Source organism: Sphingomonas sp. 77B (genome assembly GCF_056497825.1).
In genome coordinates, this window is record NZ_JBWMBY010000001.1 from 3,464,827 (window position 1) to 3,521,665 (window position 56,839).

Annotated in this window: 52 protein-coding genes and 1 other RNA gene (2 of these 53 running past the window's edge); 30 read left to right on the forward strand and 23 right to left on the reverse strand. The window is 67.1% G+C overall.

Going from position 1 to position 56,839, the window contains the following annotated elements; all coding sequences use genetic code 11:
- Positions 1 to 126: the 5' portion of a PDZ domain-containing protein gene (locus AC1GI4_RS16280; RefSeq protein WP_294271320.1), read on the reverse strand. Its footprint begins 303 nt before the window's first position; 126 of the gene's 429 nt are visible here — the first part of the coding sequence; it begins with the start codon at positions 124 to 126; its stop codon lies beyond the left edge, outside the window.
- A gap of 350 nt (positions 127 to 476) precedes the next feature.
- Between AC1GI4_RS16280 and mprF the strand changes: the two genes are divergently transcribed.
- A complete protein-coding gene (gene mprF, locus AC1GI4_RS16285) occupies positions 477 to 3,032 on the forward strand; it encodes a bifunctional lysylphosphatidylglycerol flippase/synthetase MprF (RefSeq protein ID WP_479630439.1) in 2,556 nt (851 codons plus the stop codon).
- A gap of 128 nt (positions 3,033 to 3,160) precedes the next feature.
- Here mprF and AC1GI4_RS16290 read toward each other — a convergent pair whose 3' ends face one another.
- Positions 3,161 to 4,204: a glycosylasparaginase gene (locus tag AC1GI4_RS16290; RefSeq protein ID WP_479630196.1), complete on the reverse strand. Its 1,044-nt coding sequence runs from the start codon at positions 4,202 to 4,204 to the stop codon at positions 3,161 to 3,163.
- Between the two features lie 347 nt (positions 4,205 to 4,551).
- Here AC1GI4_RS16290 and AC1GI4_RS16295 point away from each other — a divergent pair, with 347 nt between their 5' ends.
- Entirely contained in the window at positions 4,552 to 7,614 is a 3,063-nt protein-coding gene (locus AC1GI4_RS16295) for a TonB-dependent receptor domain-containing protein (protein ID WP_479630197.1), read from the forward strand.
- 432 nt (positions 7,615 to 8,046) lie between these two features.
- Positions 8,047 to 11,130, forward strand: coding sequence for a TonB-dependent receptor domain-containing protein (locus tag AC1GI4_RS16300; protein ID WP_479630198.1), 3,084 nt, complete (start codon positions 8,047 to 8,049; stop codon positions 11,128 to 11,130).
- A gap of 249 nt (positions 11,131 to 11,379) precedes the next feature.
- Here AC1GI4_RS16300 and AC1GI4_RS16305 read toward each other — a convergent pair whose 3' ends face one another.
- The 3 genes from AC1GI4_RS16305 to AC1GI4_RS16315 are packed head-to-tail and all read right to left on the reverse strand — an operon-like array spanning position 11,380 to position 13,843.
- The gene (locus AC1GI4_RS16305) at positions 11,380 to 12,321 is read right to left on the reverse strand and encodes a Gfo/Idh/MocA family protein (protein WP_479630199.1); all 942 of its coding nucleotides are present in this window, start codon (positions 12,319 to 12,321) and stop codon (positions 11,380 to 11,382) included.
- Between the two features lie 5 nt (positions 12,322 to 12,326).
- Positions 12,327 to 12,956, reverse strand: coding sequence for a 2-dehydro-3-deoxy-6-phosphogalactonate aldolase (locus AC1GI4_RS16310; protein WP_479630200.1), 630 nt, complete (start codon positions 12,954 to 12,956; stop codon positions 12,327 to 12,329).
- Complete coding sequence (locus tag AC1GI4_RS16315) at positions 12,953 to 13,843, reverse strand: 2-dehydro-3-deoxygalactonokinase (RefSeq protein ID WP_433910161.1); 891 nt, start codon at positions 13,841 to 13,843, stop codon at positions 12,953 to 12,955. Before AC1GI4_RS16315 ends, AC1GI4_RS16310 begins: the two co-directional genes overlap by 4 nt.
- Before the next feature lie 144 nt (positions 13,844 to 13,987).
- On the opposite strand from AC1GI4_RS16315, the gene AC1GI4_RS16320 reads away from it, so the two are divergent.
- On the forward strand, positions 13,988 to 14,482 hold the full coding sequence (locus AC1GI4_RS16320) for a GAF domain-containing protein (RefSeq protein WP_294271338.1): 495 nt from the start codon (positions 13,988 to 13,990) through the stop codon (positions 14,480 to 14,482).
- Between the two features lie 130 nt (positions 14,483 to 14,612).
- Positions 14,613 to 15,557 carry an RcnB family protein gene (locus AC1GI4_RS16325; RefSeq protein ID WP_479630201.1) on the forward strand — a complete coding sequence of 315 codons (945 nt, stop codon included), beginning with the start codon at positions 14,613 to 14,615 and terminating at the stop codon, positions 15,555 to 15,557.
- 111 nt (positions 15,558 to 15,668) lie between these two features.
- Here the strand turns inward: AC1GI4_RS16325 and AC1GI4_RS16330 are convergent, their stop codons facing one another.
- The 4 genes from AC1GI4_RS16330 to AC1GI4_RS16345 form a co-directional block, all read right to left on the reverse strand.
- Positions 15,669 to 16,931, reverse strand: coding sequence for a M20/M25/M40 family metallo-hydrolase (locus AC1GI4_RS16330; protein ID WP_479630202.1), 1,263 nt, complete (start codon positions 16,929 to 16,931; stop codon positions 15,669 to 15,671).
- 190 nt (positions 16,932 to 17,121) lie between these two features.
- A complete protein-coding gene (locus AC1GI4_RS16335) occupies positions 17,122 to 17,934 on the reverse strand; it encodes a hydrolase 1, exosortase A system-associated (RefSeq protein WP_479630203.1) in 813 nt (270 codons plus the stop codon).
- The gene (locus AC1GI4_RS16340) at positions 17,922 to 18,617 is read right to left on the reverse strand and encodes an alpha/beta hydrolase family protein (protein ID WP_479630204.1); all 696 of its coding nucleotides are present in this window, start codon (positions 18,615 to 18,617) and stop codon (positions 17,922 to 17,924) included. Before AC1GI4_RS16340 ends, AC1GI4_RS16335 begins: the two co-directional genes overlap by 13 nt.
- Positions 18,614 to 18,862 (reverse strand): acyl carrier protein, encoded by a 249-nt coding sequence (locus AC1GI4_RS16345; protein ID WP_479630205.1) that lies wholly within the window; start codon positions 18,860 to 18,862, stop codon positions 18,614 to 18,616. The genes AC1GI4_RS16340 and AC1GI4_RS16345 overlap by 4 nt, the downstream gene beginning before the upstream one ends.
- A gap of 495 nt (positions 18,863 to 19,357) precedes the next feature.
- On the opposite strand from AC1GI4_RS16345, the gene AC1GI4_RS16350 reads away from it, so the two are divergent.
- The 12 genes from AC1GI4_RS16350 (at position 19,358) to AC1GI4_RS16405 (ending at position 34,925) form a co-directional block, all read left to right on the forward strand.
- Positions 19,358 to 20,848, forward strand: a complete 1,491-nt coding sequence (locus AC1GI4_RS16350; RefSeq protein WP_479630440.1) for an acyl-CoA ligase (AMP-forming), exosortase A system-associated — start codon at positions 19,358 to 19,360, stop codon at positions 20,846 to 20,848.
- Complete coding sequence (locus AC1GI4_RS16355) at positions 20,845 to 22,065, forward strand: pyridoxal-dependent decarboxylase, exosortase A system-associated (protein WP_479630206.1); 1,221 nt, start codon at positions 20,845 to 20,847, stop codon at positions 22,063 to 22,065. Before AC1GI4_RS16350 ends, AC1GI4_RS16355 begins: the two co-directional genes overlap by 4 nt.
- 95 nt (positions 22,066 to 22,160) lie before the next feature.
- On the forward strand, positions 22,161 to 22,799 hold the full coding sequence (locus AC1GI4_RS16360) for an XrtA/PEP-CTERM system exopolysaccharide export protein (protein WP_433910169.1): 639 nt from the start codon (positions 22,161 to 22,163) through the stop codon (positions 22,797 to 22,799).
- A gap of 12 nt (positions 22,800 to 22,811) precedes the next feature.
- On the forward strand, positions 22,812 to 24,323 hold the full coding sequence (locus AC1GI4_RS16365; RefSeq protein WP_479630207.1) for an XrtA system polysaccharide chain length determinant: 1,512 nt from the start codon (positions 22,812 to 22,814) through the stop codon (positions 24,321 to 24,323).
- 62 nt (positions 24,324 to 24,385) lie between these two features.
- Complete coding sequence (locus AC1GI4_RS16370; RefSeq protein WP_433910171.1) at positions 24,386 to 25,393, forward strand: AAA family ATPase; 1,008 nt, start codon at positions 24,386 to 24,388, stop codon at positions 25,391 to 25,393.
- Positions 25,393 to 27,117 (forward strand): hypothetical protein, encoded by a 1,725-nt coding sequence (locus AC1GI4_RS16375; protein WP_479630208.1) that lies wholly within the window; start codon positions 25,393 to 25,395, stop codon positions 27,115 to 27,117. Before AC1GI4_RS16370 ends, AC1GI4_RS16375 begins: the two co-directional genes overlap by 1 nt.
- 19 nt (positions 27,118 to 27,136) lie before the next feature.
- The gene (locus AC1GI4_RS16380; RefSeq protein WP_479630441.1) at positions 27,137 to 28,444 is read left to right on the forward strand and encodes an ExeA family protein; all 1,308 of its coding nucleotides are present in this window, start codon (positions 27,137 to 27,139) and stop codon (positions 28,442 to 28,444) included.
- Positions 28,434 to 29,315: an XrtA system polysaccharide deacetylase gene (locus AC1GI4_RS16385; protein ID WP_479630209.1), complete on the forward strand. Its 882-nt coding sequence runs from the start codon at positions 28,434 to 28,436 to the stop codon at positions 29,313 to 29,315. The genes AC1GI4_RS16380 and AC1GI4_RS16385 overlap by 11 nt, the downstream gene beginning before the upstream one ends.
- On the forward strand, positions 29,312 to 30,349 hold the full coding sequence (locus AC1GI4_RS16390) for a FemAB family XrtA/PEP-CTERM system-associated protein (protein ID WP_479630210.1): 1,038 nt from the start codon (positions 29,312 to 29,314) through the stop codon (positions 30,347 to 30,349). The genes AC1GI4_RS16385 and AC1GI4_RS16390 overlap by 4 nt, the downstream gene beginning before the upstream one ends.
- On the forward strand, positions 30,346 to 31,506 hold the full coding sequence (locus tag AC1GI4_RS16395) for a TIGR03087 family PEP-CTERM/XrtA system glycosyltransferase (RefSeq protein ID WP_479630211.1): 1,161 nt from the start codon (positions 30,346 to 30,348) through the stop codon (positions 31,504 to 31,506). Before AC1GI4_RS16390 ends, AC1GI4_RS16395 begins: the two co-directional genes overlap by 4 nt.
- Positions 31,503 to 33,032, forward strand: coding sequence for an exosortase A (gene xrtA, locus AC1GI4_RS16400; protein WP_479630212.1), 1,530 nt, complete (start codon positions 31,503 to 31,505; stop codon positions 33,030 to 33,032). The genes AC1GI4_RS16395 and xrtA overlap by 4 nt, the downstream gene beginning before the upstream one ends.
- A gap of 6 nt (positions 33,033 to 33,038) precedes the next feature.
- Positions 33,039 to 34,925, forward strand: a complete 1,887-nt coding sequence (locus AC1GI4_RS16405) for an XrtA/PEP-CTERM system amidotransferase (RefSeq protein WP_479630213.1) — start codon at positions 33,039 to 33,041, stop codon at positions 34,923 to 34,925.
- A gap of 33 nt (positions 34,926 to 34,958) precedes the next feature.
- Here AC1GI4_RS16405 and AC1GI4_RS16410 read toward each other — a convergent pair whose 3' ends face one another.
- The 3 genes from AC1GI4_RS16410 to AC1GI4_RS16420 all read right to left on the reverse strand — a co-directional run bounded on the left by AC1GI4_RS16410 (position 34,959) and on the right by AC1GI4_RS16420 (position 37,216).
- Positions 34,959 to 35,885: an IS110 family transposase gene (locus tag AC1GI4_RS16410; RefSeq protein WP_479628293.1), complete on the reverse strand. Its 927-nt coding sequence runs from the start codon at positions 35,883 to 35,885 to the stop codon at positions 34,959 to 34,961.
- Between the two features lie 276 nt (positions 35,886 to 36,161).
- Positions 36,162 to 36,326, reverse strand: coding sequence for a hypothetical protein (locus AC1GI4_RS16415; protein WP_294271378.1), 165 nt, complete (start codon positions 36,324 to 36,326; stop codon positions 36,162 to 36,164).
- The gene (locus AC1GI4_RS16420) at positions 36,326 to 37,216 is read right to left on the reverse strand and encodes a threonine ammonia-lyase (protein WP_479630214.1); all 891 of its coding nucleotides are present in this window, start codon (positions 37,214 to 37,216) and stop codon (positions 36,326 to 36,328) included. The genes AC1GI4_RS16415 and AC1GI4_RS16420 overlap by 1 nt, the downstream gene beginning before the upstream one ends.
- A gap of 213 nt (positions 37,217 to 37,429) precedes the next feature.
- Between AC1GI4_RS16420 and AC1GI4_RS16425 the strand changes: the two genes are divergently transcribed.
- From AC1GI4_RS16425 to AC1GI4_RS16450, 6 genes are all read left to right on the forward strand, one after another.
- Positions 37,430 to 38,665: a type III PLP-dependent enzyme domain-containing protein gene (locus AC1GI4_RS16425; RefSeq protein WP_479630215.1), complete on the forward strand. Its 1,236-nt coding sequence runs from the start codon at positions 37,430 to 37,432 to the stop codon at positions 38,663 to 38,665.
- A 184-nt stretch (positions 38,666 to 38,849) separates the two neighbouring features.
- Complete coding sequence (locus tag AC1GI4_RS16430) at positions 38,850 to 39,899, forward strand: 1,9-bis(guanidino)-5-aza-nonane synthase (RefSeq protein ID WP_479630216.1); 1,050 nt, start codon at positions 38,850 to 38,852, stop codon at positions 39,897 to 39,899.
- Entirely contained in the window at positions 39,899 to 40,045 is a 147-nt protein-coding gene (locus tag AC1GI4_RS16435) for a hypothetical protein (RefSeq protein ID WP_322963307.1), read from the forward strand. The genes AC1GI4_RS16430 and AC1GI4_RS16435 overlap by 1 nt, the downstream gene beginning before the upstream one ends.
- Positions 40,046 to 40,173: 128 nt before the next feature.
- Entirely contained in the window at positions 40,174 to 41,154 is a 981-nt protein-coding gene (locus AC1GI4_RS16440) for an alpha/beta hydrolase (RefSeq protein ID WP_479630217.1), read from the forward strand.
- A 59-nt stretch (positions 41,155 to 41,213) separates the two neighbouring features.
- Positions 41,214 to 41,888 (forward strand): monofunctional biosynthetic peptidoglycan transglycosylase, encoded by a 675-nt coding sequence (mtgA, locus tag AC1GI4_RS16445; protein WP_294274708.1) that lies wholly within the window; start codon positions 41,214 to 41,216, stop codon positions 41,886 to 41,888.
- A 249-nt stretch (positions 41,889 to 42,137) separates the two neighbouring features.
- Positions 42,138 to 42,554 carry a hypothetical protein gene (locus AC1GI4_RS16450; RefSeq protein ID WP_479630218.1) on the forward strand — a complete coding sequence of 139 codons (417 nt, stop codon included), beginning with the start codon at positions 42,138 to 42,140 and terminating at the stop codon, positions 42,552 to 42,554.
- Positions 42,555 to 42,563: 9 nt separating this feature from the next.
- Here the strand turns inward: AC1GI4_RS16450 and AC1GI4_RS16455 are convergent, their stop codons facing one another.
- The 8 genes from AC1GI4_RS16455 to AC1GI4_RS16490 form a co-directional block, all read right to left on the reverse strand.
- On the reverse strand, positions 42,564 to 42,815 hold the full coding sequence (locus AC1GI4_RS16455; protein ID WP_058734071.1) for a hypothetical protein: 252 nt from the start codon (positions 42,813 to 42,815) through the stop codon (positions 42,564 to 42,566).
- A 73-nt stretch (positions 42,816 to 42,888) separates the two neighbouring features.
- Positions 42,889 to 43,212 (reverse strand): YbaB/EbfC family nucleoid-associated protein, encoded by a 324-nt coding sequence (locus AC1GI4_RS16460; RefSeq protein ID WP_479630219.1) that lies wholly within the window; start codon positions 43,210 to 43,212, stop codon positions 42,889 to 42,891.
- 1 nt (position 43,213) lies between these two features.
- Complete coding sequence (locus AC1GI4_RS16465; protein WP_479630220.1) at positions 43,214 to 44,905, reverse strand: DNA polymerase III subunit gamma/tau; 1,692 nt, start codon at positions 44,903 to 44,905, stop codon at positions 43,214 to 43,216.
- A 139-nt stretch (positions 44,906 to 45,044) separates the two neighbouring features.
- An RNA gene (ffs, locus tag AC1GI4_RS16470) (signal recognition particle sRNA small type) lies at positions 45,045 to 45,142 on the reverse strand.
- A 71-nt stretch (positions 45,143 to 45,213) separates the two neighbouring features.
- Positions 45,214 to 45,522 (reverse strand): hypothetical protein, encoded by a 309-nt coding sequence (locus AC1GI4_RS16475; protein ID WP_294269805.1) that lies wholly within the window; start codon positions 45,520 to 45,522, stop codon positions 45,214 to 45,216.
- A 97-nt stretch (positions 45,523 to 45,619) separates the two neighbouring features.
- Positions 45,620 to 45,925: a 2Fe-2S iron-sulfur cluster-binding protein gene (locus tag AC1GI4_RS16480; protein WP_479630221.1), complete on the reverse strand. Its 306-nt coding sequence runs from the start codon at positions 45,923 to 45,925 to the stop codon at positions 45,620 to 45,622.
- Positions 45,922 to 47,130 (reverse strand): cysteine desulfurase family protein, encoded by a 1,209-nt coding sequence (locus AC1GI4_RS16485; RefSeq protein ID WP_479630222.1) that lies wholly within the window; start codon positions 47,128 to 47,130, stop codon positions 45,922 to 45,924. Before AC1GI4_RS16485 ends, AC1GI4_RS16480 begins: the two co-directional genes overlap by 4 nt.
- Positions 47,127 to 48,173 carry a cysteine desulfurase family protein gene (locus AC1GI4_RS16490; RefSeq protein ID WP_479630442.1) on the reverse strand — a complete coding sequence of 349 codons (1,047 nt, stop codon included), beginning with the start codon at positions 48,171 to 48,173 and terminating at the stop codon, positions 47,127 to 47,129. Before AC1GI4_RS16490 ends, AC1GI4_RS16485 begins: the two co-directional genes overlap by 4 nt.
- A 109-nt stretch (positions 48,174 to 48,282) precedes the next feature.
- Here AC1GI4_RS16490 and AC1GI4_RS16495 point away from each other — a divergent pair, with 109 nt between their 5' ends.
- Positions 48,283 to 48,939, forward strand: a complete 657-nt coding sequence (locus tag AC1GI4_RS16495) for an alpha/beta hydrolase (RefSeq protein WP_007404127.1) — start codon at positions 48,283 to 48,285, stop codon at positions 48,937 to 48,939.
- Positions 48,940 to 49,028: 89 nt separating this feature from the next.
- On the opposite strand, the gene AC1GI4_RS16500 is transcribed toward AC1GI4_RS16495, so the two are convergent.
- The 3 genes from AC1GI4_RS16500 to AC1GI4_RS16510 form a co-directional block, all read right to left on the reverse strand.
- Positions 49,029 to 50,255, reverse strand: a complete 1,227-nt coding sequence (locus tag AC1GI4_RS16500) for a flavin monoamine oxidase family protein (protein ID WP_479630223.1) — start codon at positions 50,253 to 50,255, stop codon at positions 49,029 to 49,031.
- On the reverse strand, positions 50,252 to 51,157 hold the full coding sequence (rpoH, locus tag AC1GI4_RS16505) for an RNA polymerase sigma factor RpoH (RefSeq protein ID WP_058717786.1): 906 nt from the start codon (positions 51,155 to 51,157) through the stop codon (positions 50,252 to 50,254). The genes AC1GI4_RS16500 and rpoH overlap by 4 nt, the downstream gene beginning before the upstream one ends.
- Before the next feature lie 67 nt (positions 51,158 to 51,224).
- Positions 51,225 to 52,172, reverse strand: coding sequence for an RluA family pseudouridine synthase (locus AC1GI4_RS16510; RefSeq protein WP_433910185.1), 948 nt, complete (start codon positions 52,170 to 52,172; stop codon positions 51,225 to 51,227).
- Positions 52,173 to 52,190: 18 nt separating this feature from the next.
- Here AC1GI4_RS16510 and AC1GI4_RS16515 point away from each other — a divergent pair, with 18 nt between their 5' ends.
- The 6 genes from AC1GI4_RS16515 to cheB all read left to right on the forward strand — a co-directional run.
- Positions 52,191 to 52,595 carry a M67 family metallopeptidase gene (locus AC1GI4_RS16515; protein ID WP_479630224.1) on the forward strand — a complete coding sequence of 135 codons (405 nt, stop codon included), beginning with the start codon at positions 52,191 to 52,193 and terminating at the stop codon, positions 52,593 to 52,595.
- A 44-nt stretch (positions 52,596 to 52,639) separates the two neighbouring features.
- Positions 52,640 to 53,284 carry a histidine phosphotransferase family protein gene (locus AC1GI4_RS16520; protein ID WP_433910187.1) on the forward strand — a complete coding sequence of 215 codons (645 nt, stop codon included), beginning with the start codon at positions 52,640 to 52,642 and terminating at the stop codon, positions 53,282 to 53,284.
- A gap of 73 nt (positions 53,285 to 53,357) precedes the next feature.
- Positions 53,358 to 55,682, forward strand: coding sequence for a chemotaxis protein CheA (locus AC1GI4_RS16525; protein ID WP_479630225.1), 2,325 nt, complete (start codon positions 53,358 to 53,360; stop codon positions 55,680 to 55,682).
- A complete protein-coding gene (locus AC1GI4_RS16530; RefSeq protein WP_479630226.1) occupies positions 55,682 to 56,110 on the forward strand; it encodes a chemotaxis protein CheW in 429 nt (142 codons plus the stop codon). Before AC1GI4_RS16525 ends, AC1GI4_RS16530 begins: the two co-directional genes overlap by 1 nt.
- A gap of 83 nt (positions 56,111 to 56,193) precedes the next feature.
- Positions 56,194 to 56,559: a response regulator gene (locus tag AC1GI4_RS16535; protein WP_294269830.1), complete on the forward strand. Its 366-nt coding sequence runs from the start codon at positions 56,194 to 56,196 to the stop codon at positions 56,557 to 56,559.
- A 32-nt stretch (positions 56,560 to 56,591) separates the two neighbouring features.
- Positions 56,592 to 56,839, forward strand: the 5' portion of a protein-coding gene (gene cheB, locus AC1GI4_RS16540; protein ID WP_479630227.1) for a chemotaxis-specific protein-glutamate methyltransferase CheB. Its footprint extends 841 nt past the window's final position; 248 of the gene's 1,089 nt are visible here — the first part of the coding sequence; the start codon lies at positions 56,592 to 56,594; the stop codon falls past the right edge of the window.

Below are 56,839 nucleotides of genomic sequence, written 5' to 3' on the forward strand. Positions count from 1 at the left end.
GTACAGCGTCGAGGGGCGGTGCGGCCCGGCATGAAGCGGCATGTGCCCGACGAGCAGCGCAAAGGCCGCCCCCCCGATCAGCGCCGCCATCCCGGCGCTCCAGCCGACGATCCGCAGGCTCTTCATCGCGGTTGCCGATCGCGCATGCACCCGCCCGGAGCGATGATGGCCGGTTGTCGATACGGGAGGAGAAGACGCGATCCTTTCACATCACCCATCTACCCCAGGCGACCTGTGGGAAGGGTGGGCGAAGCATGACGCTTCTGTCATGAAAATCGGGATCCGTGGATGACGAACTTGTCATGGCGCCGTAAGGCGGCGTGGGCGGCAACAATCCTATGCCGCGGTCAGGCTCATGGGCAAGGGGCCGGAATGCAAGTGAGATGAGCACGAGTGGGGGCGGATATGACGGGCGATCGGAACATGACGATCGCGAACTGGACGGTTCGGTGACGACCCATTCCGGGCTGGCATCCATGGTCGACCGGATCGTCGCCTATGCCAAGGCGCGGCGCGGCTATCTGGCGGTCGGCGCCGTCGTGCTGCTCGTCGCGCTCGGGCTGTCGGCGCTGCACCATCTGACCCGCTCGATCCGGTTGAGCGACGTGCGCGCCGCCTTTTATGCGATCGATCCGCGCCAGATCATGCTCTCGGTCGGTTTCACCATAGCCAGTTATGTCGCGCTGACCTTCTATGACGTCATCGCGCTTCGCGTCATCGGACGGCCATTGCGCTGGCGGACGGCGGCGGTGGCGTCCTTCACCAGCTATACGCTCAGCCACAATCTGGGGCTGGCGCTGCTGACCGGCGGATCGGCGCGTTACCGCGTCTATGCCGCCGCCGGGCTGGACGGGCCGGACATCGCGCGGGTCATCGCCATCGCCAGCGCGACCTTCTGGTTCGGGGTGTTCACCGTCACGGGACTGGGGCTATTGTTCCATGAGGGACCGATCACCGTCGAGACTTTGGTGCTGGGGCAGGGCATCGTCCGCTGGATCGGTGGCGCGGTGGTGGCGGGGGCGCTGGGGCTGATCCTGCTCTGCGCGCTGCGGCCCGGGAAGAGGGTGGGCTGGCGCGCCTGGAGCGTGCCGCTGCCCACACCGGCCCAGGCGGTGGCGCAGATCGGCATCGCCTCGCTCGACCTCGCCTGTGCCAGTGCGGCGCTGTTCGTGCTGCTGCCGGGCGCGTCGATCGACCTGCTGCCTGCCTTCCTGCTCGCCTATGCGCTGGCGATCATCGTTGCGTTGGTCAGCCATGTGCCCGGCGGTATCGGTGTGTTCGAGGCGGTGGTGCTGGCGACGGTGCCGGTCGACCGCACCGCGCTGTTCGCCGCGTTGATCGCATACCGTGTCCTTTATTATCTCGCCCCGCTGGCGCTGGGCATCGCGTTGCTCGCCTGGGACGAGGTGCGGCGGCGGCCGATCCGGGCGCTGCGCGACCTGCGCCGGGTGCTGTTGGGCATCGCGCCGACGCTGTTGAGCGCGGCCTGTTTCGGCGGCGGCGCGATCCTGCTGCTGTCGGGATCGCTGCCCGCCATTCCGCAGCGCGTGCACCATCTGGTCCATATCGTCCCGCTGCCCTTTATCGAGGCGTCGCACTTCGCCGCCAGCCTGGTCGGGACCGGCCTGTTGCTGCTCGCACCGGGACTGTACCGTCGGCTCGACGGGGCGAGCCTGGCGGCGCGCGCGCTGCTGGTCGCGGGCGCGATCTTCTCGCTCGCCAAGGGCATTGATTACGAGGAAGCGGCGGTCTGCCTGACGATCGCACTGCTCCTCCAGTTGAGCCGCAAGGCCTTTTACCGCCGCACCTCGCTGGTCGCGCGGCCGCTCTCGCCCGCCTGGCTGTTCAGCGTCGCGGTGGTGATCGTCGGCACCGGCTGGATCGGCTTTTTCGCTTATAAGCATGTCGATTATCAGGAATCGCTCTGGTGGCGCTTCGCCCTGTCCGACGACGCGTCGCGCTTTCTGCGCGCAGGCCTGGGCGTCGCGGTGATGCTGGCGGGGGCGGGGCTGTGGCGGCTGTTCCTGGCCGCACCGCCGGGCGAAACCGACCATCCGGCGATGGAGCAGGTCCTGGCCGTGGTCGGACGGGCCGACCGCACCGACGCAGCGCTCGCGCTGCTGGGGGACAAGCGCTTCCTGTTCTCGCCCGAGGGCGACGCCTTCGTCATGTATCAGGTGCGGGGCACCAGCTGGATCGCGATGGGGGACCCCGTCGGCCCGCGTGCCGCCTGGGCGGACCTGTTGTGGCAGCTGCGCACCATGGCGGACGCCGCGCAAGGGCGGTTGATGCTCTATCAGATCACCCCCGATTGCCTCGAAATCGCGATCGAGATGGGGCTTCAGATCATCAAATATGGTGAGGAAGCGCTGATCGATCTCGAAAGCTTCGCCTTGGAGGGCGGGCGGATGCGCGGGCTGCGTCAGACTCTCAACCGCTTCCGCACGCGCGAGAATGCCAGCTTCGCCATCCTGCCCGCCGCCGACGTGCCCGCCATCCTGCCCGAGCTGAAGGCGGTGTCCGACGACTGGCTGCTGGAAAAGGGGCATGGCGAAAAGGGGTTCAGCCTGGGGCGGTTCGACCCGGCCTATCTGGCGCTGACCGATTGCGCGGTGGTGCGGGTCGAGGGGCGGATCGTCGCCTTTGCCAATCTCTGGAAAGCGGGTGATCGGCGCGAGCTGTCGGTCGACCTGATGCGCCATGTCGAGGACGCGCCGGGCGGGGTGATGGACTATTTGTTCGTCGAGTTGATGCTGTGGGGGCAGCAGCAGGGCTATGGCCGGTTCGCGCTGGGCCTTGCGCCGCTGTCGGGCGTCGGCGGACGGCGGCTGGGGCCGACCTGGGCCAAGGTCGCGGCGCTGGTGTTCCGGCATGGCGAGCGCTTCTACGGCTTCCGGGGCCTGCGCGCGTATAAGGAGAAGTTCCAGCCGGAATGGGCGCCGCGCTATATCGCCGGGCCGCGGGGGCTGGGGCTCGTCAAGGCGCTGCGCGACCTGAACGCGCTGATCGCCGATGGGGGTGAAGCTTCCTGAAATTCCTCCCCTGTAAGGGGAGGGGGACCAGCGAAGCTGGTGGAGGGGTGTCGCCCTATCGAAAGCGGGACACCCCTCCGTCATCGCTGCGCGCTGCCACCTCCCCTTACAGGGGAGGAATAGGAAGATTACGCCTTGAACAGCGACGGCGCCTTTTCGACCCGCGTGTGGCCTGCCGCGTCGGTCACCGCATAGGTGAAGCCCGGCAGCAGGCAGAACGCCCCGATGCGACCTTTGGTGTCCATCGCCAGAAAGCCGACTTGCACCCCCTTGATCGCATCGCCACGTAACGCGGCGATATGCTTGGCGGCTTCCTCGCACGCGGCCTGCGGGCTCATCCCGTGGCGCATCGAGGCGACGACGCGCGCGGTCCCGACCGTGCGGGTGACCTCCTCGCCCAGGCCGGTGGAGGTCGCACCGCCCACGCCGCGCTCGACATACAGGCCCGAGCCGACCTGCGGCGAGTCGCCGAGCCGTCCGCGCATCTTGAAGGCCATGCCGGACGTGGTGCAGGCGCCCGCCATCCGCCCGCTGGCATCGCGCGCGAGCATCCCGATCGTATCATGGTCCAGCGCGCCGCCGGGCGTGCCGGGGCGACCCGCGCCATAGGTGCCGGTCTCGCTGTTGGCGACGGGCTTGTAGTTCTGGGTCTTCAGCCAATCGCGCCACGCCTTTTCCGCCTCCGGGGTCAGCAGGTTGACGCGTGGAAAGCCCCGGTCGCGCGCAAAGCGCGTCGCGCCTTCGCCGACCAGAAAGGTGTGCGGAGTATGCTCCATCACCGCGCGCGCGACCGAGATGGCGTGGACCGTATCCTCCAGCGCGCCGACCGCGCCGACATTGCCTGCATCGTCCATGATGACCGCGTCCAGCGTGACATGCCCGTCGCGATCCGGATAGCCGCCATAGCCGACCGAATGGTTGTTCGGATCGGCCTCGGGCACCATCACGCCTGCCTCGACTATATCGATCAGTGAGCCGCCGCTGCGCCCTCTGGCAAAGGCGGCGTCATTGGCGGGTGCGCCGAAGTCCCAGGTCGACACGATCATGGCCCCCGGCGTTGCCCCCGATCCGGTGGCAGCCTTGGCGAATGCCCGCACCGGCGCGACCAATCCTGCGCCGACGCCCGCCAGCGAGGCGATTCCGCCCAGAAATCCCCGTCGATCTTCGATCATGCCCGCTCCGTTTCGCCATTCATGCTTATGCCCGATTGTGCGTCGGTGCGCGCCAGGCGGCAAGTCCGATTGGTGGACCGATATGACACCAATTTTACCCGGTCGGCTCCGTTCGAGAACGGAGAGCCGGCACCACAGGGCAGGGCTCTGCCAGCAACGCGAAAAATGGCATGTAATTCAGGATATTGACGTCGCTCTCGATTGTGTCTTTTGGGTTACATGTGGCGGACAAAGAACCCTTTAGGGCTTAATAGGTATGGTTTAGGTATTGACCAAATGCGGTAAAAAATCTGTTTTCCGCCCCGGCGCCCGACAACCAGACTCAGCCTTGGGCCCAGGGGAGACGTATGAAGATCCAGCAGTCCGCATCGTGGCTGGCGCTGTCCGCCGCATCGATGCTGTTCGCCGCGCCCGCCATCGCGCAGCAGGTCGGAGCCACCGGCGCCCAGACCACCGCGCCGCAGGGCGACGCCGATCAGGCCTCCAACCAGAATCCCGGAACGCTCAGCGCCGATGCGGCCGCGACCCGTTCCGCCGCGATCTCGGGTACGCCGCAGGCCGCCAGCACCGGCGACGTGGTCGTCACCGGCACCCGCATCAGCCGCCCCAACCTCGCCTCCGCCGCGCCGATCACCTCGGTGACGCGCCAGGACATCCAGGCGCAGGCCGCGGTCAATGTCGAGGACGTGCTGAACCGCCTGCCGCAGGTCGCGCCCGACAGCCAGCAGACCTATAACGACTCCGACGGTCGCCAGCGGATCAAGCTGCGCAGCCTTGGCTTCGAGCGGACGCTGGTCCTGATCGACGGCAAGCGCCTGGGCACCCAGAACGGCCAGGACGTCGGCATCATCCCGACCTCGCTGCTCCAGCGCGTCGACGTGCTGACCGGCGGCGCCTCGTCGGTCTATGGCTCGGACGCGGTCGCGGGCGTCGTCAACTTCGTCCTGCGCAAGGACTTCGAAGGCGTCCAGATCGACACCAACTACAATTTCTACAATCACAACAACAAGGACACGATTGTCTCGCCGCTGGCGCGCGCGGCGGGCTTCAGCAGCCCGCGCGGCCTGACCAATGACGGCGGCCGGGCCGACCTGACCCTGACGGCGGGCACCAAGCTGTTCGACGACAAGCTGCACGTCAGCGGCTTCGTCAACTATCGCCACACCGACGAAGTGCCGATCACCGCGCGCTCGAACGCGGGCTGCTACCTGACCCAGCTTCAGTTGAATGGCCCGCTGTCGTGCGGCCTGACGCCGAGCAGCTCGACCAGCGGCCTGATTACCCCCGGCGCGGGCCCGAACAAGGGTGCGCAGCTGGTCAACAATCCCGATGGTTCGCGCACCTTCGTGCCGTTCGCCGCCGGGCCCGGCAACGCGTCCAACTATTTCAGCGGCTATGCCTATCAGCGGCCTTCGGAGCGGGTGAATGCGGGCGGCTTCGTCACGCTCGACCTGGCGCCGGAAGCTGAACTCTATGCCTCGGGCATCTGGTTCCGCGACAAGTCGTATACCGACTATCCGACGATCGCGAGCGGCACCGTCAACGTCAACTGCAACAACCCCTATCTGTCGGGCGCGCAGGGGGCCACGATCGGATGCGCCGCTGGCGTGGACAGCGTGCCCGTCACGCTCGCCTATCGCCTGGGTGAGAACAACGATCGTCCTGATACCTTCCTCAACACTGGCCTGCGCCTGACCGGCGGCGTTCGTGGCAAGGTGGGCGATGCGTGGACCTATGACGTCGGCGGCGTCTATGCCCGCAACCATCAGGATTACACGCCCAGCATCCGCATCCCCGGCGCCCTGCAGAATGCGGTGAACGTCGGCGGTACGCAGGCCAACCCGACCTGCGCCAGCGGGGCGGCCGGTTGCGTGCCCTTCGACATCTTCAGCGCGGGCAACACCAACCCCGCCCTCATCAACTATCTGTTCGGCAACGGCACCAACCAGACCATCGGCACGCTGTATGACGTACAGGCGAACGTGACCGGCGACCTGACCAGCTATGGCATCACCTCGCCCTTCGCCGAGCAGGGTCTGGCGATCGCGCTGGGCACCGAATATCGCAAGGACACGCTGAAGTCGCGCGCGGACGCGGCCTATCTGGCGGCGGTCGGCGGGACCGACACCGATCTCAGCCAGGACGTGATCGAGGCCAATATCGAGGTCCAGGCCCCGCTGATCCAGCACAAGCCGTTCGCCGAGCTGGTGCAGGTCAATGGCGGCTATCGCGTGTCGAAGTACAGCAGCAACCCGAAGTCGTTCAACACCTGGAAGATCGAGGGTGTGTATGCGCCGGTGAGCGACATCACCTTCCGCGCCTCGTTCAATAAGGCACAGCGCGCGCCGACCGTGGTTGAGATCCGCCAGGCGACCAATATCGCGTTCACGAATGGCGGTGCGGGCACCTTCACCGACTTCTGCGCTCCCACGCCGATCCCCGGCCCGAACGGCGTCACCTATGGCGCGCCGCTCGCATCGCGTGAGGTCTGTCGCGCGACCGGCTTGTCGGACGCGCTGTACAACAGCCAGAGCCTGTTGTGCGCCAACGGCACCGCCCCCAATGGCAGCGCCGCCTGCGCGGTGCGTTCGGGCGGCTTCGTCGCCGATCCCGAAACCGCCTATACCCAGACCTATGGCCTGGTCCTGAAGCCGCGCTTCGTGCGCGGGCTGGTCTTCTCGGTCGATCGTTACCGGATCAAGATCGACAACTCGCTCGGCTATAACGATTACAGCTATTATACCGATGGCTGTCTGCGTTCGGGCGGCGACCAGTTCTTCTGCCAGGGCATCGTCCGCAACGCGAACGGCCAGCTGTTCAACGGCGGCTATATCCGCCAAGGCACGACCAACTACTACACCTCGGTCGCGCAAGGCTGGGACTTCCAGGCGCAATATGCACTGAACCTGGAGTCGATCGGTCGTCTGGACTTTGGCTTCAACGGCTCGCTGACCACCAATGCCGGTGGGCAGGACTCGCCGCTCCAGCCGAACCGCAACTGCGCGGGTTATTATGGCAATGGCTGCGGTCAGCTGATCCCGAAGTGGAGCCATGGCCTGCGCACCACCTACACGACCGAAGACAAGAAGTTCAGCGCGTCTTTCAACTGGCGTTATGTCGGTGCGTTGACCAACGCCAACAATTCGGGTGATCCGGCGATCGGCGGCACCCCGGCGCGGGCGTTGACCGATTATTACCGTGTCGCGCCGCAGAATTATTTCGACCTGGCGTTCAACTTCGCGATCGCCAAGCAGTTCTCGCTGCGCCTGATCGCGAACAACCTGCTCGACCGCGCCGCGCCGATCGTGCCGGATTCCTACAATATCAGCCTGGCGCGCACGAACACCATTCCGCAGCGTTACGACTCGCTGGGTCGCAACATCGCGATCGGAACCACGATCAACTTCTGATCCTTCTGTTCCGGATCTTCCGGACGGGCCGATCCTCCATCGGGAGGATCGGCCTTTTTTGTGCCTTAGGTTCGGCCCACCCGGAGGCACAGGTTTCAGACTGGTATGGCTCACGCACAGCTGGCTTGGATTACCCCATGTCGATGATGCTAACGCGATAGGGCGCAGTCTCGAGCGTGTGGTGGGCCTAACTGATAGATACTAGGCTTAAACAATCTAATAACGAAATTGATTTCGTTTATATAAGATAGCGAAATCAAGGGATTGCGAGCGACTGCATTTGTTGCTTAGGGGCCACAATGCGAGACCAAAAGGTGATTGATCCTAAATCGGTATAACACCGACTATTGACCGCCCGCCCGAACTGTATTGTCTATGCGATACGCCGATCGGCGCAGCGACGCTGACGGTCAAAAAAGGGGGTCTTGTTCAATGAAGTTGCTTCACTCCATCTCATGGCTGGCTTTGTCGGCTGGCGCGCTGGCGGCCACGCCTGTCCTGGCCCAGCAGTCCGACACCACCACGCAAACCGACGCGCAGGATAACACCTCGTCCACGGCGAACGCTGCACAGACGCGCGTAGCGGCGATCACCGGGACGCCGCAGGCCAGCGGCGATGGCGAAGTGATCGTCACCGGCACGCGCATCGCCCGTCCGAACCTGGCCTCGGCCTCGCCGATCACCTCGGTCACGGCGCAGGACATCCAGGCCCAGGCCCCGCTCAACGTCGAGGAAGTGCTGAACCGCCTGCCGCAGGTCGCACCCGATGCGCAGCAGAATTACCAGGACTCCGACGGTCGCCAGCGCATCAAGCTGCGCAGCCTGGGCTTCGAGCGCACGCTGACCCTGGTCGATGGCAAGCGTCTGGGCACGATGAACGGCGCCGATGTCGGCATGATCCCCGCCTCGCTGCTCCAGCGGGTCGACATCCTGTCGGGTGGTGCATCGTCGGTCTATGGATCGGACGCGGTGTCGGGCGTCGTCAACTTCATCCTGCGCAAGGATTTCGACGGTGTCCGCGTCGATGCGAACTACAACTTCTACAACCATCTGAACCGCAGCAACATCGTCACCCCGCTGGCGCAAGGTGTCGGTTTCAAGACACCGCTCGGCTGGACCAATGACGGCGGCCGCGCCGATGTTACGCTGACCGCAGGCAAGAAACTGCTCGACGACCGGCTGAAGATTTCGGGCTTCGTCAACTATCGCACTTCCGAACTGGTCCGTACCGGCGACCGTTCGATCGCGGCCTGTCCGCTGGCGCAGCTGACCAAGGACGGCCCGCTGACCTGTTCGCCGGTGTCGACCTATTCGCCCGCCGGATATATTTCACCGCGTTCAGGCCCGAATTCGGGCACGGCCTATGTCAACAATCCTGACGGCTCGCGCAGCTTCGTCGCCTATGGCCCGCGCCCCGGCGTCGCGGCCAACCCCTATGACGACTATTCCTTCCAGCGTCAGGGCGAGCGTTACACGGCGGGCGGCTTCATGAGCTTCCAGATCGCGCCGGAATTCGAACTGTATGGCGACGCCATCTGGTTCCGCGACAAGTCGATCAACCCCAGCCCGCTGCGCGTCTACAGCTATACCGTCTATGGCTCGACGCCCTATCAGGTGAACTGCAACAACCCGTTCCTGTCGGCCGGCCAAGCCGGTGCGCTGGGTTGCGCGACCGGTGCGACCGGCTCGGTCCCGCTGGAGGTTCGCTATCGTTTTGACGGCCAGCCTTATCTGATCGATACCTATATCAACCAGGGTATCCGGGCGACCGGCGGCCTGCGCGGCAAGGTGGGCGATGCCTGGACCTATGACATAGGCGGCGTCTATGCGCGCAACCAGCAGGACCTGCGCAACTCGCCCTTCGCCGATCCCGACCGGGTCAACCGTTCGCTGAACGTCGTCAATGTCAACGGCACGCCGACCTGCGCGGCGACCGCGGCAGGCACAGACAGCGCCTGCGTACCGTTCGATGCGTTCCGCGCTGGGACCGGCAATACGCAGCTGACGAACTATCTGTTCAACGGTACGGGCAGCCAGAGCGGTGTGAACGGCCAGGTCGGCATTCTTTACGACGTCATCGGCACGGTGACGGGCGACCTGACGAAATATGGCATTAAGACGCCTTGGGCGAATGACGGCCTGGCGATCTCGCTGGGCACCGAATATCGCAAGGATCGCCTGATCTCGACCGCCAACGATGTCTATATCTCGCAGAACGGCGACAATCGTTCCGATCTTCGCCAGGACGTCTGGGAGTCGAACATCGAGCTGCAGGCCCCGCTGATCCAGGACAAGCCGTTCGCACATCTGCTCCAGACCAATGGCGGCTTCCGCGTCTCGAAGTACAGCTCGAACCCGAAGACCTTCTCGACCTGGAAGATCGAAGGTATCTATGCGCCCGTGTCGGACCTAACCTTCCGCGCCTCGTACAACAAGGCGCAGCGCGCGCCGACGGTTATCGAGATCCGGCAGGCGACGACGATCCAGTATGGGCGTAATTCGACGCTGACCGACTTCTGCGCGCCGGTACAGCGTACCCTGCCCGATGGCACGGTGACGACGGCTCCGCTCGCCTCGCGCGATCTGTGCCGCAAGACCGGGCTGGCCGACAATCTCTACGGCAGCACCTCGCTCCTCTGCCCGACCGAAGGCTGCACGGTGCGTACCGGCGGCTATACGGCGGACCCGGAGACGGCCTATACCCTGACCTATGGCCTGATCGTGAAGCCCAGCTTCGTGCCTGGTCTGGTGTTCTCGGTCGACCGTTATCAGATCCGCATCCTGAACTCGCTGAGCTTTAACGGCGCGGACTATTTCCTGAACGGCTGTCTGGCGTCGAACGGCGACTCCTATTTCTGTCAGGGGATCGTGCGCGATCCGACGACGGGGTCGATCGCCAACCCGATCGCCAACAACCCGACCAGCGGCTTCGTGCGTCAGGGCACGACGAACTTCTATCGTTCGCTCGCTTATGGTTGGGACTTCCAGGGCCAGTACACGCTGGGTCTGGGTGGCGCCGGTCGCCTTGATTGGAACTTCAACGGCTCGCTCACCACGCTGGCCGGTGCTCAGGACTCCCCGCTGCGCAGCCAATATAACTGCGCGGGCTATTTCTCGAACGGCATTGCGTGTGGTCAGCTGGTTCCGAAGTGGATGCACAGCCTGCGCACGACCTGGACGACGGCGGACAACACGTTCAACGCCTCGTTCAACTGGCGCTACACGGGTTCGCTCACCACGGCGTTCAATTCGGGCAATGCGGATATCGGCGGCACGCCCGACAACTTCCGCAATACCTATGCCCGGATTGCACCGCAGAGCTTCTTCGACCTGGCGCTGACTTGGAATATCGCGCGGCAATTCGCGTTCCGTATCATCGCGAACAACCTGCTCGACAAGAACCCGCCGATCATTCCAAACTCGTACACCGTGGCCCTGTCGCGCGCGAACACCGCGCCGCAGCGTTACGATGCACTGGGTCGTCAGATCGCGATTGGCACGACGATCAACTTCTGACGACGCGGGCGGGGTGCTTCGGCATCCCGCCGATTCCTGAACTGAAAAGGCCGGTCGTCCTGATGGACAACCGGCCTTATTTTTTTTGGTGCGGGTCGCGTGGCGTGCACTTCGACTTCGCTCAGTGCGACCGGAGTTTTGTACCTCGCCGCCAGGTGCGTCTGATGCAACGCCCCGACCTCCGTTCAGCCAGAGCGAAGTCGAAGGCCACTGGAATGGCCTCACGACCCCGACTAGGCCAAGCGGAAATTACTCCACGAAGTCCTCCACCTCACGCCGCTTGCCGCGCATGAAGGCGTCGGCGACGTGGCGCAGCGGGGCGATGTCGACGTCCGAGCGGCCGTTCTGCACCAGTTCGGCGAAGCGGGCATAGAGGCCGGGATATTCGCCGTGCAGCCCCTCTTCGCGGTGTGGGGTCGATCCGTCGGGCAGCGTCAGCACCGCGCCGCCTTCGGCCAGCTTTAGCGTGCCGTCGGTCGTCTCGACGACGATGTCCCAGCTCTGATGGCCTTCCTGCCGCCAGTCGAGGTCGAGCGTCACGGGCGTGCCGTCGGTCGTGCGGAACGCCACGTCGGCGGCGATCGGTGCGTCGCGATTGGCGGGGAAATCCAGTGTCGCGCGCTCGATGAAGAACGGCTGCGGCATGATATGGGTGGCGATCGACAGCGCATTGATGCCGGGATCGAACACGCCGAAGCCGCCCGCTTCCCAGATCCAGGCCTGGCCCGGATGCCATTTGCGCACATCCTCGCGCCAGATGATCGCGGCGGAGGTGACCTTGCGCGCCGACAGCCATTCGCGGGCGGGCTCGACGCCCAGCGCGTAGCGCGAGTGCCAGCTGGCGAACAGGGTCACGTTCGCCTTGGCCGCCAGATCCTCCAGCACCGCCACCTCGGCCAGCGTCGCGCCCGGCGGCTTTTCCAGGAAGACGTGCCAGTTGTTCGCCAGCGCGGCCGCGGCGATCGCGTGGCGGACCTGCGGCGGGGTGCACAGCGCCACCGCATCGACCTTTACGTCGCTTTGCGCGAGTTCGGCGATATCGTGGAAATGCGGAACGCCCTCGACGCCGCCCGGCGAGCGGCTGACGGTTGCGACCAGCTGAAAGGTCGGGTTGCCCGCGATGGCGGGCACATGCTGGTCATGGGCGATCTTGCCCATGCCGACCAGTGCGAGACGGATCGTGTCGGTCATCGGTATCAGCGTGCCTTTTCGACATAAGCGCGCGCCGACACGGCGACATCCGCCGCCGGCTTGCCCGCGCGATAGAGATGGGAGCCCAGGCCGAACCCGTCCGCGCCGTGCGCGCGCCACTCGGCCATGTTGTCGGGCGTGATGCCGCCGACCGCCAGTACCGCGACATCGCGCGGCAGGACGGCGCGCTGCGCCTTGAGGAAGGTGGGCGAGGCGCCCTCGGCCGGGAACAGCTTCAGGCCATGGGCTCCGGCCTTCAGCGCGGCAAAGGCCTCGGAAGGGGTGAAATAGCCGGGCAGCGAGATCAGGCCTTGCGCGACGCTATGCGCGATCACGTCCGTATCGGTGTTGGGCGAGACGATCAGCGTACCGCCCGCCGCCTTGACCTGGTCGACCTGTCCGGTGGTCAGCACGGTGCCAGCACCGACGATCGCCTTGTCCCCGACATGCGCGGCGATGGCGGCGATGCTGTCATAGGGATCGGGCGAGTTGAGCGGTACTTCGATCAGGGTGAAGCCCGCCTCGACCAGTGCGTCGGCGACGGGGATCGCCTCGGCAGGGGTGAGGCCGCGAAGGATGGCGACCAGCGGGCAGGCGGCAAAGGCCCTGGCGAAGCTCTGGGCGGGGTCGGTCATGACAAATGCTCCCGAATGGCGTGAAGTCCGGCAAGGAAACCGGCATGGCTGTCGAGCGCGACGACGGTGCCGCCCCGCGCCTGGATCCCGATGGTGTAGAGGTCGGCGAGCAGGCCGCTGGACAGCAGGTGCACGGTCTGGCCCGCCATGTCGGGCACCGCGCCGACGTCGCTGCCGATCAGCAGGCCGCTTGCATAGGCCGCCGCATCCTCAGGTGCGATCCGGCCGAGCAGGACCGAGGCGCGCACCCCGAACAGCGCCGCCGTCAGGTCGCACGCGCCGCTGCCCCGCGCCAGCCCGTCGCGAAAGGCGGGGCCGTCCGCGACCGGGCCATCGAGCATGCCCGCGAGGATGCCATGTCCCTTGACGAGCGCGAACAACTCGCCGGTCATCGTGGTGGCGAAATCGGTGATCCGGCCGCCCTTCACATGCACCCATTTGTTGTGGGTGCCGGGCTGCGCGAACAACGCATCGGCGGGGGCGAGACCGGCCGCTACAGCGCCCAGCACCTGCACCTCTTCGCCGCGCATCACATCGGCGCGCGTGTCGGTCAGCAGCGAGACGCCGGGAACGATGGTCACGTCCGCATCCTCGATCCGGGTCGCAGCCTTTGCCAGGCTGGCGAGGTCGGCGGGGGCGGGAATATAGGCCGCCTCACGCCAGCCGCGTGTCGAGCCGACCATACCCGCCGCGATCACCGGCAGTTCACCGAAGCGCGCGCGGATCGCCGCGATTTCGGCGGGATAATCCTCGGCCTTGATTGCCAGCACGCCGCGATCGTCGCGTATCGTATCCAGCATCGTGCCATCGGATCCGATGACATAGCATCGCCGGTTGGTCGTACCCCAATCGATCGCGATATAGGCAGGCGTCACGTCTGATGGCACGGCGGGCACGCCCTCTCCTGATATTTTTCTATGAGGATTTGTAGGACAATAAAGCCGCCGGTGCAAGCGGCACGACCGCGCCGTGCGGGTCGAAAGTGATGCTGCGGGGATGACGCCCGGCCCATATCGGCCTACATCGGGGGCATGTACCAATTCGACATCGCCGCCGGTTCGAAGGCGGAGCTTTACCGCGATCTCCACGCCGCGCTCGACGCGCTGACGGCCGGGGAGGGAGATGCGGTCGCCAACATGGCCAACGCCGCCTCGCTCATCTGGCAATATCTGCCCGATCTCAACTGGGCGGGCTTCTATCGCATGGTCGGCGGCGAGCTGGTGCTCGGGCCGTTCCAGGGCAAGGCTGCGTGCATCCGTATTCCGGTCGGCAAGGGCGTGTGCGGCACCGCCGTCGCCGAGGCGCAGACGCAGCGCGTGGACGATGTCCATGCCTTTCCGGGGCATATCGCCTGCGACGCGGCCAGCCGTTCGGAACTGGTCGTCCCGCTCTTGGTGGACGGCGCAGTGATCGGCGTGCTCGATCTCGACAGCCCGGAGCCGGGCCGGTTCGACGAAGAGGACCAGGCGGGCTGCGAAGCCTTGATGGCCCTGCTCGCCCCGCGCCTGGCGGCGATGGCTGACTGACCCGTTTCGGGACGCTTGGCGCTGCTGTCGATGGACGCAGGGCGTTGGTAGAAAACCTTGTTCCGGTTTGGGCGTTGAGGAGGCGTCGCCGCTCTGAAAGGGGGGCATTGAACAGGGGAATATATCTGTCATGCGAAGCTCTTCGCGCCTGATCGTCCTGACGCTTTCCGTCCTAGCCAGTGGGCCTGCCATGGCGCAGGTGGGGGCCCGCTATCCGCGTCCCGATCTCGCCTCCGAACCCGTGCCGATGCGTGCGCCGACATCGGTCGTTCGTACGGACACGGTCGGTATCCCGCCTGCACGAGGCGATCGCTGGGGCAGCCGGGTCGGCGGACGCTGGTGGGGTGGGGCGAATGCGCCGGGCGGCTGGCCCGCCTATCGTCGTCCGGTACGCGGCATGACGGTGCCCTCTTATTGGAACGATCGGCGATTCGGGGTGGATGACTGGGCGGTCTATACCCTGCCGCAGCCGCCGGTCGGGTATCACTGGTCGCGCTATTATGACGATGCGGTGCTGCTCGACGATCGCGGCTCGGTCTATGACAGCGTGTACGGCGTGAACTGGGACGGTGGACCGGACTATGCCTATGCGCCCCCGCCGCCCCGACGTGATGACGGGCTTGGCGGTGCCGCGATCGGTGCGGTCGCGGGCGGGGTCGCGGGCAATCTGATCGCCGGGCGCGGCAATCGGCTAGGTGGTACGCTGATCGGTGCGGGCGTCGGTGCGGCGGCGGGCTATGCCATCGACCGGGCCGAGGATCGCGGACGGCGCATGGCGCCGGGTTATGACGATTACAGCTATCAGGACGGCTATGCGCCGCCCCCGCCCGACATGGGCCGGCGCGTGGTGACGCGGGACGGTACGACGATCACCACCACCACGACCGTCGGTGCGACCGGGGCGCTGGACTCCCCACGCTCAGGCTATTATGCCGATGGATATTATTATCCTGCTCCCACCGTCACGACGGTTGTGGTACAGGGTGCTCCAGTTACCACGACGACCACCACGACCGAGTTCGTGCGTTTCGCTCCGCGCCGCACGCGAGGGGGCAGCAAGCTGGTTCGTCGCTGAAGCCTTCCCCCAGGGGGGATTTCAGCCCGAGAGACGCCGGGCTGGAAATCGGGATGCCGCTCCGAATCTCCCACGGGGCGGCATCCTTCTCATCGCACAATCGATTCCGGGTCAGCGACCGCCAAAGGTGACGAGGCTCTCCGCGCCGTCCGCCGCGATCGCCGAGACGCCGATGAAATGGTCATCGACGGGGACCTGGGTCAGCACCGTCCTGGTCTCGGTCACGTCGCGCGCGTCGGTCCAACCGGCCACGTCGTTGCGCCGCCAATGGACGCGGTAGCGAACCGCCCCCGGCACCGCGGGCCATTCGACCTGGGTGTCGCGCGACAGGGCGCCGCTGATCGTCACCTTGTCGGGCGCGGGCGGCGCGGCGGCGAGGCGGGCCAGCGTCGCGATGTTGATCGCGGTGACTTTCGCCAGATAGGGGAAGTCCATCTTGTCGATCGTGTCGCCGTAAGCGATCGTCCCTTCCTTGCGCAGGTCCTGGTGCTGGGCGTCCCAATCCTCATTGGCGACGGAGAAGCGGACGGCGGGATAGCCGAGCTTCAGGAACGGCTCGTGATCGCCGCCGCGCCCGAAGCGATCGGGGCGCCGATCGACGAATACGTCCAGTCCGCTCAGCTTGTCGGCGATGCCGTCGATCGCCTTGGCCAGCGCGCGGCTGGGGCCGTCATCCTCGCCGCCATTGCCGCGCCGCTGCATCTGCTGGGGCAGGTCCTCCGAGGCGCGAATACCCTCGGAGAAGACGCGGACCCAGCGTGCCTCGCGCACGCCGCCCTGGCCGATCGTATTGCCGACGATATCGTTGTTGAGCATCGCCGAGACGCGCCAGTTGCGCGCCTTGGCCGTGTCGGCGAGCAGCGTGGAGCCCCACAACCCCTGTTCCTCGCCCGAGAAGACGGCATAGACGATGGTCGCGTCGAATTGCTGTTTCGACAACTGGCGCGCGGCCTCCAGCACCAGCGCCACGCCCGAGGCATCGTCATTGGCGCCCGGCGCGTCCGAAGTCGCGTCCATCACATCGGTCACGCGGCTGTCGATATGCGCGCCGACGATGACGACGCGGCTGGGGTCGCGCCCGCGCTGGATGCCGAGTACGTCCTCGACCATTACCCCGTTCGGCGCGCGCGGGCCGGTGAAGCGGCGGTTGATCCGCTCGACGGTGATGCAGCCGTTACAGCCTTGTCCGATCGTCTCGAACTGCCGCGCGGCCCAGTCGCGCGCGGCACCGATGCCGCGTTTGGGATCGGTGGTGATGGAGGCGGTATGGCGCGTGCCGAAGCCGACCAGGGCTTCGACGTCGGCCTTCAGGCGAGCAGGGGAGGGAGCGACGGCGGGCGTCGCGGCGGCGGCGAGCAAAAGCGGCAGGATCATCACGCCAGACTGGCCGAGTGGGTAGGTTGAGGCAAGTGGCGGATTTCATGCCCTAACCTGGCCCGTCATCACAAGGCGCAGCGAGGCAATCCGGAGTGTCTCGGCGCGTCCTGTTAAGGGAGTGACGTAATTCGAAATGCGGGCCGGCGCTGCGTTCCGGCGGCGTATTCGTCTTCGGACAGATAAGAGATTACGACAGCCGGGCGTTCACGGGCAAAGGCTTCGCTCCGTCCGATGCGGCCTCCGCCAGATGGGTCAGGATCACCCGTTCCAGGGTATCCAGCGCGTCGGCATAGCTGTGCGAATCCGTTGCCAGCGCCTCGATCGCAAAACCGCATCCGCGTGCGGCGGCGCGGAAGGCGACGCCGGTCGCGTCCCCCTGTGCCACGATGATCGCCGCATCCTCGGCCCAGCCATGGATCGCGCGGATCAGCGGCGCGGCGGTGGCGTCGAGCGGCGAGGGAGGGGCGGCGATCTTGGTCAGCCCCTGGCGTAGCTTGCCCAGATCGACCGCCCCGCGTGCCAGCCGCAGCCATTCGGCCGGGTTGACCAGCTTCTTCGCATAATGGCGGCGGATCGCAGCGGCGGGGGGCAGGGTGTCGGGCTCGTCCGACAGCCATGGGTTGGATAGCAGCACCTTGGCGAACCCCGCCTCCGCGCCGAACATCGCCAGCGCGGCTGCCGCGTCGCAATTGCCGAAGCCGATGACACGGGTCAGGTTCGCGGCGTCGGCAAAGGCATCGACCGCGGCGGCAATGTCGGGGCCGCTCGATGCCCAGCCGCCATTGATGCCCTCGCTGTCGCCGACCCCGCGTCGGTCGAAGCGGACCACCGGAAAGCCACGGGCGGCGATCCGAGCGGCCAGCATCGCCTGGCCCCGGTGCGCGCCCATGCGCGGCTCATTGCCGCCGGAGACGATCATCAGCCCGGTGTCGCTGTGCGCTTCGTCCAGCGTGCCGAACAGCGTCACGCCCTCGCAGGGAAAGGAGATCAGCCTTCGCATGACGCGATCCACTGCGCGATATCCTCGGCCAGCCGGGCGGCGAGTTCAGGGTCTTCCTGCGGTTCGGCCCGCCGCCAGGGCGGTACGGCATCGATCAGGCGGTCGGCTGGGGCGCGATCGTGCCCCAGCCGCACGACGCGGCGCGGCACGCCGGGCGGGGCAAAGGGCTCTGCCCCCGCCAGTCCGGCGAGGAAGTGCGGCGAGACCCGGTTGCCCGCAACCCGTACGGGCGACTCCGCGCCGAACACGCCATGCCCGTCGCCGCGAAGCCCGGCCGCTGCACGCACCCGGATCACGTCGCGCAGCACCGCTTCGCCCGTCATCGGCGTCAGGTGCCAGCGCCCGGCCAGCAGCGCAAAGCCGTCGACCAGCGCGCCGCCCCGGATCGACACGGCGTAACAGCGCCGGTCGCCCAGCGCCTCGGCGGCCGCCTGATGCGCGTCGCGCCATTGCAGGAGGCTGGCCTTTTCGGTGTCGATCAGGCTCTCGCCCGTGCCCGGCCAATCGGGCAACGCTCCGCCGATGCCGTGATCGGCCAGCCGCCGCAGCACCGCCACCGCCAGGCTGCGCGTCCGGTTCGCCTCTTCCCAAAAGGGCATCGCGACCAACGCGACTGGCCCCTGCGCCGGGCCGAAGCGCAACATCGCCTCACGCCCGCCGGGCCAGTCATAATAGTCGATCAAGCGCCCGCCTTGGATTGCGCGAAGGCGACGAGCTGGCCGAACGTCTCCAGCATTTCGCCGTCGACCTCGTCATCTTCGATCAGGATGCCCAGGCGATCCTCCAGCTCGGTCAACACGCCCGCCACCGCCATCGAGTCCAGCTCGGGCAGCGCGCCGAACAGGGGCGTGTCCGCGTCGAAGCCGTCCACCCGCTCGGCCGACAGGCCCAGCACATCGACCAGCACGCCGCGCACCGTCGCTTCCACTTGCCCGTTCGTTTGGAGTTCCAAACCCTGTCGCCCTGCTCGTTGTAATGTTTGCGACAGCGTTAGTGCGGCGGCGGGCGTTGGGCAACGGGTGTTGGACCTGCCCCTTCGCGCCGGGTTGGGTAGCTGACGCACGAGCCCTCCTGCCTTTGGGAGGGGCCAGGTGTGGGACGGAGGGCGTGGCCAAGGCAAAGCCCCCTCCCGCAGGCGGGAGGGGGTTGGGGGAGGGGACGCGGTGGGTTTCGGTGTCCTGACGGTTGTTGTCTGGTTCCGTAGGGGGGCAGCCTTTGGGGAGAGTGCAGGAGACTCAAGCCCTCCCCCAGCCCCTTCCGCCTGCGGGAGGGGAGAGGTGTGGGACGGAGGGCGTGGCCAAGGCAAAGCCCCCTTCGGCCTGCGGGAGGGGATAGGTATGGCCAAAGGCCGCATGCCAGTGGAGGGGCCGATCCCCGGACCCGCCGCTCGACTTTGCCTTGTCGTCTCTAGTAGATGGCGCGCATGATCCTCGATCCGACTGCTTATCCGATCGACCATGCCTTGCGCGGGGCGGGCGATGCCCCTGCGCTGCTCGACCGCGATGGCGGACTGAGCTTTGCGAAAGCGGAAGACGCCGTCGCGCGGCTGGCGGGATGGCTGGCGGCGCAGGGGTTCGTACCCGGCGCCCGTGTGGCAAGCTGGCTGCCCAAGACCCGCACGGCCGCGCTGATGCCGCTGGCCGCGCCGCGTGCGGGGCTGGTCCATGTGCCGATCAACCCGCTGCTCAAGCGCGGCCAGGTCGCGCATATCCTGGCCGATAGCGGCGCGACGATGCTGCTGACCCAGGCCGCGCGCGCCGCGACGCTGGAGGCGGGCGATGTCCCGCAAGGCGTGCCGGTTATGACCGAGGCGGGTGAGGGCGATGCCTTGCCCCGGTCGGCGGCCGATACCAATGCGCTGGCGGCGATCCTATACACCTCCGGCTCGACGGGGCGGCCCAAGGGGGTGATGCTGAGCCATGCCAATCTCTGGTACGGCGCGGTATCGGTCGCCCATTATTTAAAGCTGGCGCCCGATGATCGGGTGCTGGGCGTGCTGCCCTTCAGCTTCGATTATGGCCAGAACCAGCTGTTTTCGACCTGGGTCGCCGGGGGCGCGGTCGCGCCGCTCGACTATCTGACCCCGCGCGACGTGGTGAAGGCGGTCGCGCGCCACGGTGCGACGACGCTGGCGGGGGTGCCGCCGCTCTGGACGCAGTTGCTGGGTATCGACTGGCCGCAGGAGGCCGTCGCCTCGATCCGGCGGCTGACCAATTCGGGGGGCGCTTTGACCCCGCGGCTGGTGCGGGGGTTGCGGGCGTTGTTCCCGGCGGCGGACCTCTATGCAATGTACGGCCTGACCGAGGCCTTTCGCTCGACCTATCTCGACCCCGCGCTGATCGATGCGCATCCCGATGCGATCGGCCGCGCCATTCCCTTTGCCGAGGTGATGGTGCTGCGCCCCGATGGCAGCCGTGCGGCACCGGGCGAGCCGGGAGAGCTGGTCCATGCCGGGCCGCTCGTCGCGCAGGGCTATTGGCGCGATGCCGAACGAACCGCGCAGCGCTTCCGCCCGACACCGGACCATGCGCGTGCGGTCTGGTCGGGCGATACGGTGGTCGAGGGGGCGGACGGCCTGCTCCGCTTCGTCGGACGCGATGACGAGATGATAAAGGTCGCTGGCAACCGGATCAGCCCGCAAGAGGTGGAGGAAGCGGCGCTGGCCGATGGCGAAGCGAGCGAGGCGGTGGCCTTCGGCATCCCCGACGAAGCGCAGGGGCAGGCGATCGTCCTGGTGCTGGGCGGCGATCCGATGCAGGAGCCAGCACTTCGCAGCCGATTGAAGCGCGACCTGCCCAATTTCATGCAGCCGTCGCACATCGCCTGGGCCGAGGCGCTGCCCCGCAACGCCAATGGCAAGCTGGACCGCGCCGCGCTGCGCCGGGACTGGACCGACAAGGATACGACCTCATGAAACCGATGGGGCCGATCCCGCCCGAATTCGCCGCACAGACGGGCGCGCTGACCATCGCCGGGCGGAGCGCCGAGGCGTGGATGGAGGGCAGGGAAGGGCCGGTCTTCGTCTATGACCGCGCGATCGTCGCCAGCCGCGTCGCACGGTTTCGCGCCGCCTTCCCGTCGATCGATCTTCATTACGCAATCAAGGCCAACCCGTTCGCACCCTTGCTGGCGGCGATGGCGCCCATGGTCGACGGGTTCGACGTCGCTTCGGCGGGCGAACTCGCCAAGGTTTCGCCGCTGGGCAAGCCGATCAGCTTCGCAGGGCCCGGCAAGCGCGATGCCGAGCTGACGGCTGCGATCGTCGCAGGCGTGACCCTCAACCTGGAGTCCGAGGGCGAGGCCCATCGCGCGCTGACGATCGCGGATGGGCTGGGCGTGCGCCCGCGCCTGGCGGTTCGGGTGAACCCCGATGTCGAGCTGCGCGGCTCGGGCATGAAGATGGGCGGGCGGCCATCGCCCTTCGGCATCGATGCCGAGCGGGTGCCCGCACTGGTGCGCGAGCTGATCGCGGCGGGTGCCGACTGGCGCGGCTTTCACATCTATGCGGGCAGCCAGGCGCTCGATCCGCAGGCGATCATCGATACGCAGGCCGCCACCATCGCGCTGGCCGCCCGGCTGGCGGACGAGGCGGGGCACGCGCCGCCGCTGGTCAATCTGGGTGGCGGATTTGGCGTACCCTATTTCGCCGGGGACAAGCCGTTGCCGGTCGAAACGGTCGGGCAGGCGCTGGAACAGGCGCTCGCTTCGCGCCCGGCGATCCTGGCCGACAGCCGCTTCGCCATCGAGCTTGGCCGCTGGCTGGTCGCGGAGGCCGGGGTCTATCTGGCGCGCGTCATCGATCGCAAGTACAGCGGCGGCGAGACCTTCCTGATCCTCGACGGCGGGTTGCACCACCAGCTGGCGGCCAGCGGCAATTTCGGCACCGTCGTCCGGCGCAATTATCCGCTGGCGGTCGCCCATGCGATGGGGGCCGAGGCGGTGGAGACGGTATCGGTCGTCGGGCCGCTTTGCACCCCGCTCGACCGGCTGGGCGACCGGGTGGCGCTGCCTGCGGCGCGGGTCGGCGATATCGTCGCGATCTTTTTGGCGGGTGCCTACGGAGCGACGGCCAGCCCTGCGGCGTTTCTGGGGCATCCCCCGGCCGACGAGATTATCGGCGGATCGGCATAACGCTCTGTTCACCTCTTGGGTGGCATAGCGATATTGCGCAATTTGCCTTTCGTCTCCGTACCCTGGGAGGCGAAGGGTTCAGGAGTACCATTCGCATGGCATCGTTCGCCCGCCCCCTCTTGTTCGCAGGCCTTTGCGCCTCGACGCTGACCGCCTGCTCGACGGCCGTGAAGAAGCCCGAACTGCCGTCCGCCGGATATGTCGCGCGCAAGGAACAGCCGGGCGAGGAATATGTCATCGGCCCGCTCGATACCCTGAACATCTTCGTCTGGCGCAATCCCGACCTGTCGACCAAGGTGCAGGTCCGCCCCGACGGGCGTATCACCACGCCGCTGGTCAACGACATGCCCGCCGTCGGCAAGACGCCCGCGATGCTGGCCGACGACCTGAAAAAGGCGCTGTCGGAATATGTCTCCAACCCGATCGTGTCGGTGATCGTCGAGAATTTCTCCGGCACCTATAGCCAGCAGGTGCGCATCGTCGGCGCGACCGAGCGGCCCGCGTCGATCCCCTACCGCGCCAACATGACGCTGCTCGACGCGATGATCGCGGTGGGCGGACTGAATCAGTTTGCGGCGGGCAACAAGGCCAAGCTGGTGCGCACCGATCGCGATACCGGCAAGCAGCGCGAATATGCGCTCCAGATCAACGACCTGCTGCGCAAGGGCGATTCGAGCGCCAATGTCCGGCTGGAGCCGGGCGACGTCATCATCATCCCCGAATCGATGTTCTGAGGCAGCGCGCGGGTGTCGAGCATTCAGGACGAGATCAGGATCGCGATCCACGCGATATGGATACGCCGCTGGCTGGCGCTGGCGGTGGCGTGGACCGTGTGCATATTGGGGTGGCTGTTCGTCGCCCAGATCCCCAGCAAATATGAATCCCGCGCGCGCATCGCGGTCCAGAATTCGCAATTGCTGCCTGATGGCATGTCGACGGGGCCGAACAGTCAGATGGACTCGGTCGATCAGGTCCGCCAGACGTTGATCTCGGCGATCAACCTGCAAAAGGTGGTGCGCGGCACCGACCTGGCCAGCACGGTGTCGAGCGACGCCGATGTCGCGGCGCGGGTCGCGCAACTGGCGCAGGCGATCAAGATCGAGAACCAGCAGGACACGATCTTCCAGCTGACCGTCACCCAGTCCAGCCCCAAGCTGGCGCAGCAGGTCGCCCAGAAGCTGATCGACATCTTCGTCGAATCCAACCTGATGGGTGATCGCAACAATACCAGCCAGAGCCTGGCCTTTCTCGACAAGCAGTTGAACGAACGCCAGAAACAGCTTCAGATCGCCGAGGCCAAGCGCGCGCAATATCTGAACCAGTTCGCGGGCGGCCTGCCGGGCACCGGATCGGTCGCCGACCGGATCGGCCTTGCCCGCTCGCAGATGGCGCAGGTCGACAGCGATCTGGCGGCGGCACAGTCCAGCGTCGCGGCCGTGCAGGGCCAGCTGGCGGGCACTCCCCGGACGGTAAGCGAAGGCGGCGGCGTCGCGGTCAGCCCGGCACGCGCGCGGCTGGCGGCGATTCAGGGCCAGCTCGCCGATGCGCGGGCCCGCGGCTATACCGAGAACCATCCCGACGTCATCGCGCTCAAGAACCAGCTGGTCGCCGCTCAGGCCGCGGTAAAGGCTGAGCCCGCAGGGGCGGGACCGGCGGGCCAGCCCAATCCGCTCTACATGTCGCTCCAGTCGATGGCGGCGGAAAAACAGTCTCAACTCGCCAGCCTGAAGATCCGCAAGAGCCAGTTGCAGAACGACTTGGATCGCCTGAACGCCAGCCTGGCGACCGATCCGCAGGCCGCCGCCGCGCAAGGCGCGATCGACCGGGATTATCAGGTTCTGAAAGACAGTTACGACCAGCTGCTGCGGCAGCGTGAGCAGGTGGCGCTGCGTGGTCAGGCGCAGAACCAGACCGACTCGATGCGCTTCAGCGTGATCGATCCGCCGACCTACCCGCGCGCGCCCGCCTCGCCGAACCGCCTGCTGTTGCTCAGCGGCGTGTTCCTGGCCGGATTGGGGCTCGGGGTCGGATCGGCCTTTGCCTTGTCCAAGCTGCGCCAGACCTTCACCACGCCGGAATCGCTTCAACGAACGCTGGGGATGCCGGTGATCGGCGCGATCGGCGAAGTCGTCACGAGGAACCAGGCGACGGCGCGGGCGCGACGGATGAAACTGTTCCTTGGCGGGACGGCGGCACTGGGCGCGGCCTATGGGATGGTCCTGGCAATCGAGCTATTACAGCGGGGAATGGCCGCGTGAACGAAACGGTGAAACCCTCCAGACCCCGCCGGGAACCTTCGCTGCTCGAACGGGCGGCGAAAGTGTATGATTTCCAATCCTATGTCCGTGTGCCCGAGCTTCGCGACGCGCCTGCGCCCGAGCCGCTACCCGAGCCCGAGGGGGCAGAAAGGACGCCGCCCGCCGGGCCGATTGATGCGGCCCCGCCGATTTCGCGGCAGGAGCCCGAATCCGCTTTTGTCGAACCCGCTCCCATCGACCCCTCGCTGAGCGCGATCCCGGCCGAGTTCCTGGCGCGCCCCGGCGATGACGAGTTCCTGGCCACGGAATATGATCCCGGCATCTCCGATGTCGCGATGGTCGACCGCGCGATGCTGGCGGAAAACGGGATGATCGTGCCCGGCGCGCCGATCGGGCCGCTGGCGGAGGAGTTCCGGCTGGTCAAGCGCCAGCTCATCATCACCAGCCAGCGTCTGTTCGACGGCGGTGACGAGGACAGGGCGCGGGTCGTCCTGGTCTGCTCCGCACGGCCGCAGGACGGCAAGACCTTCTGTTCGGTCAACCTGGCTTTGTCGCTGGCGGCGGAACGCGATACCGAGGTGCTGCTGGTCGACGCCGATGTCGCCAAGCCCGACGTGCTGGGGCGGCTGGGGCTGTCGGAGGGGCCGGGGCTGCTGGATGCGCTGGTCGACGGCCAGATCGATGTCGAGTCGCTGGTGATGCAGACCGACGTGCCGCATCTGGCGGTACTGCCCTGCGGCACGCGGACGGCGAACGATACCGAGTTGCTGGCCTCGGCACGGACGCGCGCCGTGCTGCAGCGGCTGTTGTCCGCCAATCCGCGCCGATTGGTGATCTTCGACTCGCCGCCGGTGCTGGCCGCGTCGCCCGCCTCAGTACTGGCGATGCTGGCGGGGCAGGTGATGATGGTGGTTCGCGCGGATCGTACGCCGGAGAGCGAATTGACCGCGGCGATCGGGTTGCTCGATGCGTGCGATCATATCCAGCTGGTGCTGAACAGCGTTGCCTTTGTGCCGGGCAGCCGCCGGTTCGGCTATTACGGCAAATATGGGAAAGACGGCGCATCGTAATGGGGATGCGGCCCACCCTGACGGTCATGATCTGCACGCTGGCCGTGTGGCCGAGCGCGGTCGCCGCGCAGATGCAGGGCGCGCCGCTGGCCGGGGGCGCCGTGCCGGGCTCCGCTTCTGCTACGCCCGGTGCGACCGCCACCGACCAGACGGCGACGGGGGATGGATCACGCGCCGCCGCGCCCCAGCGCCGCCGCGCGCAAGTCACCCCCTATGTCGAGCTGGGGCAGGTCCTCGTCGCCGATCTGACGGGCGGCGATGCGGTGACCTATACGACGCTGGCGGCGGGCGTGAACGCGCAGGTGCAGACCGCACGGGCGCAGGGCCAGGTCAGCTATCGTTACGAGCACCGCATCGGCTGGGGCGACCGGGCGGGGGACGGGGATATCCATAGCGGCCTGGCGCGTGGGTCCTATGCCCTGACGCGCGAATTGCGGCTGGACGCCGGTGCGCTGGCGACGCGGACCCGTGCGGATATCCGGGGCGCGGCCCCCGGCGTGCTGGTTGGCGATGTCGCCAATATCTCGCAAATCTATTCGGTCTTTGCGGGGCCTTCGCTCACCACGCGGGCGGGGCCGGTGCAGATCGGGGCGAATTATCGGCTGGGCTATACGCGCGCCGAAACGCCGGGGCTGGGCGGGCTGGCGCCGGGGCAGCCCCGGCTCGACTATTTCAGCGACAGCTGGAACCAGATCGCGACGGTCAGCGCCACCGCACGGCCCGGTGCCGTCGCGCCCGTCGGCCTGTCGGCCAACGCCGCCTATGAGCGCGACGATGCCGGGCAACTCTCCCAGCGTTACGAAGGTTGGTTCGTGCGCGGCGACGTGCTGAAGCCCATTTCGCCCTATGTCGCGGTGACCGCCGGTGTCGGCTACGAGCGCATCGAATCGAGCCAGCGCGACCCGGAGGTCGACGCCGCCGGTCGCCCGCTGGTCGACAGCCGGGGCCGGTTCATCACCAATCCCACCGGCCCGCGCCGCATCGCCTATCGCACGGACGGCGTGTATTATGACGCGGGCGTGATCTGGCGACCTGATCGCCGCACCTCGGTCGAGGGGCATGTCGGCGAGCGTTACGGCTCGCTCAGCGTCACCGGCCTGGCCCGTTACCAGGCATCCCGCGACATCGTCTTCCAGGCGGCGCTCTATGACGGCATCCAGACCTTCGGGCGTCAGTTGCGCAACGGCCTTTCCTCGCTGCCCACCGATTTCGTCGAGACGCGTGATGCCTTTGCGCAGCAGTTCAACGGCTGCACCTTCTCGGCGGGTGGCACGTCCCCGGGCGGATGCCTGAACGGCGCGCTGCAATCGGTGCAGACCGCGGTCTACCGGGCGCGCGGATTTGACATGGCGGTGTCGTACCAGCGGGGGCGTTCCACCATGGGCGTCGGGCTGGGCTATACCAGCCGCCGCCTGTTCGCTCCCGACGGGGCACCGGGCCTGATCGTGTCGGGCGTGGAGGACGACAGCTATTACGGCCAGATTTTCCTCGGTCGTGCCTTTGGTCCCAATTCGGGGCTTAACGTTAATGGCTTCGTTAACTATTACGTCTCTAGGTTGGCGGGAGCCGAGGACGTGGTATCGCTGGGGACGACCGCCAGTTATTACCGCAACTTCGGTCGGCTCGGAACAACCGCGTCGGTTGGATTGTACCACTTCCAGGTCGGCGACCTGTCCAGTGCCCTGTCGGCACAGGCCCTGATCGCCGCACGGTATCAATTCTGACCGGCCGAAAGGCACGATGATGTACGAGACCCATTTCGGTCTGGGCGAACGCCCGTTTCAATTGACGCCGGACCCGCGTTTCTGGTTCCAGACGGCGACCCATGGCAAGGCGATGGCCTATCTGGGCTATGGGCTGGCGCAGGGTGAGGGCTTTATCGTCATCACCGGCGATGTCGGCGCGGGCAAGACCACGCTAGTCGGTCATCTGGTCGAGACGCTGGACACCAAGCGGCTGCGCGTCCTGCATATCGTGTCGACCGCGGTCGAGCCGCAGGACCTGTTGCGTGTGCTGGCCGGGCAGTTGGGCGTCGATGCGCAAGGGCTGACCAAGGCCGCGCTGCTCACCGCGATCGAGCGTGCACTGAACGGCGTCGCGCGTGAGGGCCGCCGCATCCTGCTCATCGTCGACGAGGCGCAGGCGCTGCCGCTCGCCTCGCTCGAAGAACTCCGCATGTTGTCCAACTTCCAGGCGGGCGGCCATGCGCTGCTCCAGATCCTGCTGGTCGGACAGCCCGAATTTCGCGAGCGTCTGCTCGGCTCGGCCGCCGTCGAGCAACTGCGCCAGCGCGTCATCGCCATCCATCACCTCGACCCGATGGAGCCCGAGGAAGTCCCCGACTATATCGCGCACCGCCTGGCGGTCGCGGGCTGGACGGGGCGGCCCGATTTCGCCGCCGATGCCTTCGATGCGCTCTACGACGCATCCGGCGGCGTGCCGCGCCGGTTGAACGTGCTGGCGGGCCGCGTCCTGTTGCAGGCCGCGATCGAGGGTGTCGAGCTGATCGGCCGCCAGACGGTCGAGAGCGTCGCCGCCGACATGGCCGCCGATATGGGTGCAGGGCGCGATGCCCCGATGCCCATCGCGGCCGAGCCCGAACCCGTGGCGCCGATCTTCAACACGTCCGCACGGCTGGGCGATCCGCTGTTCTCGGCGGGCACGCTGCGAAGCGGATTGAATCTGAACGGCCATGCTGCCGATCCGATCACCCGCGTCATGGCCGAGAGCCCGGAGGCGCCGCGCGGCACGCACCGTGTCGTCGCTCCGCCGCCCGCGCCCGAACCCGTGTCGCTGCGTCCGATCCCCGAGCCGGCCGCACCCCGGCCGCCGGTCGTGGAGGAAAAGCCCGCGCCTGCCGCCGAACCGTCGCCGGTCGCCGCGCTGGAAACGCGTGTCGCGCAACTCGAAGCCCGGCTGGAACAGCAGGAGGCGGCTTTGCGCCGTGTGCTGACCCTGCTGGTCGACTGGTCCGAGATCGACAATCGTGGCGAGGTCCGTCGCGAAGCCGGTGCCACGATCCGACCGGGAGCCTGGGGCCATGCCGCCTGAGGTCAAGGCAAAATCCCAGACAAAGACATTGCCGCTCAACGGCATGTCGGTCGATGTCGAGGAATGGTTTCAGGTCGGGGCGTTCGAGCGGACGATTGACAAGGGCGACTGGGACCGGCTGGACAGCCGGGTCGAGGCCAATACCGATGCCGTCCTGTCGCTGTTCGCCGAGACGGGGACGCGCGCGACCTTCTTCACGCTGGGCTGGGTGGCGCATCGCCATCCGGGGCTGATCCGCCGGATCGTCGATGCGGGGCATGAGATGGCCAGCCATGGCTGGGACCATCAGCGCGTCTTCACCATGACCGCCGACCAGTTCCGCGCCGATCTGGCCCGCGCTCAGGCGGCGATCGAGGATGCCAGCGGCCAGGCCGTCACCGGATATCGCGCTCCGAGCTTCTCGATCGACCAGCGCACCCCCTGGGCACATCCCGTGCTGGCCGAGGCGGGTTATCGTTATTCCTCCAGCGTCGCGCCGCTACGCCACGACCATTATGGCTGGGCCGAGTCGCCGCGCTATGCCTGGCGGCCGCTGACGGATGCCGACCTGATCGAGCTGCCGGTGACGGTGGCGCAATGGGGTAGCAGGCGGCTGGCGACCGGCGGTGGTTTCTTTCGGATGCTGCCCGCCAAGCTGACCGATATCGCGGTGGGGCAGGTCAATCGCGACCGCCACGGCGCGATCTTCTATTTCCACCCCTGGGAAGTCGATCCCGACCAGCCACGCGTCGCCCATGCGCCGCTCCGCTCGCGCATCCGTCATTACAGCCGCCTGAGCGCGATGGCGGGCAAGCTGCGCGGGCTGCTCGGCCGTCATGACTGGGGCCGGGTCGATCAGGTCGCGGCCGAGGAAGCGGCGCGGCTGGCATGAGCGCCTTGGCGCCGACGATCCTCGTCGCCGATCTGGCGAGCGAGGCCGAGTGCGCGCGGATCGACGCCTTTGTCGCGGGACAGGCGGAGGGAACGCCCTTCCATCTGACCGGCTGGCTGAAGGCTGGCGCGAAAGGGTGCGGCCAGACGGCGCATTATCTGCTCGCGGAACGAGCGGACGGCGCGATCATCGGCGCGTTGCCGCTCAGCGAAATCCGCTCGCCGCTATTTGGCGCGGCGATGGTGTCGACCGGCTTCGGTGTCGATGGCGGCGTGCTGGGCGAAGGCGTCGACGCATTGGCGGAGGCGGCCTGGGCCTTGGCTGCTGACAAGGGCATCGAGTCGGTCGAGTTGCGTGGCGGCCCCGTGCCGGGCGGCTGGACGGCCGATGCGGAGAGCTATCTGGGGTTCGTCCGTCCCATCGCGGCGGATGACGAGGCCGAGATGAAGGCCGTTCCCCGCAAGCAACGCGCCGAATTGCGCAAGGCGCTGGCGCAGGATCTGGAGGTCGTCACCGGCCGCGATCCCCGGATGCTGGCCGAGCATTACCGAGTCTATGCCGAGTCCGTCCGCAATCTCGGCACACCCGTCTTCCCGGCGAAGCTATTCCGCGAGGCGGTGGCGCGGCTCGACGCCGATGTGCTGACCGTGCGGCATAGCGGACGGGCGGTGGCGAGCGTGCTCAACCTCTATCACGGCGGCACCGTCTATCCCTATTGGGGTGGGGGCACACAGGCCGCGCGGGGCTTGCGCGCCAATGACCTGATGTATTTCGCGCTGATGCGCCACGCCCGGCAGCGCGGGTGCCACAGCTTCGATTTCGGCCGCTCGAAGGTCGGGACGGGGGCCGCGGCGTTCAAGAAGAATTGGGGGTTCGAGGGGCAGCCGCTGGTCTATGCCAGCCGCAGCGTTCACGGCCCGCGCGCGATCAATCCGCTCAACCCCAAATATGCGTTGATGATCGCGGTGTGGAAGCGTCTGCCCGTCCGTGTCGCGCAGATCGTCGGGCCGCCGATCGCGCGGGGTCTGGGTTGAAGGACCTGCTGTTCCTCGCGCACCGTGCGCCCTTTCCGCCCGATCGCGGCGACAAGATCCGCAGCTATCATGTGCTGCGCCATCTGGCCCGCGACTGGCGCGTCCATCTCTGCGCCTTCGCCGAACAGGCGGCGGAAGAGGAACTGCCGCCCGAGCTTCGCGCCGAACTCGCCAGCCATCACATCCTGCGCCGCACCAAACCGATGCCCGTGGCGGGGGTACAGGCGCTGGTGACCGGCAAGCCCGTATCGCTGACGGCCTTTGCTCATCCCGGCATGACCCGCGCGGTGGCGGACATCCGGGCGCGCCATCCGATCGCCGCGACCTATATCTTCTCCGGCCAGATGGCGCAGTATCGCGGGGCCGAGCCGACGATCATGGACATGGTCGATGTCGACTCCGCCAAATTCGCCAGCCTCGCCCAAACTGCCGGGCCGGGCATGCGCTCCGTCCTGAAGCGTGAAGCCCGGTTGCTCGGCCGCTATGAGCGTTACGTCGCACAGTCCGTCGCCGCGACCCTGTTCGTCAGCGAGGCCGAGGCGGCGCTGTTCCGCTCCGGTGGCGGGCGCGGCCATGTTCTGGCGGTCGAAAACGGTATCGATGCCGCGCACTATGACCCTGCCATCGTCGATCCCGGCGAATATGACGGCCCGTTGATCGTCTTCACCGGGCAGATGGACTACCGCCCCAATATCGACGCGGTGACGCGCTTCGCCGAGCAGATCCTGCCGCTGGTCCGCAAGGCCTGTCCGACGGCGCGCTTCGCCATTGTCGGCCGCGCACCGACCCCGGCGGTGCGGCGGCTCGCCAGCGACGCGGTGCTCGTGACCGGCGAGGTGCCCGATACTCGGATTTGGCTGGCCCGCGCCGCCGTCTGCGTCGCCCCGCTCGATCTGGCGCGCGGTATCCAGAACAAGCTGCTGGAGGCGATGGCGATGGCGCGGCCCATCGTGGCGTCGGTGGCCGCGGCGGAAGGGATCGACCATGGCGGCACGATCGCGGTCGCAGGCGACGACCACGACTTTGCCGATCACGTCATTGCCGCTTTGAACGGCCCGGTCGACAAGGGCGCGGCGCGAGCGCGGGTCCTGGCGCGCTATGACTGGAGGGCGCGGCTGGCGCCACTCGACCGACTGCTGGGGAACATCGCATCGTGAGCGCAGGGGACATGGCAGGTACGGAGGAACAGGTCGGGCCGGGGCAGGGGCGCTGGCCCTATCATCTCGCGCTGCTGGCCGGGGTGGCGCTGTTCGTCCTGCTGCTGTTCCGCACCGATGTCGCCCATCTGGTCGATATCTGGTGGACCAGCACCACCTATGGGCATTGCTTGTTCATCGGGCCGGTCGTCGGCTGGCTGATATGGCAGCGCCGGGTAGAATTGTCGCGACTGACCCCGACCGCCTGGTGGCCGGGGCTCTTCGCGGTGGCGGGCGGCGGGCTGCTCTGGCTGCTCGGCGAGTCCGCGACCGTCGCGCTGGTCCGCCATCTGGGACTGGTCGCGATGCTGGAAGGGGCGGTCTTGACGCTGCTCGGGCCGATGGTGGCGCGGGGGATGCTGTTCCCGCTCGCCTATGCCTGGTTCCTGGTGCCGTTCGGTGCCGAACTGGAAAGGCCGCTCCAGCAGGTCACCGTATCGATCGTGATGCCGCTGCTCGACTGGAGCGGCATTCCCGCTTCGGCCGACGGCGTGTTGATCCATGCGGGCCGATACTGGTTCGAGGTGGCGGAGGCCTGTTCGGGATCGAAGTTCGTGCTCGCCATGGTCGCCTTCGCCGCACTGGTCGCCAATCTATGCTTCCGTTCGCCCTGGCGGCGCGCGATCTTCATGATCGTGTCGCTGATCGTGCCGGTGCTGGCCAATGGCGTGCGGGCCTGGGGGACGATCTTCGCCGCCGACAAGACCTCGATCGAGGTGGCGGGCGGGTTCGACCATATCGTCTTCGGATGGGTGTTCTTCGCGATCGTCATGGCGGCGGTACTCGCGATCGGGTGGCAGTTCTTCGACCGCTCGCCCGATGACCCGGCCTTCGACCCGGCACGGTTGTCGGCCATGCCGCGCCGCCGGATCGACCCGCTGATCGCCGCGCTGCTGGCGGTGGCGATCGCGGCGGTCTTCCCCAGCTGGAGCGGTTTCGCCGGATCGCGCGCGGCGGTCCTGCCCGGCAACATGGCGCTGCCCGATGTGCCCGGCTGGACCCCGGTGCAGCAGCTGACGCCCTGGAGCCCGAACTATCCCGGTGCGGATGCCGTGCTCTTGCGCAGCTATCGCGACGGCGAGGGCCATCAGGTCGATCTGGCCGTGGGCGTCTTCGCCCGCCAGCAGGAGGGCGGCAAGCTGGGCGCGTTCGGGACCGGCGTGCTGCACGAGGATGATCGCTGGATTCGCGTCGCCGATCTGGGCGACATCGCGGGCGGCGATGCCATGCGGCTGACCACGACGGGGCCGACCGGCCAGCCGGTCGAGCGTGACGTTGCGACATGGTATTGGATCGGCGATACGCTGACCCCGGATATGCGGCGCGTGAAACTGGAAACGATGAAGGCCCGGCTATTGGGGCAGCGCCAGACGGCGGTGGCGGTGCATGTGTCGAGCGAGGGCGACGACCCGCGCGCGATTCAAGCCTTCGTCCGCGCGCTGGGGCCGGTCGCCGCCTTTGCCGACCGGCTGACGGGAAGGCGCTGACCCTCCATGTGCGGTATCGCCGGTCTCTTCCATCCCGCCACGCCCAAGCCGGTCGATCCCGCCCGGCTGCGCGCGATGATCGGCGCACAGGCGCATCGTGGGCCGGACGGGCAGGGGATCTGGACCGCGCCCGGCGTCGGTTTCGCCCATGCCCGGCTGTCGATCATCGACGTGGCGGGTTCGCCCCAGCCGATGGTCGATGGCGAGGTGGCGGTCTGCTTCAACGGCGAAATCTATAACTACCGCGAGTTGCGCGAGGAATTGCGCGCCAAGGGTGCGGTCTTCCACACCGACGGCGACACCGAAGTGCTGGTCCATGGCTGGCGGCATTGGGGCCCGTCGATGCTCCACCGGCTGGTCGGCATGTTCGCCTTTGCCGTGCATGACGCAAAGGCCGGAGCGCTGTTCCTGGCGCGCGACCGACTGGGGGTGAAGCCGCTCCACTGGGCCGAGCTGCCCGATGGCGCGGTCGCCTTCGCCTCGGAGATGAAGGGGGTGCTGGCGCATCCGCTGTTCCGCCGCCGCCCCGATATCCGCGCGGTCGAGGATTATCTGGCCTTTGGCTATGTGCCCGACGACGCCAGTATCGTGGCCGGTATCCACAAGCTGCCCGCCGGGCATTTCCTGCTGATCGAGCGCGGACGCGCCATCCCCGCCCCACGCCAATGGTGGGACGTCGACTTCTCCAACCGCGAAGGCGGGTCGGCCGCGCAGCTGGGCGAAGGACTGCTGGCCCGGATGCGCGAGGGTGTGGTCAGCCGCATGGTCGCCGATGTGCCGCTGGGCGCGTTCCTGTCGGGCGGCGTCGACAGCTCGGGCGTGGTCGCCTTGATGGCGGAGGCATCCCCGCGTGCCGTCCGCACCTGCACCATCGGCTTCGACGAAGCGGGCCTGGACGAGCGCAGCCATGCCCGTATCATCGCCCAGCGCTTCGCCACCGACCATGCCGAGCGGGTGGTCCAGCCGGACGACTTCGCGCTGATCGACACGCTGGTCGCGCAGTTCGACGAGCCCTTTGCTGATGCCTCGGCACTGGCCACCTATCGCCTGTGCGAGATGGCGCGCCAGCATGTCACGGTCGCGCTGGCGGGAGACGGCGCCGACGAAATCCTGATGGGCTATCGCCGCCACATCTTCCATGCGGGCGAGGAGCGGGTGCGCGGTCTGTTCCCGGCGGAGTTTCGCCGCAGCGTGTTCGGGACACTGGGTCGCCTCTATCCCAAGGCCGACTGGGCGCCGCGCCCCCTTCGCGCCAAGACGACGCTGCAGGCGTTGGGGATGGACGGCGCGGAGGCCTATGCCCGCGCGGTCGGCGTGACGGGGCCTGAGGCGCGCGCGCGGCTATTCTCCGCCGAGGCGAAGGCGGCGCTGGGCGGACACCGGGCGGAGGATCGCTATATCGCCGCGATGCGCGACGCGCCCGCGCGCGGTGCCATCGACCGGGTGCAATATGCGGACATGAAGATCTGGCTGCCCGGCGACATCCTGACCAAGACCGACCGCATGTCGATGGCGGTCGGGCTGGAAGCGCGTGAGCCGCTGCTCGACCACCGGCTGGTCGAATATGCCGCGCGCCTGCCCGTTTCGATGCGATTGCGGGGCGGCCAGGGCAAGTGGCTGATGAAGAAGGTGCTGGAGCCCTATCTGCCGCGCGATATCCTCTACCGGCCCAAAATGGGGTTCGTGACGCCGATCAGTGCGTGGTTCCGCGGCGCGCTGGCGGATGAGGCGGCGCGGCTGGAGAAGTCCGGTCTGCTGCGGGAAACCGGCTGGTTCGATCTGACCGAAGTCGGTCGACTGGCGGCCGACCACCGCAGCGGGCGCGCCGAGCACGGCCGGACCCTGTGGCAGATGCTGATGCTGGAGCGCAGCCTGGCGCGATTGTTCGCCTAAATCCTCCCCGGCACGGGGGGGCAACTGTGATGCTCATGAGAGAGCGATAGGCTGTCGCTTTCGGATCATGGCGTTGAGGATGACGAGGAGTTGGCGTGCGACGGCGATAAGGATGGTCTTTGGCGCCTTGCCTTTGGCTCGCATCCTGTCGCGCATAGCGGTGAGGACGGGGATGCGCCGTGAGGCATTGAGGGCGGCGATGTAGAGGGCTTCGCGGACCTTGCGCCGCCCGCCCCAAATGCGCCTGGCGCCGCGCCATGTGCCACTTTCGCGGGCGTGGGGAGCGAGGCCGGCGAGCGAGGCGATCTTTCGACGGCACAGCGTGCCGAGTTCGGGAAGTTCACCGAGCAGGGTTGCCAGGACGGTGGGCCCGATGCCGGGAACAGCCGTCAGCAGCTGGGCCTGTTCGGACAGGGCCCGATCCTGGGCGATGAAGCCTGCGATCTGGCGGTCGAGCTGGGCGATCTGCTGGCTGAGCAGGTCGATCATGGCTTCGATGGCTTGTGCGATTTCGGGTTGGCCTGCGCTGTGGCGATGCAGCTTTTCGGCTTTGCGCATGTCGACCAACTGTCTGCGGCGACGCAGGAAATCGGCCAGGCGTGAACGGGCAGGGCTGAGCGGGATGGTAGCGGGCAGGTTCAGCGCTGCGCCCATCTGCGCGAGCACGCGGGCATCGACGCGGTCAGTCTTGGCCAGCGTGCCGGTGGCTCTGGCGAACTCGCGGGCCTGACGCGGATTGACGCGCGAGAAGGGATGGCCGCGTGTCGCCAGCGCGGCGATCAGGTCACCGTCGCAACCACTGGTCGCCTCGAAGACAAGGCGGATGTCGTGGTCGAGCGTGTCGAGCCAGACGGCGATGGCATCCGGTGTATTGGCGATCCGCCCGATCCGGCCCGATGGCAGCTCGCAGATGTCGATGACGGCACGCGAAAGGTCGCAGCCGATAACGGCTTGTGGCATGGTATAGGCTCCTGTCCATGTCGTGCGGGATCAGCAGTCCCAAGCAACTGTTCAGGGTTGTGACCAACGCGGAAGGGACCCTTGCTCCCTATCGGGCTCCAGACCCTCGGGGGGGACGGGCTCCCTTCCGCAACATCTTCATACCACCGTCGCATCAGACAGGGGGGGGGACCATGCGAAGCATGGTGGAGGGGGATCGCCACAATGGGCATCCGATGAGGAAGCCCCCCTCCGTCAGGTCTGCGGCCTGCCACCTCCCCGTGCCGGGGAGGATCATTACATCGTCCAGATCAGGACATTTCCCACCAACACCACGGCCATCACCAGCATCAACACGCCCTTGCGCCGGTCCCCGCGCCGGATCGTGACGACACCCCCCGCCACACAGGCAAAGGCGGCCAGCATCGCCAGACCCGGCGCGGCGTTCGCGATACCCTCCATCAGCCCGCCAACACCCGGGCATAGGCCGCACGGTCGACATTGCCGCCCGATAGCAGGACCAGCATCCCGTCCGTCGGCGTGACCTTGCCCGTCAACAGCGCGGCCAGCGCCACCGCGCCGCCCGGCTCGACCACCAGTCGCAGCCGCTCCGCCGCGAACCGCTGCGCCGCTGCGACGTCCGCCTCGCTGACCGCCACACCCTCCGCACCCCGGCGCGCCAACACCTCGAAGGTCAGCGGCGACACGCGTGTCGTCTGGAGCGAGTCGCAGGCGGTCGGCGGCGGATTGTCGCCCACCGGCTCGATCCATCCCGCCTCCAGAGAGCGGCGCATATCGTCCCAACCTTCCGGTTCGACCACCGTAACCTTCGCCTTGGGCAGCGCCAGCGTCAGACCCGCTGCCAGTCCACCGCCGCCGCACGGCGACACCACATGGGTCGGCGCGGGCAGGCCCAGTGCGGCCATCTGCGCCGCCGCCTCGATACCCGCCGAGCCTTGTCCCTCGATCACCCAGGGGTCGTCGAAACTGGGCACCAGCGTCGCACCCCGCGCCTCGGCCAGGCGGCGCGCGATCAGTTCGCGGCTTTCGGTCGCGCGATCGTAATCGACGATCTCCGCACCCAGCGCCAACGTGCCCTCCCGCTTGGACGGCGGCGCGTCGGCGGGCATCACGATCGTCGCCGCGATCCCCAATCGCCGCGCGGCCCAGGCGATTCCCTGCGCATGATTGCCGGAGGAAAAAGCGACCACGCCGCGCGCCCGCGAAACCTCGTCCAGCGCGGTTAATCGGTGCCATGCGCCGCGGAGTTTAAACGCGCCGACAGGTTGCAGATTTTCCGCTTTGAAAGTCACCGTCTTCCCATTGATATTCAATGGAAATATGGGTGACATCGGCAGGATGCGGGCGATCTTTTCCGCGGCATCGCGGACCCCCGCTTTGGTAGGCTGTCTTAAGATTGTCACTTTTTATCTCCGACGCCCTTTCTACCGCTTTACATTCGAAAAAGCGGACCCTATTTCGCGCCTCCGCTGCCCCATGGGACTTCCAACCGCAAGGCAGCTTTTTGTCACCGTATGCCGTCAGGCAATTGGAGGTCCCTTGAGTTGCACCAGAATCATCGCGCGCTGGGGCTAGCTGCCCACTCGACCGCCGTCCCCTCCAATCTGGAGCGCGGCATCGACATCGCCAAGCGTCGTCCGGCTGATCCGGTCACGCTGCTTCGCCCGCACGCCGCTGCGCGCGCCGCCCGATTCTTCGTCAAGAAGTTTCCGGGTCGGCCGATGTATGCGGTGAAGGCGAATCCGTCGCCGGATCTGATTCAGATCCTGTGGGACAATGGCATCACCCATTTCGACACCGCCTCGATCGCGGAAGTTCGTCTGGTGAAGTCGGTCGCCCCGCAGGCCGTCTGCTGCTTTATGCATCCGGTGAAGTCGGAAGAGGCGATTGCCGAGGCCTATTTCACGCACGGCGTCCGCACCTATTCGCTCGACAGCCTGGAAGAGCTGGAGAAGATCGTCCGCGCCACCGACGGTGCGACCGACCTGACCCTGTGCGTCCGCATGCGCGTGTCGTCCGAATATGCCAAGCTCAGCCTGGGCTCGAAGTTCGGCGTCAGCCTGGAAGAGTCGAAGGACCTGCTCATCGCGACCCGCCAGGTCGCCGATGCGCTGGGCATCTGCTTCCATGTCGGCAGCCAGACCATGACCCCCGACGCCTATTCGGCGGCGATGGAGCGCGTCCGTGCGGCGATCGTCGCGGCGGCGGTCACCGTCGACGTGATCGACGTGGGCGGCGGCTTCCCCTCGGCCTATCCGGGCATGACCCCGCCGCCGCTGGAGCGTTTCTTCGAGACGATCCACCGCGCGTTCGAGAGTTTGCCGGTGTCCTATTCGGCCGAACTCTGGGCCGAGCCGGGCCGGGCGCTGTGCGCGGAATATTCGTCCGTCGTGGTGCGCGTCGAGCGTCGCCGTGGCAACGAGCTGTACATCAACGACGGTGCCTATGGCGCGCTGTTCGATGCGGCGCATATCGGATGGAAGTACCCGGTCCAGCTGCTGCGCGAGCCGGCGTCGGACGCGCGCGACATGGACTTCAGCTTCTGGGGCCCGACCTGCGACGACCTCGACTTCATGCAGGGTCCGTTCCCGCTGCCTGCGGACACGAACACCGGCGATTATTTCGAGATTGGGATGCTGGGAGCGTACGGCCAGGCCATGCGCACCCAGTTCAACGGCTTCACCTGCCATGAGTTCGTCGTGACCGACGACGAGCCGATGTTCTCGGTGTACCGCGACGAGGCCGAACCGTCGCTGCCCGCCAACGTCGTCAAGCTGTAACCCGGCGACTCTAGCACCTCCTTTATCCCCTTCCGCTTCGGCGGGAGGGGAATGGGGTGGCATTGCGGCATCCACCGCGATAAGGCCCCTTCGCATACCGGCACTGCCTCTGCGCAGAGCCGGGCCAGCCGGGTTACCGCGTCCCCAATAACGACGACGGCTTCTCGATGATGATGGAACCATCATGACCGACACGATCAACGACAACCGCAAGGCCGAGCTGCTCTCCAGCGTGGTCGAGCATATCGACATCACCTCGTTCGACGCCCGCCCGATCATCGATTCGATGGGCAAGATGAGCTTCACCAGCCGCGACCTGGCGCGCGCGACCGGCATCTACAACCAGATGCTGGCCGACAAGGACTGCTCGATCTTCCTCGTCATCGCGGGTTCGACCTCGGCGGGCGGCTGCATGGACCTCTATGCCGAGCTGCTGCGCTCGAACATGATCGACGGCATCGTCGCCACCGGCGCGTCGATCGTCGACATGGATTTCTTCGAGGGCCTGGGCCACAAGCATTACCAGGCGCTGGAGATCCCCGACGACAATACGCTGCGTTCGCTCTACATCGACCGCATCTACGACACCTATATCGACGAAGAGCAGCTGCAGGACTGCGACCACACGATCGGCAAGATCGCGGACTCGCTGGAGCCGAAGCCCTATTCGAGCCGCGCCTTCATCCGCGAGATGGGCAAGTATCTCGTCGAGCACGGCAAGAAGGACAACAGCCTCGTCAAGCTCGCCTATGAGCATGACGTGCCGATCTTCTGCCCGGCTTTCGTCGATTCGTCGGCTGGCTTCGGTCTGGTGAAGCATCAGGTCGAGCGGGCCAAGGAAGGCAAGCCTTACATGGTGCTCGACGCCATTGCCGACTTCCGCGAATTGACCGACATCAAGATCAAGGCAGGCACCACCGGCCTCCTCATGATCGGCGGCGGCGTTCCGAAGAATTTCATCCAGGATACGGTGGTTTGCGCCGAGATCCTGGGCCATGACGATGTCGAGATGCACAAGTATGCGGTGCAGATCACCGTGGCCGATGTTCGCGACGGCGCCTGCTCGTCTTCGACTCTGAAGGAAGCGGCGAGCTGGGGCAAGGTGGACACGGCCCTCGAACAGATGGTATTCGCTGAAGCCGGTTCGGTTATGCCGCTCCTCGCCTCGGACGCGTATCACCGCGGCCATTGGCGTGAGCGCGCCAAGCGTCGTTGGGGAGCGATTTTCGACTAATGTTTGAATTCTTCGAACGAGAGCAGCTTGCCTATATCATAATTGGGGCAGTGCTGCTGTCGGGTCTGGCTTTCGCGATCCCGTACAGCCGTCGACGCAAGCGCGAAAAGCTGCGGCGGCGGGGAATCAAGAAATACGGTCATTGAGATCGGGGGCGGAGGCAAAGGCTTCCGCCCCCTTTTTCATAAATACCCTTTTCACTTGATCGGCGCGCGCCGCCCCGGCACCCTCTTTCGATATAGCGCTATCAGGCGTTGAGGATGAGGGGATGCCAATGATCGATCGACGCTCTCTGATCGGGGCTATGGCCACCGTACCACTGGCCGCGCGAGTTTCGGCACAGGCCGCAGCGTCGGCACCCGCGATGACGCCTTGGCCCCCCGCCGAACATTTCTCGCTCTGGCCCGGCCGTCCGCCCGGTGCGCGCGCGAGCCTGCCCAAGCCCAATCCGTCGATGAACGGCCCTGCCGGGCGGCAGGAATTATGGCTGCGCGGCACCGCCGATCCGATCGTCGCGGTGTTTCGCCCCGAGCGTCCCGATGACCGTGCGGTACTGACGATCCCCGGCGGGGGCTATGGCTTCGTATCGATCCAGAATGAGGGGATCGACGTCGCCCGGACGCTAAACCCGCATGGCATCACCGTCTTCGCGCTTTCCTATCGCCTGCCGTCGGAAGGCTGGGACGATCAGGCGAACGTGCCGCTGCAGGATGCGCAGCGGGCGATGCGCCTGATCCGTGCCAATGCCGCGCGCTATGGCATCGATCCGGCCAAGCTGGGTATCGTCGGCTTTTCGGCGGGCGGACATCTCGCCGCGTCGCTGACGGTCGGATATGACGACAAGGTCTACAAGCCGGTGGACGCCGCCGACGGCCAGTCGGCCCGGCCGCGCTTCTCGGGCCTGGTCTATCCGGTCGCCAGCCTGTCGACGCCGATCACCCATCCGGGTTCGCGCGACAATCTGCTCGGTCCCAATCCCGATCCCGCGACCAAGGCGCGCTATGACACGCCGCGCCGGATTAATGCGAACACCCCGCCGCTGTTCCTAGTCCACGCCGTTAATGACGGGCTGGTCCCGCTCGATCAATCGATCGACGTCTTGACCCAGGCGCGGGCGGCCAAGGTGCCGGTCGAGGCGCATTTCTTCGAAAAGGGCGGTCACGGCTTCGGTGCAATGAGCGCCCCGGAAGGATCGCCCAACCGGCTCTGGCCCGACCTGTTCGACCGCTGGATCGCGCAGACCCTGCAGTCCTGAACCGGCGCGGGGTTCGGAGCGAGTGACGTGCGCTCCAAACCCCGCTAAGGACCCGGGCCATGTTCCGCATCGCTCGCTGGGCCCTGAAGGCCGTGCTCGCCTTTGTGATCCTGAGTGTCGTCTGGGTCGGCATCTATCGCTTCGTGCCGCCGCCGATCACCTTCACTATGCTCGGCGACGTGATCGGCGGGCATGGCGTGACCAAGGATTGGATGCCGCTGTCCGAGATGGACCCGAACATGGCGCGCGCGGCGATCGCGGGTGAGGATGCGCGTTTCTGTTCGCACAACGGCTTCGACTTCAAGGCGATGGCGAGCGCCGCCGCGCGGAATGCCAAGGGCGGGCGCATTCGCGGCGGCTCGACGATCAGCCAGCAGACCGCGAAGAACGCGTTCCTGTTCCAGAATGGCGGCTATGTCCGGAAGGGGTTCGAGGCCTGGTTCACCTTCTTGATCGAGCATCTGTGGGGCAAGCGGCGGATCATGGAGGTGTATCTCAACATCGCCGAGACGGGCATCGGGACGTATGGTGCCAATGCCGGGGCGATGCGCTATTTCGGGCATGACGCCTCGCATCTCTCGCCGACCGAGGCGGCGCGGATCGCGGCCGTCCTGCCGCTGCCCAAGAAGCGCGCGGCGGTGGCGCCGACGGGGTTCGTGCGCAGGCACGGCAATGTGATCGCGCGTTATGTGGGCGTGGTGCGGCGGCAGGGGCTGGATAGCTGTATTCGGTAGAAGGGTGTGGTCTCGGTGAGACACCTTTCCCTCCCCCATCCCCTCCCGCCTGCGGGAGGGGCGTGCCGGTGGACGGCGGGGGGCTAACAACGCCATGATTGGTACTTAATACTAGCCCAGAACACGCCCCTCCCGCGGGCGGGAGGGGATGGGGGAGGGCCGTTGCCCGACGTCATGAACTAACGATAAATCGCCCCGCAAAAGCCACGATCCCAAAGCACCTTCGGTCTACCTTGGAGGAGCTTATGAATGAGCGCAGCGATCGGCCTCCTGATGCTCCTGCAGGCGGCGCCATCGGCCATGTCCTTGCCGCGTATCACCCCGCGAACGGACTGCCCGCTCGATCAGGCCGAGCTCGTCGTCTGCGGGCGTCGCGACGCTAGCGAACATTATCGGATACCCCAGTCCGTCCGGGAAAAGGGACGGGAAGCGGACGGTGCAGGAGCAGGCCTCAGCGGTGCGCAGATATTGGGAGGCGCGGGCCCTTGCGGGATGTTCGCGGGCCAGAGGCGCTGTTCGCATGTCGAGGCAGGCGAGGCCGGTTATGGGGGCGGACGCGATCCGCTGACCCTAGGAACGAAGATTTTCAAACGGCTGACCGACCCCGATGCCGAGATCGATCCACCAGGGTCGCTACCGGCCGAGCCCAAATCGCCCGGCCGGTAGCGGATCGCCTTATTTCGCGTCGCCCGAAATCGCGTCACCCGCCTTCTTGGCGGTGTCGCCGACGCTCTTGGCCGCCGAGGTCACGGCCGCGTCGCGGCGATTTTCCGCGCCGCCCCGACTGAAGAGATAAAAGCCCCCGACCAGCACGGCGATCAGCAGGACGATGGCGATCGCCATGCCGCCACCACCGCTGCGGCGCTCGATGACCGTGGTATGCGGCTGTTGCGTACCATAGGTCTCGGTAACACGTTCATCGGCCATGACATTCCCTCCTGTTGTGATGGAGGAAGCAACGCCATGGCCGCCATGTCGTTCCCGTAACGACGTTGCCGGATCAGAAGGGCAGCTTGAACCCGGGCGGCAGGGGCAGGCCGCTGGTCATCTTGGACATTTCGCTGCCCGAAGCCGCATCGGCCTTGGTGCGCGCGTCGTTGATCGCGGCGGCCAGCAGGTCCTCCAGCATGCCCTTTTCGGACGGCTGCATCAGCGAGTCGTCGATGGTGATGCCGATGATCCGGCCCTTGGCCGACGCCTTCACCTTGATCAGACCGCCGCCGGAGACGCCCTCGACCTCGATATTGTCGAGATTGGCTTGCGCCTTTTCCAGTTCGTTCTGGACGTTCTGGGCCATTGCCAGGATTTCGTCGAGATTCTTCACATCATGCTCCGTTCACACTGCGTTTGCCGGGCCATTCCATCAATTCGGCCTCGGGGAAAGCCTCTCGCGCGGCGCGGACCATGTCCGATTCCCACGCGGCGGTCTTGATCGCTTCCTCGGCCGCGACCTGCTGCTCGTGCAGGGTCGGCTGGCCGGGGACGTCCTCCAGCGTGACGCGCCAGACCTGGCCCGTTGCCGTCTTCAGCGCCGCGATCAACTCGCTAAGCGTATCGGTCGCGATCGGGCGCGATCCGCTGAACACCATCTCCGGTGGGGCATAACGCACGAGACGCGCGCCGTGCCGCATCCGCGCCGCCAGCGCCAGCTGCCCCATATCGTCCAGCCGGTCGATCATCGCGACAAAGCTGTCGGGCAGCTTGGGCGGCTCGGGCTCGGCGGGCGGCGGGGGCGGGGCGAAGGCCACCGGGGCGGCAGCGGGGGCCGCCTGATGCGTCACCGCTGGAGCGCTGGTTGCCGAGACGCCGCCGTCGCGGATCTGCCGTGCGAGTTCGCCCGGATCGGGCAGCGTCGAGGCATGAATCGCGCGCAACAGCGCCATTTCGGCCGCCTCGATAGGCAAAGCGGCACGCGCCACCTCGTCATGCCCCTTCAGGAACAGCTGCCACAGCCGGTGCAGCGCGGGGAAGCTGAGCGCGCCCGCCCATTCCTCACGCGCGGCGCGCTCCTCCAGTGGCTGGGCGGCGTCGGGCGGCGTGCCGACCTTGGTCAGCGTGATGCCGTGCACCGTCTCCAAAAGCGAACGGAGCACTGATTGCGGATCGACGCCATAATCATATTGCCGTCGCAGCGAGGCCAGCGCTCCTGCGCCGTCGCCGTTCAGCAGCAGCCCCAGCAGATCGCGCACCGCGCCGCGATCCGACAGGCCCAGCATTTCGCGCACGGCGGCCGAGGTAACGCCGCTGCCCTCCAGATCGGCATGGGCGATCGCCTGGTCCAGGATCGACAGGCCGTCGCGCGCCGAGCCTTCCGCCGCGCGCGCTATCAGCATCAGCGCCTCGTCCTCGGCGGTGACGCCTTCCTTGATGCAGATGTCGGCGAAATGCGCGGCGAGCTTGTCCGCCGTGATCCGGCGCAGGTCGAAACGCTGGCAGCGCGACAGGACGGTGATCGGGACCTTGTTCACCTCGGTGGTGGCGAACAGGAACTTCACATGCGCGGGCGGCTCCTCCAGCGTCTTCAACAGCGCGTTGAAGGCGTTCTTGGAGAGCATGTGGACTTCGTCGACGATATAGATCTTGAAGCGCGCCGAGACGGCGGCATAGCGCGACGCCTCGATGATCTCGCGCACGTCGTCTACGCCGGTATGGCTGGCGGCATCCATCTCGATCACGTCGATATGGCGGCCTTCGGCAATGGCGCGGCAGGGCTCGCAGACGCCGCAAGGGGAAATCGTCGGGCCACCATGGCCGTCCGGGCCGACACAGTTGAGCGCCTTGGCGATCAGTCGCGCGGTCGAGGTCTTGCCGACCCCGCGCACGCCGGTCATCAGAAAGGCATGGGCCAGCCGATCGCGCTTGATCGCATTGCCCAGCGTCTGGACCATCGCGTCCTGCCCGATCAGCGCGTCGAAGGTCTGCGGCCGGTATTTGCGCGCGAGCACGCGATAGGCTTCGGCCTTGGGCTGCGTCTGAACAGGCTGGGGCGGTTCGCCCAGGTCGAACGAATCAGCCATGACGGGCGGGCAAGGTCGGAGAGAAGGAAATCATCGCCGGGCAACATAGAGGCTCGGGCGCCCTACGTCAGGTCAAATCGCATAAACGTCATCGCCACGCCCGTAAGTCGGGGCAGGGGGGGGCGTTCAAATTTTTGCGGAGGGTGGGAGCCGGAACGACCCGCAGCGAAATCGTTACGGCTGCTTCCGTCAGGACCTGACCGGGTTGGCGACGACTACGTCCGCCCGACTCCCGCCGCGCATATGGCGAAACGGGGCCGGGGGATCAAGTCCTTATCCACCGGCCCCGTCCGTGACGAACTTTCCGCTTAGCGATAGGTGTTGAAGCACTGCCGCTGCGGGCCGTTCCAGGTGCGCACCCAGCGGCAGGTCACGCGCGGACGGCCATAGGCGTAACGCGGGCCGCGCCAGCCGGGACCGCGATCCCAACGGGGACCGCCGCCGCGATGCCAGCCGGGGCCACGATCCCAGCCCGGACCACGATGATGCCAGCCCGGCCCGCGATCCCAACCCGGACCCCGGCCCCAGCGGTCGTGCGGGGCGGCATCGGCAGGGGCGGCGGCGGCAACGCCGGACACCGCGATCAGACCGGCGCCCAAGACAGCAAGAAGTTTCATAACGCTTTACTCCCGGTAATCCCGCCTGTCGGCGAGCATGGGAGAAGAATGGCGAATCGCCGATGATCGATCCCTGAACCCCTTTGTTATCAAAGGTTCATGGAAGGCGGACGACTATGTCGGCCAGCCGCTCGGTCATCACGATCTGGCAGGCGAGGCGGCTGCAGCGGGTGGCGTCGGGGACGAGGTCGAGCATGTCCTCTTCCTCTGCGGAAGGGTCGGGAAGGCGATCCAGAAAACCCGGATCGATCAGCACATGGCAGGTCGCACAGGCCATCTGCCCGCCACAGGTGCCCTCCAAGGGCTGGCCCGCGCGCTGCCCGACCTGGAGCAGCGTTTCGCCGGGCTCCGCCTTGGCATCGACCCTGGTGCCATCGGGGGCCTCGAACGTCAGCGCGATCATCGTCCCTGCGCCTTGGCCGCAGCGTTGATCCGGTCGATGGCTTCGACCAGTTCGCCCTCGGTGGTGTAGCGGCCGAAGCCGATGCGGATCGAGGATTTCGCCTCGCGGTCGCTTAGCCCCAGCGCGGTCAGGACATGGCTGGGCCGCCCGGAGCCGCTGGCGCAGGCGCTCCCGGCGGAAAAGGCGATGTCGCGGCAATCCGACATCAGCCGCGCGACGTCGAGCCCTTCGCGGCGGATATTGAGGTTGCCGTGATAGCGCTGCCCGGTCGAACCGTTGACCGTCCAGCCGGGGCCGAGCCGCTCGACCGCCAGCGACCAGAGCCGCTCGACATGCGCGGCGTCCACCTCGGCCTGCGTCGCCATCAGCCTGGCCGCCGCGCCGAACCCCGCGCAAAGCGCCGGGCTGAGCGTGCCGGAACGTCCGCCCTCCTGATCGCCGCCATGGAGCAGCGGGGGTAGGGCGAGGCCGTCGCGCAGCCACAGCGCGCCGATGCCCTTGGGCCCATGGATCTTGTGCGCCGAGACCGCGACCATATCCACCGTGTCGGGAATGGTGATCCGGCCATAGCCCTGTACGGCGTCGCATAGCATCCACGCGCCGACCCGGTGCGCCGCCTCCGCCAGCGCGGTGACCGGCTGAATGGTGCCGACCTCGTTATTGACCAGCATCGCCGCGACCAGGCCGGTGCCTTCTGCAAGAGGATTCGTAGCGGGATGACATGAGCCGGACTCACCCCTCCCCTTCAGGGGAGGGGTGGGGGGTGGGGAGCCTCCACAAGCGTGCGGCCCGTGGCGAGGCCCCACCCCAACCCCTCCCCTGAAGGGGAGGGGCTTGCCGATGTCGTCGGGGGCTGGCGCAGCTACGCCTTCGCGATTGACCGATAGCACGGTCAGCTCCCGCCCCGTAGCGGCGGCAGTGTCGAGCACGGCGGCATGTTCGATCGCCGTCGTGACGATGCCGCCGCGCGTTCCCTTGATCGCCCAGTTCAGCGCCTCGGTCGCGCCGCTGGTGAACACCACCCGCCCGCCGGAGGGGAACAGCGCCGCTACCTGATCGCGCGCGACCTCGACGGCGGCGCGCGCCTGTCGCCCGGCGCGGTGCGGCGAATGGGGATTGGCATGGCCCTGTTCCAGCCAGGGAAGCATCGCCTTCAGCGCCTCGGGCGCGAGCGGGGTCGTCGCCTGATAGTCGAGATAGATCATGCGACCCGTCTCCCCCGTGCGATCGCACGCCAAGCGGTGACGAAACGGTCGACATCTTCCCGCGTCGTCGTCCGGCCGAAGCTGACCCGAACCACCTCGCGGCCCGCTTCCACGTCCCAGCCGAGCGCGGCGAGCACATGGCTGGGCTTCAGGCTGCCGCTGGCGCACGCGCTGCCCGCCGAGACCGAGATTTGCGCGAGATCGAACTGGATCAGCTGCGCCGCCGAGGGCTTGCCGGGCATGTGATAGCTGGCGATGGCCGGATGGCGGCGGCTGGTATCGGCGACCACGATCCCGCCCGAACGGCGGATCGCGTCGTCGAGATGCGCGCGCAGCTCGGCATGGTCGGGCTCCGGTTCGGCCAGCGCGGTGGCATAGCCCAGCACGCCGGGCATATTCTCGGTGCCGGGGCGATAGCCGCGCTCCTGCCCGCCGGTCGGCGCGAGCAAGGCGAGGTCGCGGACCAGCAGCGCGCCGATCCCCGGCGGCCCGCCCCGCTTGTGCGCCGACAGGGCGACCAGATCGGCATGGTCGATCACCTCGGCATCCGCGCCCGCGGGCATCTGCGCGGCATCGACCAGCAGGATGTGCCCGGCGGCGTGGATCGCTTCCGCCAGTTCGGCGATCGGCTGGCGCACCCCCGTCTCGCTATTGGCCCATTGCACCGTCACCACCGCGCGCGGGCCGTCGAGATCGGGCAGGCGCAGCACCCCGTCCGGCCCGACCGGCATCACCACCGCATCCGGGGCCGCGCGCAGCACCGCGTCATGGTCGATCGCGCCGACGAAGCGCCGCTGCGCCATCGACCGGGTGAGCGCGATGGACAGGGACTCGCTCGCGCCGCTGGTGAACAGGACGTCGTGCGCCCAGCCGAGCGACCGGGCGATGGCGGTGCGCGCCTCCTCCAGCGCGCGCTTGGCGGCGCGCCCCTCGGCATGGGGGGAGGAGGGGTTGGCCCAGACCGCGCATCCCTCCGCCAGTGCGGCACGGGCCGCCGGGGTCATCGGAGTGGTCGCGGCGTGATCGAGATAAAGACGGGACAGGGTTCGTTGCCTAGCTGGAATGATCGAACAATTGCGAAAAGGGGCTTGTCGCCTATATAGCGCAACGTTCCCGGCGCTCCACCAGCGCGATCCAGATCGGCGAGTTCAGATGCCCGAAGTCATTTTCCCCGGCCCCGAAGGTCGCCTCGAAGGCCGTTTCGCTCCCGCTCCGCGTCCGCGCGCGCCCGTCGCCATGATCCTGCACCCGCATCCCAATGCGGGCGGTACGATGAACAACCGCATCGTCCAGGAACTCTACAAGACGTTCCAGCGGCGCGGTTTCGCCACGCTGCGCTTCAACTTCCGCGGCGTGGGCAAGAGCCAGGGCACGTTCGACAACGGCATCGGCGAGCTGTCCGACGCCGCCTCGGCGCTCGACTGGGTGCAGAGCTTCCACCCGGAAGCCTCGACCACTTGGATCGCGGGTGTCAGCTTCGGCGCGTGGATCGGTATGCAACTGCTGATGCGTCGCCCGGAAATCCGCGGCTTCATCTCGGTCGCGCCGCCCGCCAACATGTACGACTTCACCTTCCTGGCGCCGTGCCCCTCCTCGGGCATCATCATCCAGGGCGAGGCCGACGAGGTCGCGACCCCGGCGGCGACCCAGAAGCTGGTCGACAAGCTGCGCACCCAGAAGCACATCACCATTCATCACGACACCATCCCCAAGGCCAACCACTTCTTCGAGCATGAGATGCCCGAGCTGATGGGATCGGTGGACCGCTATCTGGACATGCGGCTGGACCCGAACTCGCCGATCCGGTGATTTTGCCGGGTCGTGGAATGCAAAAGGGCCTCGGTGCGAACCGGGGCCTTTTTTGTTGGCGCAAATCGGTGGGGAGGGTGTCGCGCGGTTCAGCGCGAACCCAGGATCGCCCGTGCCGCCGTCACTCCGGTCTCATACGCCCCGTGCGCCGTCGAGAAATCCTCGTGCGAACAGGCTTCGCCCGCGAAGAACAGGCGTGCGTCCACCGGCTCAGCCAGTGTCCGGCGTGCCCCGGCATGGCCGATCCTCGCGTGGCTGTAGCTGCCGCCGATCAGCGGCACATGCCGCCAGCGCGTCGCATCCAGCGGCGTGAAGCGCCGTTGCCAGTCGCTGCCCAACAGCGCGACCAGTTCATCCATCGCAAAGGCCGCCGCCGCGCCGTCTTCCTCCAGCATTTCGGCGCAGGGGCCGCCGAAGAAGCTCTCGACGATCGGCCAGCCGAAGGGAGAGAGGCGGTGGCTGGCGGTGCAGGTTTTGTGCGGATCGCCGGTCAGATGGGCATGGGCGGGCCAGGGCAGGGGGCCTTCGACCGACAGAAAGACCTTGTCGGCGATTCCCAGCGGCAAGGCGGCGGCGGCCTCCTGCTTGTCGGGGAGGGGCGGGTCGAAGGTCAGTTTGTCCTCCGCCAGCACGGTGGTGGGAACGGCGACGATGACCTGATCCGCCTCGATCGTTCCCGCCGAGGTTTCGATGCGGATCGTCCGGCCGAGATGGTCGATTCGGGTCGCCGTCACGCCGGTACGTATGGTCAGCCCCGCGGCGTGATGCGCGACGACGGTGCCATAGCCCTCGACCACCGCCCAATTGTCGTCGGTTGCGGCATTCTCATAGGCTGCCCAATCATGCAGCGAGACTTCGGCCAGCGACGCGCCATTGGCATAGCCCGAGATCGCGTCGATCATCGGCCGCCAGGGATCATCCTCGCCCACAAAGTCGGACAGCGGCCGATCCGGCCCGTTGAGGGCGGCCATCGCGGCCTCTTCAAATCGGGCATAGGCCCGGCCCGAAGCGCGCTTCTTGGCAGGAGGAAATCCCAGGTCGTTCCATTGGACCTGCCAGTTGGGTGAGCGGCGATCGACCGTGAAGCCCGCCTGCTCGGCGATGGTGGTCCATGGATTGCGTTTTGCGGAGTGGAGCCACCCACACCCATGATCGACGACATGGCCGGTAGGCAAACGAACGCTCCTGGCCCGTCCGCCCAGCCGATCCGCCGCCTCGATCAGCAGGACGTTGCGCCCCGCATCGTGCAGCGTCCGCGCCGCCGCGATTCCGGCCGCGCCGCCGCCGATGACGACGGTGCGGCCGGTCGAACTCACGCCGCCGCCAGCAGCCGCTTTTCACCGGCAATGCGCATCATCGCCTTTTGCAGCTTCTCGAACGCGCGCACTTCGATCTGGCGGACACGCTCGCGGCTGACGCCATAGACCTGGCTCAGCTCTTCCAGCGTCTTGGGATCGTCGGTCAGGCGACGCTCAGTCAGGATGTGCTTTTCGCGGTCGTTCAGGTCGTCCATCGCACTGACCAGCATGTCGTGGCGGACATCCGCCTCCTGTTGCTCGGCGACGACCGTGTCCTGGAGCGGCGCGTCATCGGCCAGCCAGTCCTGCCACTGGCCCTCGCCATCCTCGCGCATCGAGACGTTGAGCGACGTGTCGCCCCCCATCGCCATGCGGCGGTTCATGCTGATGACCTCGTCCTCGTTGACGCCCAGATCGGTGGCGATCTTGGTCACGTCCTCGGGGCGCAGGTCGCCGTCCTCGAACGCGTCGAGCTTCGACTTCATCCGGCGCAGGTTGAAGAACAGCTTCTTCTGGGCCGCGGTGGTGCCCATCTTCACCAGGCTCCACGAGCGCAGGATATATTCCTGGATCGAGGCGCGGATCCACCACATCGCATAGGTCGCCAAGCGGAAGCCGCGATCGGGCTCGAACTTCTTCACGCCCTGCATCAGGCCGATATTGCCCTCCGAGATCAGCTCGGAGGTGGGCAGGCCATAGCCGCGATAACCCATCGCGATCTTCGCCACGAGACGCAGGTGCGAGGTGACGAGCTGTGCCGCCGCCTCGGGGTCGCCATGCTCCTGGAAGCGCTTGGCGAGCATATATTCCTGCTCCGGGGCAAGGATCGGGAATTTCTTGATCTCGGCGAGATAGCGGTTGAGCGACTGCTCCCCGCCCAGTGCAGGAATCGTCGCCGGGACGTTGCTGCCTTTTGCCATGATCCTTATCTCCCTTTCTGGAGCGTCAATCCGTTCGCCCCGTCGCCGGGCGCGAGGCGGTCTTCTGCTATACGTGAAGCCGGCTGAACAGTTCCTGCATGTCGGGCGGCATCGGGCTCTCAAACGCCAAAGCGTTACCGCTTATGGGATGAATAAAGCCCAGATGCGCCGCGTGCAGGGCCTGGCGCCGGAAATCGAGTTCATCGAGCAGGGCTTTTTGAGCACCCTTTGTTCTACCATAGACCGGGTCGCCCAGCAAGGCGTGCCCCAGAGACTGCATGTGCACGCGCACCTGATGCGTCCGCCCGGTTTCCAGGCGGCATTCGACCAGTGCGGCGTTGTTCAGTTTCTCGATGGTCCGATAGTGCGTGACCGCGCGCTTGCCGCCCTGCACGATCGCCACCTTTTTGCGGTTCTGCGGGCTGCGCGCGAGAGGGGCGTCGACCGTGCCGTCGGCGGGGCGGGGAATGCCCCCGGTGATCGCGCGGTAACGGCGGTCGATCGAATGCGCCGCGAACTGCTTGGCCAGTCCCTCATGCGTGCGGTCGGTCTTGGCCGCGACCATCAGGCCCGACGTGTCCTTGTCGATGCGGTGGACGATGCCCGGCCGCGCTACGCCGCCAATGCCCGACAGCGACCCGCCGCAGTGATGAAGCAGCGCGTTCACGAGCGTGCCGTCGAAATTTCCCGCCGCCGGATGCACGACCAGCCCGGCGGGCTTGTCGAGCACGATCAGATGTTCGTCCTCATAGGCGATGACGAGCGGGATATCCTGCGCCTCGTTATGCGCGGGCAGGGGGGCGGGGACGGCGACCTGGAACAGATCGCCGCCCGTTGCCCGCTTGGCAGGATCGCGGGCCATGACCCCGTCGCGCGTCACCGCGCCGCTGTTGATGAGGACCTTCAGCCGTTCGCGCGACAGAGTCGGCACCGCATCGGCCAGCGCACGGTCCAACCGCCAGCCGTCCGCTGTGGGCGCGATCCGCGCATCGATGATGGAAACCCCCCGGTCCATAGATTATGCTAATTGGGCATGACCGTAACGATTTCAAGCGATGCGCTGGACCTGATTTGCAAAAGCGCGGCCGCTTCCCCCGATTATGAGGTGTGCGGACTGTTGCTGGGGGAGGGCGATCGCATCGTGCGGGCTGTCCCTTGCGCCAATGTCTCGGATGAACCCAGCCGTCGTTTCGAGATCGATCCGTCGGCCCTGATCGCCGCGCACCGGGCCGCGCGCAGCGGTGGCCCGGCGGTGATCGGCCATTATCATTCGCATCCCACCGGCCTGGCCGAACCCTCACTCCGCGACGCCGCCGATGCGGCACCCGATGGCAGTATCTGGCTGATCGCCGGGGGCGGGGCCGTCACCGCCTGGCGCGCGGTGGCGGCGGGTGAACGCCATGGGCGCTTCGATCCGCTTGCGCTTGCTTGCGCTTAGCGTACGCGCGCGTCACAAAGAGCCAGTTTGTCGAGGGATTTTTCATGACCGTCAGCCCGGTGGATTTCGCGAGCCTGTTATGTTCGCGATTGTGCCACGATCTCCTGTCGCCGGTGGGGGCGCTCAATAACGGGCTGGAGCTGCTCGCCGACGAAACCGACCCGGCGATGCGCGAGCGGTGCATGGAATTGCTGGCGGACAGCGCGCGGGCCTCGGCCAACAAGCTGAAATTCTTTCGCCTGGCGTTCGGGGCGGGCGGCGGCTTTGCCGACCGGGTCGACATGGCCGAGGCCAAGTCGGCGATCGAGGGGCTGCTGGTCGACAATCGCCGCACCACCCTGGGCTGGCTGGTCGAATCTCCGTCGCTGCCCAAGCCTGCGGTACGTATTCTGATGAACCTGGCGCTGATCGCCACCGAGGCGCTGGCGCGCGGCGGCACGATCGACATCGGCGCGGAGGTCGGTCGCGAGGCGATCGAGATCGCGATCCGTATCGAGGGGCCGCGCATCCTGCTCGACCCCGAAATCCGTCGCACCCTGATGGAAGGGCGCGGAGTAGAGCCGCTGGCGTCGCGCACCGCACCCGCCTTCCTGATCCATACGCTGACCACCGAGCATGGCGGCATGACGCTGGTGACGGAACCCGCGCCCAACACGATGATTCTGGGGGCGGCGATCCGCGCGGGGTAAACGCCCTTTTAATCTTGTGGCGGCAAGAGGGAGCGGATCTCAGCGGGGAAGCTGGGGGCTCCCTCGGGGATTTATGGACGACCTGCTGCAGGAATTCATTGCCGAGACACGCGAGACGCTGGAGGCGCTGTCCAGCGAGATCGTCGCGTGGGAGGCGGCACCCGGCGACCGCGCGCGACTGGATGCGATTTTCCGGTTCGTCCACACCGTCAAGGGAAGCTGTGGCTTTCTCGACCTGCCGCGCCTCGCCCGCCTTAGCCATGCCGCCGAAGACGTACTGGCCGCTGCGCGTGACGGCAAGCGGATGCCCGATACCGCGCTGGTCGATGCGGTGCTTGCGATCGTCGACCGGATCGGCGCGGTCGTGGAAGGAATTGCGGCGGACGTACCGCTGGACGATTCGGACGACGCCGCGCTGATCGCCGCGCTGACCCGCGTGGACGATGTCGTGACGGCCGCTCCGACCCCGCGTGTCGCCACCGCCCCGCGCATCGCGCCGCGCAGCATCCGCCTGAACGTCGACCTGCTCGACCGGATGATGAGCGGCATGTCCGACATGGTGCTGGCCCGCAATGAGCTGGCCCGGCGGTTGCGCGATGGGGTGCTGGACCCGCGCGTCGAGGCCGCGCTCGACCAGCTGTCGCTGACCGTCGCCGATATGCGCGACACGGTGACGCGCACGCGGATGCAAAAGGTTGAGGGCCTGTTCTCCGCGCTGCCCCGCATGGTGCGCGATACGGCGGCCGAACTGGGCAAGGCGGTCAGCCTACGGATCGAGGGATCGGACGTCGATCTCGACCGCGAGATGATCGAGATGATGCGTGACCCGCTGGTCCATATCATCCGCAACGCCATCGACCATGGCATCGAGACGCCCGCCCGACGGCGTAGCCTGGGCAAGCCGCCGACCGGCCAGATCTGCGTCACGGCGCGCCAGTCGGGCAACCAGATCCTGATCGAGATCGAGGATGACGGCGCCGGGATCGACGTCGCCCGCATCGCCGCCAAGGCGGTCGAGCATGACGTCCGCTCCGCCGCCGAAGTGGCGGGTATGAGCCCGGCGGAAAAGCTGAAACTGGTCTTCGAACCGGGCCTGTCGAGCCGTGACACGGTGTCGGCGGTGTCGGGGCGCGGCGTCGGCATGGACGTGGTGCGCGCCAATATCGAGCATGTCGGCGGCCGTATCGCGCTGGACAACCGCCCGGGCCGTGGCCTGACCATCACCATCCGGATTCCGCTGACCCTGTCGATCATGTCGACGCTGATCGTCGCGGTTGCCGACCAGCGTTTCGCCATCGCGCGTCAGGCGATCGAGGAGATCGTCAAGGTGCGCGGCGATCAGGTTCGTGTCGATCCGGTCGGCGACATCCGTGTCGCCACCGTGCGCGGCCGTCGCCTGCCGATGCTGGCGCTGGGCCCGTTTTTGGAGATCGCGCAGGGCGATCCGACGACGCTGGTGATCGTCTCCACGCGCGAGGGCGACTATGCGCTGGGCGTCGACGATGTGCTCGACACCGAGGAAGTCGTCGTGAAGCCCGCCGCGCCCGCGGTGATGGGCAGCGGCCTGTATGCCGGACAGACGCTGCCTGACAGCGGCTTGCCGATGCTGCTGCTCGATGGCGGCGGGCTGGCGCTGGCGGCGGGGCTTCGGTTCCAGCGCGACGTCATCGCCGCTGCCGAGGCCGCGACACAGGAACCGGCCAATCCGGCGCTGCTGTTCGAGGACCTCGACGGCGCCCGCCGGGCCATCCCGCTCGGCGCGATCGATCGTGTCGAGAAGGCGCATGCCGAGGCCGTCCACCGTTCGGGCGGGCAGATGCGGTTGATCGTCGACGGCGCGACCATGCCGCTGCATCACGTCGATCCGCTCGCGCTCGAGGATGCGCTGGCGCATGGCGAGATCGAGGTGCTGCGCCTGACCGATGGCGAGACCGAATGCGCCTATGCGATCAACGGTGCGCTGGAGATCATCCACCTGCCTGCCGAGATCGCGCCCGCCACCGGCGGCCCGGTTCTGGGCGTGGCCGTATGGGAAGGCCGGGCGCTGGAGATCCTCGATCCGCTGGCGTTCTTCCTCCATGCCGGTGCGGGTGACAGGGGCACGACCGCACCGCTCTGTCTGCTCGCCGGTACGGGGGCGGCGTGGATGGACCGTTTCCTCCGCCCCGTGCTGGAGGCGCATGGCTATCGCTGCACGCTCCAGCCGGGCGGTGACGAAACCCCGGCCGTCCGCCTGATGATGGACGAGGATGCGGGCGCGGCCGAGCCTTCGGGTGCTCCCGTGGTGCGCCTGCGCCGCGATCGGGACGGGGCCGCCGATCCCGACACCATCTATCGCTACGACCGCTCCGCACTGATCGCCGCGCTGGCGGGGCATGCTCGCCGGGGAGGCCGCTGATGGCGTTGTTCCTGATCGCCAATATCGCCGGGCAGGGCGTGGTGTTCGACGCCGACCAGGTCGATTCGGTCGTGGACATCGGCGAGGTCGTCGCGGTGCCCCGTGCCGAGCCGTCGGTGCGCGGGCTGACCGCGCTGCGCAGCCGCGTCATCACCGTCGTCGACACCCGCCGTGCGCTGGGGCTGGAGCCGACCGCCCCCCATGTCCGTCGCGCGGTCATCACCCAGCAGGACGGGCATTATTATGCCATGCTGGTCGACGCGCTGGACGATATCGAGACGTTCGAGATGCGCCCGATGCCGCATGTCGCACCCAAGGACGGCCGCTGGTCGCGCGCCGCCAACGGCATGGTCTTCCGCGACGGCGAGCCGCTGCTGGTCCTCGATCTGGCCAGACTGGTACCGCAGCCGGTCGCGCTCGTGGCCTGACCGATTAACCCCGCCGTTACCTATCGAGGCTATTCCGAAGGGCAGGTCGTGTTGAGACCTCCGGTAGGAATAGGGCGTACCGCATGAAGACCTGTCTCGTCGTCGATGACTCCAAGGTGATCCGCAAGGTCGCGCGGCATATATTGGAAACGCTCGACCTTCAGGTGCGCGAGGCGGGGGACGGCCGCGAGGCGCTGGAGGCGTGCTTGGAGGACATCCCCGACGTCATCCTGCTCGACTGGAACATGCCGGTGATGAGCGGCATGGATTTCCTGCGCGCGCTGCGCGACGCCAATCTGGCGCGGCGGCCGCGCATCGTGTTCTGCACCACCGAAAACGGCATGGCGCATATCCGCGCCGCGATCGATGCGGGGGCCGACGAATATATCATGAAGCCGTTCGACCGGGACACGCTGGAAAGCAAGCTCCAACTCGTCGGCATGATCTGATCCGAAACGGCATTTCCTCGGAACGCCGCGACATGAGCACCAACCCCTCCATCGCCCTCCAGGCATCTCCACTGGGTACGGCCACGCGTGTATTGATCGTCGATGATTCGGCGGTCGCGCGGGCACTGATCGCGCGTCAGATCGAACCGCATGAGCGATTTCAGGTGGTCGGTGCGGTCAGCCATGTCGAGGCGGCATTGGCCTTCCTGAGCGATCGGATCGCCGACATCATCCTGCTCGATGTCGCCATGCCCGGCATGGACGGCATCACCGCGCTGCC

Coding starts and splice junctions, on each gene's coding strand:
- AC1GI4_RS16440 (WP_479630217.1), top strand. CDS start 40,174: ATGATCGATCGACGCTCTCTGATCGGGGCTATGGCCACCGTACCACTG.
- AC1GI4_RS16465 (WP_479630220.1), bottom strand. CDS start 44,905: ATGGCTGATTCGTTCGACCTGGGCGAACCGCCCCAGCCTGTTCAGACG.
- AC1GI4_RS16415 (WP_294271378.1), bottom strand. CDS start 36,326: ATGGAGGGTATCGCGAACGCCGCGCCGGGTCTGGCGATGCTGGCCGCC.
- AC1GI4_RS16355 (WP_479630206.1), top strand. CDS start 20,845: ATGAAACCGATGGGGCCGATCCCGCCCGAATTCGCCGCACAGACGGGC.
- AC1GI4_RS16455 (WP_058734071.1), bottom strand. CDS start 42,815: ATGGCCGATGAACGTGTTACCGAGACCTATGGTACGCAACAGCCGCAT.
- AC1GI4_RS16430 (WP_479630216.1), top strand. CDS start 38,850: ATGACCGACACGATCAACGACAACCGCAAGGCCGAGCTGCTCTCCAGC.
- AC1GI4_RS16475 (WP_294269805.1), bottom strand. CDS start 45,522: ATGAAACTTCTTGCTGTCTTGGGCGCCGGTCTGATCGCGGTGTCCGGC.
- AC1GI4_RS16535 (WP_294269830.1), top strand. CDS start 56,194: ATGAAGACCTGTCTCGTCGTCGATGACTCCAAGGTGATCCGCAAGGTC.
- AC1GI4_RS16385 (WP_479630209.1), top strand. CDS start 28,434: ATGCCGCCTGAGGTCAAGGCAAAATCCCAGACAAAGACATTGCCGCTC.
- AC1GI4_RS16380 (WP_479630441.1), top strand. CDS start 27,137: ATGTACGAGACCCATTTCGGTCTGGGCGAACGCCCGTTTCAATTGACG.
- AC1GI4_RS16410 (WP_479628293.1), bottom strand. CDS start 35,885: ATGCCACAAGCCGTTATCGGCTGCGACCTTTCGCGTGCCGTCATCGAC.
- AC1GI4_RS16360 (WP_433910169.1), top strand. CDS start 22,161: ATGGCATCGTTCGCCCGCCCCCTCTTGTTCGCAGGCCTTTGCGCCTCG.
- AC1GI4_RS16510 (WP_433910185.1), bottom strand. CDS start 52,172: ATGGACCGGGGGGTTTCCATCATCGATGCGCGGATCGCGCCCACAGCG.
- AC1GI4_RS16420 (WP_479630214.1), bottom strand. CDS start 37,216: ATGTCACCCATATTTCCATTGAATATCAATGGGAAGACGGTGACTTTC.
- AC1GI4_RS16480 (WP_479630221.1), bottom strand. CDS start 45,925: ATGATCGCGCTGACGTTCGAGGCCCCCGATGGCACCAGGGTCGATGCC.
- AC1GI4_RS16530 (WP_479630226.1), top strand. CDS start 55,682: ATGGCGTTGTTCCTGATCGCCAATATCGCCGGGCAGGGCGTGGTGTTC.
- AC1GI4_RS16325 (WP_479630201.1), top strand. CDS start 14,613: ATGCGAAGCTCTTCGCGCCTGATCGTCCTGACGCTTTCCGTCCTAGCC.
- AC1GI4_RS16435 (WP_322963307.1), top strand. CDS start 39,899: ATGTTTGAATTCTTCGAACGAGAGCAGCTTGCCTATATCATAATTGGG.
- AC1GI4_RS16375 (WP_479630208.1), top strand. CDS start 25,393: ATGGGGATGCGGCCCACCCTGACGGTCATGATCTGCACGCTGGCCGTG.
- AC1GI4_RS16305 (WP_479630199.1), bottom strand. CDS start 12,321: ATGACCGACACGATCCGTCTCGCACTGGTCGGCATGGGCAAGATCGCC.
- AC1GI4_RS16405 (WP_479630213.1), top strand. CDS start 33,039: ATGTGCGGTATCGCCGGTCTCTTCCATCCCGCCACGCCCAAGCCGGTC.
- AC1GI4_RS16520 (WP_433910187.1), top strand. CDS start 52,640: ATGACCGTCAGCCCGGTGGATTTCGCGAGCCTGTTATGTTCGCGATTG.
- AC1GI4_RS16495 (WP_007404127.1), top strand. CDS start 48,283: ATGCCCGAAGTCATTTTCCCCGGCCCCGAAGGTCGCCTCGAAGGCCGT.
- AC1GI4_RS16295 (WP_479630197.1), top strand. CDS start 4,552: ATGAAGATCCAGCAGTCCGCATCGTGGCTGGCGCTGTCCGCCGCATCG.
- AC1GI4_RS16335 (WP_479630203.1), bottom strand. CDS start 17,934: ATGCGAAGGCTGATCTCCTTTCCCTGCGAGGGCGTGACGCTGTTCGGC.
- AC1GI4_RS16515 (WP_479630224.1), top strand. CDS start 52,191: ATGACCGTAACGATTTCAAGCGATGCGCTGGACCTGATTTGCAAAAGC.
- AC1GI4_RS16300 (WP_479630198.1), top strand. CDS start 8,047: ATGAAGTTGCTTCACTCCATCTCATGGCTGGCTTTGTCGGCTGGCGCG.
- AC1GI4_RS16525 (WP_479630225.1), top strand. CDS start 53,358: ATGGACGACCTGCTGCAGGAATTCATTGCCGAGACACGCGAGACGCTG.
- AC1GI4_RS16320 (WP_294271338.1), top strand. CDS start 13,988: ATGTACCAATTCGACATCGCCGCCGGTTCGAAGGCGGAGCTTTACCGC.
- AC1GI4_RS16310 (WP_479630200.1), bottom strand. CDS start 12,956: ATGACCGACCCCGCCCAGAGCTTCGCCAGGGCCTTTGCCGCCTGCCCG.
- rpoH (WP_058717786.1), bottom strand. CDS start 51,157: ATGGCAAAAGGCAGCAACGTCCCGGCGACGATTCCTGCACTGGGCGGG.
- AC1GI4_RS16485 (WP_479630222.1), bottom strand. CDS start 47,130: ATGATCTATCTCGACTATCAGGCGACGACCCCGCTCGCGCCCGAGGCG.
- AC1GI4_RS16330 (WP_479630202.1), bottom strand. CDS start 16,931: ATGATCCTGCCGCTTTTGCTCGCCGCCGCCGCGACGCCCGCCGTCGCT.
- AC1GI4_RS16390 (WP_479630210.1), top strand. CDS start 29,312: ATGAGCGCCTTGGCGCCGACGATCCTCGTCGCCGATCTGGCGAGCGAG.
- AC1GI4_RS16290 (WP_479630196.1), bottom strand. CDS start 4,204: ATGATCGAAGATCGACGGGGATTTCTGGGCGGAATCGCCTCGCTGGCG.
- AC1GI4_RS16450 (WP_479630218.1), top strand. CDS start 42,138: ATGAGCGCAGCGATCGGCCTCCTGATGCTCCTGCAGGCGGCGCCATCG.
- mprF (WP_479630439.1), top strand. CDS start 477: ATGGTCGACCGGATCGTCGCCTATGCCAAGGCGCGGCGCGGCTATCTG.
- AC1GI4_RS16350 (WP_479630440.1), top strand. CDS start 19,358: ATGATCCTCGATCCGACTGCTTATCCGATCGACCATGCCTTGCGCGGG.
- mtgA (WP_294274708.1), top strand. CDS start 41,214: ATGTTCCGCATCGCTCGCTGGGCCCTGAAGGCCGTGCTCGCCTTTGTG.